51 protein-coding genes and 2 pseudogenes (2 of these 53 cut by a window edge) are annotated in these 55,884 nt (G+C 68.4%); 25 read left to right on the top strand and 28 right to left on the bottom strand.

The window, feature by feature from the left end:
• The 4 genes from WS92_RS13580 to hisC all read left to right on the top strand — a co-directional run.
• Nucleotides 1-716, top strand: partial view of a ribose-phosphate pyrophosphokinase gene (locus WS92_RS13580; RefSeq protein ID WP_006024484.1) — the 3' portion only. It extends 241 nt beyond the left edge of the window; the window shows 716 of its 957 coding nt (coding positions 242-957); the start codon falls outside the window, past its left edge; it ends in the stop codon at nt 714-716.
• Nucleotides 717-879: 163 nt separating this feature from the next.
• A complete protein-coding gene (locus WS92_RS13575) occupies nt 880-1,494 on the top strand; it encodes a 50S ribosomal protein L25/general stress protein Ctc (protein WP_059932706.1) in 615 nt (204 codons plus the stop codon).
• A gap of 125 nt (nt 1,495-1,619) precedes the next feature.
• Nucleotides 1,620-2,225 carry an aminoacyl-tRNA hydrolase gene (gene pth, locus WS92_RS13570; RefSeq protein WP_015602324.1) on the top strand — a complete coding sequence of 202 codons (606 nt, stop codon included), beginning with the start codon at nt 1,620-1,622 and terminating at the stop codon, nt 2,223-2,225.
• A 50-nt stretch (nt 2,226-2,275) separates the two neighbouring features.
• A complete protein-coding gene (gene hisC / locus WS92_RS13565) occupies nt 2,276-3,343 on the top strand; it encodes a histidinol-phosphate transaminase (RefSeq protein ID WP_010676316.1) in 1,068 nt (355 codons plus the stop codon).
• A gap of 133 nt (nt 3,344-3,476) precedes the next feature.
• Here hisC and WS92_RS13560 read toward each other — a convergent pair whose 3' ends face one another.
• The 3 genes from WS92_RS13560 to rsmD all read right to left on the bottom strand — a co-directional run bounded on the left by WS92_RS13560 (nt 3,477) and on the right by rsmD (nt 5,054).
• Nucleotides 3,477-3,740: a YfhL family 4Fe-4S dicluster ferredoxin gene (locus WS92_RS13560; protein WP_059932616.1), complete on the bottom strand. Its 264-nt coding sequence runs from the start codon at nt 3,738-3,740 to the stop codon at nt 3,477-3,479.
• A 64-nt stretch (nt 3,741-3,804) separates the two neighbouring features.
• The gene (coaD, locus tag WS92_RS13555) at nt 3,805-4,305 is read right to left on the bottom strand and encodes a pantetheine-phosphate adenylyltransferase (protein ID WP_010676314.1); all 501 of its coding nucleotides are present in this window, start codon (nt 4,303-4,305) and stop codon (nt 3,805-3,807) included.
• 122 nt (nt 4,306-4,427) lie between these two features.
• Nucleotides 4,428-5,054 (bottom strand): 16S rRNA (guanine(966)-N(2))-methyltransferase RsmD, encoded by a 627-nt coding sequence (gene rsmD / locus WS92_RS13550; protein ID WP_059932618.1) that lies wholly within the window; start codon nt 5,052-5,054, stop codon nt 4,428-4,430.
• Nucleotides 5,055-5,309: 255 nt separating this feature from the next.
• Here rsmD and ftsY point away from each other — a divergent pair, with 255 nt between their 5' ends.
• Nucleotides 5,310-6,569, top strand: a complete 1,260-nt coding sequence (gene ftsY, locus WS92_RS13545) for a signal recognition particle-docking protein FtsY (RefSeq protein ID WP_059932620.1) — start codon at nt 5,310-5,312, stop codon at nt 6,567-6,569.
• A 155-nt stretch (nt 6,570-6,724) separates the two neighbouring features.
• Here the strand turns inward: ftsY and maiA are convergent, their stop codons facing one another.
• Nucleotides 6,725-7,369: a maleylacetoacetate isomerase gene (maiA, locus tag WS92_RS13540; protein ID WP_010676309.1), complete on the bottom strand. Its 645-nt coding sequence runs from the start codon at nt 7,367-7,369 to the stop codon at nt 6,725-6,727.
• 385 nt (nt 7,370-7,754) lie between these two features.
• On the opposite strand from maiA, the gene nirB reads away from it, so the two are divergent.
• The 4 genes from nirB to ybiB are packed head-to-tail and all read left to right on the top strand — an operon-like array spanning nt 7,755 to nt 14,479.
• Nucleotides 7,755-10,199, top strand: a complete 2,445-nt coding sequence (gene nirB / locus WS92_RS13535) for a nitrite reductase large subunit NirB (RefSeq protein WP_059932622.1) — start codon at nt 7,755-7,757, stop codon at nt 10,197-10,199.
• Between the two features lie 55 nt (nt 10,200-10,254).
• Entirely contained in the window at nt 10,255-10,650 is a 396-nt protein-coding gene (locus WS92_RS13530) for a nitrite reductase (NAD(P)H) small subunit (protein ID WP_059932624.1), read from the top strand.
• Complete coding sequence (locus WS92_RS13525) at nt 10,647-13,502, top strand: nitrate reductase (RefSeq protein WP_059932626.1); 2,856 nt, start codon at nt 10,647-10,649, stop codon at nt 13,500-13,502. The genes WS92_RS13530 and WS92_RS13525 overlap by 4 nt, the downstream gene beginning before the upstream one ends.
• Nucleotides 13,499-14,479 (top strand): DNA-binding protein YbiB, encoded by a 981-nt coding sequence (gene ybiB, locus WS92_RS13520; RefSeq protein WP_059932628.1) that lies wholly within the window; start codon nt 13,499-13,501, stop codon nt 14,477-14,479. Before WS92_RS13525 ends, ybiB begins: the two co-directional genes overlap by 4 nt.
• 478 nt (nt 14,480-14,957) lie before the next feature.
• Here the strand turns inward: ybiB and WS92_RS37170 are convergent, their stop codons facing one another.
• A complete protein-coding gene (locus WS92_RS37170) occupies nt 14,958-15,221 on the bottom strand; it encodes a hypothetical protein (RefSeq protein WP_010676303.1) in 264 nt (87 codons plus the stop codon).
• On the opposite strand from WS92_RS37170, the gene leuA reads away from it, so the two are divergent.
• A complete protein-coding gene (gene leuA, locus WS92_RS13510; RefSeq protein ID WP_059932632.1) occupies nt 15,115-16,755 on the top strand; it encodes a 2-isopropylmalate synthase in 1,641 nt (546 codons plus the stop codon). The two genes, WS92_RS37170 and leuA, sit on opposite strands and share 107 nt — an antisense overlap.
• Before the next feature lie 130 nt (nt 16,756-16,885).
• Here leuA and WS92_RS13505 read toward each other — a convergent pair whose 3' ends face one another.
• Together WS92_RS13505 and WS92_RS13500 are read right to left on the bottom strand one after the other, a co-directional pair.
• On the bottom strand, nt 16,886-17,272 hold the full coding sequence (locus tag WS92_RS13505; protein WP_010676302.1) for a nuclear transport factor 2 family protein: 387 nt from the start codon (nt 17,270-17,272) through the stop codon (nt 16,886-16,888).
• Nucleotides 17,273-17,313: 41 nt separating this feature from the next.
• Nucleotides 17,314-17,883: an acyloxyacyl hydrolase gene (locus WS92_RS13500; RefSeq protein WP_015601857.1), complete on the bottom strand. Its 570-nt coding sequence runs from the start codon at nt 17,881-17,883 to the stop codon at nt 17,314-17,316.
• A 364-nt stretch (nt 17,884-18,247) separates the two neighbouring features.
• Here WS92_RS13500 and rpoH point away from each other — a divergent pair, with 364 nt between their 5' ends.
• From rpoH to cydX, 5 genes are all read left to right on the top strand, one after another.
• On the top strand, nt 18,248-19,183 hold the full coding sequence (gene rpoH / locus WS92_RS13495; protein ID WP_010676300.1) for an RNA polymerase sigma factor RpoH: 936 nt from the start codon (nt 18,248-18,250) through the stop codon (nt 19,181-19,183).
• A gap of 333 nt (nt 19,184-19,516) precedes the next feature.
• Complete coding sequence (cydP, locus tag WS92_RS13490; protein ID WP_006024467.1) at nt 19,517-19,801, top strand: cytochrome oxidase putative small subunit CydP; 285 nt, start codon at nt 19,517-19,519, stop codon at nt 19,799-19,801.
• A complete protein-coding gene (locus tag WS92_RS13485) occupies nt 19,791-21,386 on the top strand; it encodes a cytochrome ubiquinol oxidase subunit I (protein ID WP_059932634.1) in 1,596 nt (531 codons plus the stop codon). Before cydP ends, WS92_RS13485 begins: the two co-directional genes overlap by 11 nt.
• Nucleotides 21,387-21,423: 37 nt before the next feature.
• Nucleotides 21,424-22,560 (top strand): cytochrome d ubiquinol oxidase subunit II, encoded by a 1,137-nt coding sequence (cydB, locus tag WS92_RS13480; protein WP_059932636.1) that lies wholly within the window; start codon nt 21,424-21,426, stop codon nt 22,558-22,560.
• 81 nt (nt 22,561-22,641) lie between these two features.
• The gene (cydX, locus tag WS92_RS13475) at nt 22,642-22,740 is read left to right on the top strand and encodes a cytochrome bd-I oxidase subunit CydX (RefSeq protein WP_004550904.1); all 99 of its coding nucleotides are present in this window, start codon (nt 22,642-22,644) and stop codon (nt 22,738-22,740) included.
• A 221-nt stretch (nt 22,741-22,961) separates the two neighbouring features.
• On the opposite strand, the pseudogene WS92_RS32070 reads toward cydX, so the two are convergent.
• A pseudogene (locus tag WS92_RS32070) lies at nt 22,962-23,531 on the bottom strand (oxidoreductase); the annotation flags it as partial.
• On the opposite strand from WS92_RS32070, the gene WS92_RS13470 reads away from it, so the two are divergent.
• The 3 genes from WS92_RS13470 to WS92_RS13465 all read left to right on the top strand — a co-directional run bounded on the left by WS92_RS13470 (nt 23,502) and on the right by WS92_RS13465 (nt 27,897).
• Nucleotides 23,502-24,350: an AraC family transcriptional regulator gene (locus WS92_RS13470; protein ID WP_059932708.1), complete on the top strand. Its 849-nt coding sequence runs from the start codon at nt 23,502-23,504 to the stop codon at nt 24,348-24,350. The pseudogene WS92_RS32070 and the gene WS92_RS13470 overlap by 30 nt on opposite strands.
• Nucleotides 24,351-24,813: 463 nt before the next feature.
• On the top strand, nt 24,814-25,164 hold the full coding sequence (locus tag WS92_RS32060; protein ID WP_082743766.1) for a hypothetical protein: 351 nt from the start codon (nt 24,814-24,816) through the stop codon (nt 25,162-25,164).
• Nucleotides 25,165-25,377: 213 nt separating this feature from the next.
• On the top strand, nt 25,378-27,897 hold the full coding sequence (locus WS92_RS13465) for a family 20 glycosylhydrolase (protein ID WP_059932638.1): 2,520 nt from the start codon (nt 25,378-25,380) through the stop codon (nt 27,895-27,897).
• Between the two features lie 187 nt (nt 27,898-28,084).
• Here WS92_RS13465 and nagE read toward each other — a convergent pair whose 3' ends face one another.
• The 8 genes from nagE to imuA all read right to left on the bottom strand — a co-directional run bounded on the left by nagE (nt 28,085) and on the right by imuA (nt 41,134).
• Nucleotides 28,085-29,854, bottom strand: coding sequence for an N-acetylglucosamine-specific PTS transporter subunit IIBC (nagE, locus tag WS92_RS13460; RefSeq protein ID WP_015602445.1), 1,770 nt, complete (start codon nt 29,852-29,854; stop codon nt 28,085-28,087).
• Nucleotides 29,855-29,971: 117 nt separating this feature from the next.
• Nucleotides 29,972-32,536, bottom strand: coding sequence for a phosphoenolpyruvate--protein phosphotransferase (ptsP, locus tag WS92_RS13455; protein WP_059932640.1), 2,565 nt, complete (start codon nt 32,534-32,536; stop codon nt 29,972-29,974).
• A gap of 57 nt (nt 32,537-32,593) precedes the next feature.
• Nucleotides 32,594-33,601: an SIS domain-containing protein gene (locus tag WS92_RS13450; RefSeq protein ID WP_059932642.1), complete on the bottom strand. Its 1,008-nt coding sequence runs from the start codon at nt 33,599-33,601 to the stop codon at nt 32,594-32,596.
• Complete coding sequence (gene nagA / locus WS92_RS13445; RefSeq protein WP_006024454.1) at nt 33,594-34,697, bottom strand: N-acetylglucosamine-6-phosphate deacetylase; 1,104 nt, start codon at nt 34,695-34,697, stop codon at nt 33,594-33,596. The genes WS92_RS13450 and nagA overlap by 8 nt, the downstream gene beginning before the upstream one ends.
• A gap of 100 nt (nt 34,698-34,797) precedes the next feature.
• Nucleotides 34,798-35,532, bottom strand: a complete 735-nt coding sequence (locus WS92_RS13440; RefSeq protein WP_015602079.1) for a GntR family transcriptional regulator — start codon at nt 35,530-35,532, stop codon at nt 34,798-34,800.
• A 295-nt stretch (nt 35,533-35,827) separates the two neighbouring features.
• Complete coding sequence (locus WS92_RS13435; protein ID WP_059932644.1) at nt 35,828-39,025, bottom strand: error-prone DNA polymerase; 3,198 nt, start codon at nt 39,023-39,025, stop codon at nt 35,828-35,830.
• A 5-nt stretch (nt 39,026-39,030) separates the two neighbouring features.
• Complete coding sequence (locus WS92_RS13430; protein WP_041861767.1) at nt 39,031-40,506, bottom strand: Y-family DNA polymerase; 1,476 nt, start codon at nt 40,504-40,506, stop codon at nt 39,031-39,033.
• Nucleotides 40,439-41,134 carry a translesion DNA synthesis-associated protein ImuA gene (imuA, locus tag WS92_RS13425; protein WP_041861768.1) on the bottom strand — a complete coding sequence of 232 codons (696 nt, stop codon included), beginning with the start codon at nt 41,132-41,134 and terminating at the stop codon, nt 40,439-40,441. The genes WS92_RS13430 and imuA overlap by 68 nt, the downstream gene beginning before the upstream one ends.
• Nucleotides 41,135-41,360: 226 nt before the next feature.
• On the opposite strand from imuA, the gene WS92_RS13420 reads away from it, so the two are divergent.
• The 5 genes and pseudogenes from WS92_RS13420 (at nt 41,361) to arsB (ending at nt 44,326) form a co-directional block, all read left to right on the top strand.
• Nucleotides 41,361-41,696, top strand: coding sequence for an ArsR/SmtB family transcription factor (locus WS92_RS13420; RefSeq protein WP_059932646.1), 336 nt, complete (start codon nt 41,361-41,363; stop codon nt 41,694-41,696).
• Nucleotides 41,693-42,172 (top strand): ArsI/CadI family heavy metal resistance metalloenzyme, encoded by a 480-nt coding sequence (locus tag WS92_RS13415; RefSeq protein ID WP_059932648.1) that lies wholly within the window; start codon nt 41,693-41,695, stop codon nt 42,170-42,172. Before WS92_RS13420 ends, WS92_RS13415 begins: the two co-directional genes overlap by 4 nt.
• Before the next feature lie 9 nt (nt 42,173-42,181).
• A pseudogene (locus tag WS92_RS13410) lies at nt 42,182-42,677 on the top strand (arsenate reductase ArsC).
• Between the two features lie 16 nt (nt 42,678-42,693).
• The gene (locus WS92_RS13405) at nt 42,694-43,188 is read left to right on the top strand and encodes an arsenate reductase ArsC (protein ID WP_006024447.1); all 495 of its coding nucleotides are present in this window, start codon (nt 42,694-42,696) and stop codon (nt 43,186-43,188) included.
• A 64-nt stretch (nt 43,189-43,252) separates the two neighbouring features.
• Complete coding sequence (gene arsB, locus WS92_RS13400; RefSeq protein WP_059932650.1) at nt 43,253-44,326, top strand: ACR3 family arsenite efflux transporter; 1,074 nt, start codon at nt 43,253-43,255, stop codon at nt 44,324-44,326.
• A 304-nt stretch (nt 44,327-44,630) separates the two neighbouring features.
• Here arsB and WS92_RS13395 read toward each other — a convergent pair whose 3' ends face one another.
• The 6 genes from WS92_RS13395 to WS92_RS13375 form a co-directional block, all read right to left on the bottom strand.
• Nucleotides 44,631-45,425, bottom strand: a complete 795-nt coding sequence (locus tag WS92_RS13395; RefSeq protein WP_006024445.1) for an ABC transporter ATP-binding protein — start codon at nt 45,423-45,425, stop codon at nt 44,631-44,633.
• Entirely contained in the window at nt 45,426-46,322 is an 897-nt protein-coding gene (locus WS92_RS13390; RefSeq protein ID WP_009911173.1) for an ABC transporter permease, read from the bottom strand. It lies immediately after the preceding gene.
• A 233-nt stretch (nt 46,323-46,555) separates the two neighbouring features.
• Nucleotides 46,556-47,527, bottom strand: a complete 972-nt coding sequence (locus WS92_RS13385; RefSeq protein WP_059932651.1) for an ABC transporter substrate-binding protein — start codon at nt 47,525-47,527, stop codon at nt 46,556-46,558.
• Between the two features lie 249 nt (nt 47,528-47,776).
• On the bottom strand, nt 47,777-48,595 hold the full coding sequence (locus WS92_RS13380) for a MetQ/NlpA family ABC transporter substrate-binding protein (RefSeq protein ID WP_006024442.1): 819 nt from the start codon (nt 48,593-48,595) through the stop codon (nt 47,777-47,779).
• The gene (locus tag WS92_RS32055; protein ID WP_006024441.1) at nt 48,596-48,748 is read right to left on the bottom strand and encodes a hypothetical protein; all 153 of its coding nucleotides are present in this window, start codon (nt 48,746-48,748) and stop codon (nt 48,596-48,598) included.
• The gene (locus tag WS92_RS13375) at nt 48,745-50,385 is read right to left on the bottom strand and encodes a methyl-accepting chemotaxis protein (protein WP_006024440.1); all 1,641 of its coding nucleotides are present in this window, start codon (nt 50,383-50,385) and stop codon (nt 48,745-48,747) included. Before WS92_RS13375 ends, WS92_RS32055 begins: the two co-directional genes overlap by 4 nt.
• Nucleotides 50,386-50,572: 187 nt before the next feature.
• Between WS92_RS13375 and WS92_RS13370 the strand changes: the two genes are divergently transcribed.
• Complete coding sequence (locus tag WS92_RS13370) at nt 50,573-50,863, top strand: YciI family protein (RefSeq protein WP_006024439.1); 291 nt, start codon at nt 50,573-50,575, stop codon at nt 50,861-50,863.
• Between the two features lie 112 nt (nt 50,864-50,975).
• On the opposite strand, the gene WS92_RS13365 is transcribed toward WS92_RS13370, so the two are convergent.
• From WS92_RS13365 to WS92_RS13345, 5 genes are read right to left on the bottom strand one after another with little or no spacing between them, the layout of a single operon-like run.
• The gene (locus tag WS92_RS13365; protein WP_006024438.1) at nt 50,976-51,593 is read right to left on the bottom strand and encodes an SCO family protein; all 618 of its coding nucleotides are present in this window, start codon (nt 51,591-51,593) and stop codon (nt 50,976-50,978) included.
• A 19-nt stretch (nt 51,594-51,612) separates the two neighbouring features.
• The gene (gene cyoE / locus WS92_RS13360) at nt 51,613-52,515 is read right to left on the bottom strand and encodes a heme o synthase (RefSeq protein ID WP_006024437.1); all 903 of its coding nucleotides are present in this window, start codon (nt 52,513-52,515) and stop codon (nt 51,613-51,615) included.
• 12 nt (nt 52,516-52,527) lie between these two features.
• Nucleotides 52,528-53,637, bottom strand: a complete 1,110-nt coding sequence (locus tag WS92_RS13355) for a COX15/CtaA family protein (protein ID WP_059932653.1) — start codon at nt 53,635-53,637, stop codon at nt 52,528-52,530.
• A gap of 42 nt (nt 53,638-53,679) precedes the next feature.
• A complete protein-coding gene (locus WS92_RS13350; RefSeq protein ID WP_015602042.1) occupies nt 53,680-54,321 on the bottom strand; it encodes an SCO family protein in 642 nt (213 codons plus the stop codon).
• A 46-nt stretch (nt 54,322-54,367) separates the two neighbouring features.
• Nucleotides 54,368-55,081 (bottom strand): SURF1 family protein, encoded by a 714-nt coding sequence (locus WS92_RS13345; protein ID WP_015602351.1) that lies wholly within the window; start codon nt 55,079-55,081, stop codon nt 54,368-54,370.
• Nucleotides 55,082-55,168: 87 nt separating this feature from the next.
• On the opposite strand from WS92_RS13345, the gene WS92_RS13340 reads away from it, so the two are divergent.
• Nucleotides 55,169-55,378 carry a twin transmembrane helix small protein gene (locus WS92_RS13340; RefSeq protein ID WP_004200193.1) on the top strand — a complete coding sequence of 70 codons (210 nt, stop codon included), beginning with the start codon at nt 55,169-55,171 and terminating at the stop codon, nt 55,376-55,378.
• 160 nt (nt 55,379-55,538) lie between these two features.
• On the opposite strand, the gene WS92_RS13335 is transcribed toward WS92_RS13340, so the two are convergent.
• On the bottom strand, nt 55,539-55,884 hold the final stretch of the coding sequence (locus tag WS92_RS13335) for a cytochrome c oxidase subunit 3 (protein WP_006024431.1). 512 nt of this gene lie beyond the right edge of the window; the window shows 346 of its 858 coding nt (coding positions 513-858); its start codon lies beyond the right edge, outside the window; the stop codon is at nt 55,539-55,541.

Raw genomic sequence — 55,884 nt, 5'->3', positions numbered from 1 at the left:
AGCGCGCATCCGCCGGCCGGATCACCGCCGCCATCCCCTACTTCGGCTACGCGCGCCAGGATCGCCGCCCGCGCTCGGCGCGCGTCGCGATCTCCGCGAAGATCGTCGCGAACATGCTGGAAATCGCCGGCGTCGAGCGGATCATCACGATGGATCTGCACGCCGACCAGATTCAAGGCTTCTTCGACATCCCCGTCGACAACATCTATGCGACGCCGATCCTCTTGGGCGACCTGCGCAAGCAGAACTACCCGGATCTGCTCGTCGTGTCGCCGGACGTCGGTGGCGTCGTGCGCGCCCGCGCGCTCGCGAAGCAACTGAACTGCGACCTGGCGATCATCGACAAGCGTCGTCCGAAGGCGAACGTCGCCGAAGTGATGAACATCATCGGTGAAGTCGAAGGCCGCACCTGCGTGATCATGGACGACATGGTCGACACGGCAGGCACGCTCTGCAAGGCCGCGCAAGTGCTGAAGGAGCGCGGCGCGAAGCAGGTGTTCGCGTATGCGACGCACCCGGTGCTGTCGGGCGGCGCGGCAGACCGGATCGCCGCTTCGGCGCTCGACGAGCTCGTCGTCACCGATACGATTCCGCTGTCCGCCGAATCGCTCGCGTGCTCGAAGGTCCGCGCGCTGTCGAGCGCGGGCCTCCTCGCCGAGACGTTCTCGCGGATCCGCCGCGGCGATTCGGTGATGTCGCTGTTCGCGGAATCGTAAAGCGATCCGCCGCAAAATGGTTTAGCGCAAAAAGCGAAGCGACGAGCTTCGCTTTTTGCACAATCGGCCGGGACCGACGAACCCCCGGCCATCGATCGGGGGCCTCATGCTGTCGCGGGGCCCCGTTTTACTGCCTGGTCGCGGGCAGCACATGGAGAAACACATGAAAGTCGTCGCTTTCGAGCGCCAACAGCAAGGTACGGGTGCGAGCCGCCGCCTGCGCAACGCCGGTAAGACCACGGGTATCGTGTACGGCGGTGAAGCAGCCCCGCAAATGATCGAACTCGATCACAACGCCCTGTGGCACGCGCTGAAGAAGGAAGCCTTCCACTCGTCGATCCTCGATCTCGAAGTGGCCGGCAAGTCGCAACGCGTCCTGCTGCGTGACGTGCAATACCATCCGTTCCGTCAGCTCGTGCTGCACGTGGACTTCCAACGCATCGATCCGAAGAAGAAGCTGCACACGAAGGTGCCGCTGCACTTCCTGAACGCGGAAACGAGCCCGGCCGTGAAGCTGTCGAGCGCGGTCGTGTCGCACGTCGTGACGGAAATCGAAATCGAGTGCCTGCCGGCCGACCTGCCGGAATTCCTCGAAGTCGATCTGTCGAAGATCGAAGCGGGCCAATCGCTGCACGTGAAGGACATCGCGCTGCCGAACGGCGTCGCGCTGACCCCGCACGCCGACGCGGAAAACCCCGTGGTCGCCTTGGCGACGATCCCGGCTGGCGCCGTGTCGGAAGAAGCGGCTGCGGGCGAAGGCGAAACGCCGGCTGCCTGAGCGCCCTTCGGACCCGCCTTTCGAACCGTTTCGCACGACGGTCGACGAGACCCGCCGCGGCTTGCCCGGCGGGTTTTTTCATTTTGCAGCCCGCGAGGGCGAGCCCTGACGGGCAAGCATTCATCATGATCAAACTGATCGTCGGCCTCGGCAATCCCGGGGCGGAATACACGGCGACGCGCCACAACGCGGGCTTCTGGCTCGTCGACCAGCTCGCGCGCGAAGCCGGCGCGACGCTGCGCGACGAGCGGCGCTTCCACGGCTTGTACGCGAAGGCGCGCCTCTTCGGCGACGAAGTGCATCTGCTCGAGCCGCAGACGTACATGAACCGTTCCGGCCAATCGGTCGTCGCGCTCGCGCATTTCTTCAAGCTGCTGCCGAACGAAATCCTCGTCGCGCACGACGAGCTGGACTTGCCACCCGGCGCGGTCAAGCTGAAGCTCGGCGGCGGCAGCGGCGGCCACAACGGCCTGAAGGACATCTCCGCGCACCTGTCTTCGCAACAATACTGGCGGCTGCGGATCGGCATCGGCCATCCGCGCGACCTGATTCCCGAAAGCGCGCGCGCGGGCGCGAAGCCCGATGTCGCGAACTTCGTGCTGAAGCCGCCGCGCAAGGAAGAGCAGGACGTGATCGACGCCGCGATCGAGCGCGCGCTCGCCGTGATGCCGACCGTCGTCAAGGGCGAGACCGAGCGCGCGATGATGCAGTTGCATCGCAACGGCGCGTGAGCCGCGCGCATCGGTTAAGCTCGTCGTTTTACCGCATCAGGAGCCACGTGGTGAGCCGTTACTGGAGCGACATCGTCCATCAACTCGAGCCGTACGTGCCGGGCGAGCAGCCGGCGCTCGCGCATCCCGTCAAGCTGAACACGAACGAGAATCCGTATCCGCCGTCGCCGCGCGCGGTCGACGCGATCCGGCGCGAGCTCGGCGACACGGGCGAGGCGCTGCGCCGCTATCCCGACCCCGTCGCGCGCAAGCTGCGCGAAGCGGTTGCCGCCCACCACGGGATCGCGCCCGAGCAGGTGTTCGCCGGCAACGGCTCCGACGAAGTGCTGGCGCACGTGTTCCAGGCGCTCTTGCGGCACGACAGGCCGCTGCGCTTCCCGGACATCACGTACAGCTTCTATCCGACCTATGCGCGGCTCTATCGCGTCGAATACCAGACGGTGCCGCTCGCCGAGGATTTCTCGATCGTCGTCGACGACTATCTCGACGACGCCGGCTGCGTGCTGTTCCCGAATCCGAACGCGCCGACGGGCCGCGCGCTGCCGCTTGCCGACATCGAGCGGATCGTCGCCGCGAATCCGGGCTCGGTCGTCGTGATCGACGAGGCGTATGTCGACTTCGGCGCGGAATCGGCCGTGTCGCTGATCTCGCGCTACCCGAACCTGCTCGTCGTGCATACCGCGTCGAAGGCGCGCTCGCTCGCCGGCATGCGCGTCGGCTTCGCGTTCGGCGACGCCGCGCTGATCGACGCGCTCACGCGCGTGAAGGACAGCTTCAACTCGTACCCGCTCGACCGTCTCGCGCAGGTCGCGACGCAGGCGTCGTACGAGGACGCCGCGTGGTTCGAAGCGACGCGCAAGCAGGTGATCGCGAGCCGGGAGCGGCTCGTCGCCGCACTCGCCGCGCTCGGCTTCGACATCGTGCCGTCGGCGGCGAATTTCGTGTTCGCGCGCCATCCTCGCCACGATGCGGCGACGCTTGCCACGCAACTGAAGCAGCGGGAGATTTTCGTGCGGCACTTCAAGCTGCCGCGGATCGACCAGCATTTGCGCATCACGGTCGGCACCGACGCCGAATGCGACGCGCTCGTCGCCGCGCTGCGCGAATTGCTCGCGTAACGGGCGGCTCGCGCGGTCGACGCGCGAGCCAAAGCGATGCGGGAAAAATACGGCGGGCGGCGAATCGGCCGCCGTCACCGCGCACAGGCGGAGGGCGACGACCCAGCCGTCGCGCCGGCCGCCGCGCGGCGCGTCACGCGCCGTTCTTCTCCGCCGCGATCAGCGCGCGATACTTCGCCATCAACTGATCCTTCGTCTCGGGACGACCCGGGTCCCGCGGGATGCATTCGACCGGGCACACCTGCTGGCACTGCGGTTCGTCGAAATGACCGACGCACTCGGTGCACTTGTCCGGATCGATCACATAGATTTCCGGGCCCATCGAAATCGCGCCGTTCGGGCACTCGGGCTCGCACACGTCGCAATTGATGCACTCGTCGGTAATCATCAAAGCCATACTGGTCTCACTTCCGCCGGCGCGCGGCCGGCCGCTCCGGGCCGCCTGCCGCGCGCGCGAGCGCTCACGCGGACGGCCCCTGGGCCATCGCGGCCACCTTCTCAGTCAGCCATTTCTCGACCGACGGGAACACGAACTTGCTGACGTCGCCGCCCAACTGCGCGATCTCGCGCACGATCGTGCCCGAGATGAACTGGTATTGGTCCGACGGCGTCATGAACATCGTCTCGACGTCGGGCAGCAGGTAGCGGTTCATCCCCGCCATCTGGAACTCGTACTCGAAGTCTGACACCGCGCGCAGGCCGCGCACGATCACGCGCGCGTTGTTCGCGCGCACGAAATCCTTCAAGAGGCCGGTAAAGCCCATCACCTTCACGTTCGGGTAATGGCCCAGCACCTCGTTCGCGATCTCCAGACGTTCCTCGAGCGAGAAGAACGGCTTCTTCGCACGGCTGTCGGCGACGCCGACAACCAGCGTATCAAAAATGCTCGACGCGCGCCGCACGAGATCCTCGTGGCCTCGCGTCAGCGGATCGAACGTACCTGGGTACACGGCGACTACCATGTCGCTCCTCCTGTCATCGAGCAATTGGGGTCACACGGCCATGCGCGTCATGCGCGGCCGCCGACATGGGCGCACGTCGCGACTGCACGCGGCTGCACGCGGCGCCTCGTTTGGAACGCGCATTATTCATCATTTTCGCGTTGCAGCAAATGATAGTGGACGGCGCCCGCCTTGCCGCGCCGCGTCACCTGCCAGCCGGCGAGCGACGCATGCGCTGACGGATCGAGCAGCGCGCCCGTCTCGACGTACAGAAAGCCGCCCGGCGCGACGAGCTCCGGCGCGAGTTCGAGCGCGCGCGCGAACGCGGCCGCGTCGCCGAACGGCGGATCGACGAACACGACGTCGAACGAGCGCGGCGCGAGGCCCGCCGCGATGCGCAGCGCGTCGGCCTCCGCGACCTCGACCGCGCGCGCGGCGAGCTTGTCCTTCAGCGCGCGCAGTTGCCGCGCGGCGCGCGGATGGCGCTCCACCATCACGACGCTCGCCGCGCCGCGCGACGCCGCCTCGAAGCCGAGCGCGCCGCTGCCCGCGAACAGGTCGAGGCAGCGCCGCCCTTCGAGATGCTGGCCGAGCCAGTTGAAGATCGTCTCGCGCACGCGGTCTGGCGTCGGACGCAGGCCGTCCAGGTCGAGCACCGGAAGCGGCGTGCGCTTCCAGTCGCCGCCGATGATGCGGATCGTGTGCGGCTTGCCGCGGCCGGCCGCTAGGGCTCGCTGCGCCTGCGGCCGCGCCGTAGAGGAACGGGACATGCGGAAGATTCGATACGGAAGCGTTGGAAACGGAATGAACCGGCTGAAACGGCGCGATGCGCCGCGATGACGCGCACGTTACCACAAGCGGCGCGCCCGCCATGCCGCCGCCGCACGGCGAAGCGCGAGCGCCTGATAAAATGCCGGGTTTGCAGCGCGCGAACCCGCCGCATGCGCGCCGCCGGGCTCTTTTGCACGGAGCCCGGCCGGCCGGCGCACCCGGTGCCGCGCCCCGCCTCTTCCGCAAGCGAAACCATGTTCAGCTTCTTCAAACGATTCAAGAAAGCGCCCGATGCCGCACCGGCCGAGCCGCAGCCAGCGCCCGACGCGCCGCAGGACGACGCCCGCGCGCCGGCCGCGCCCGAGGCCACGCGAGTCGACGCGCCCACCGCGCCGGTCGCGCGCGCCGAAACGCCGCCCGCCTCCCCCGCCGCCGCGGCGCCGGAATCGCCGGTCGGGCAGCCGCAGCCCTCCGCCGCCGCAGCAGCAGCAGCGGCTCGCGCGAGCGCCAAGCCCGCGCCGTCCGTCGTGATGACGGTCACGCCGTCGTCGAACGGCCGCAACGGCGTCGTCGAGACGGTCGAGATCGTGCCGCCGCCCGCGCCCGAGCCGGCCGCGAAGAAATCGTGGATTGCACGGCTGAAGTCCGGCCTCGCGAAGACGAGCTCGAGCATCACGAACGTGTTCGTCAACACGAAGATCGACGACGCACTCTACGAGGAACTCGAGACGGCGCTACTGATGTCCGACGCCGGCATCGACGCGACCGAGCATCTGCTCGGCGCGCTGCGCGAGAAGGTGCGCACGGGCCGCCTCACCGATCCGCAACAGGTGAAGGACGCGCTGCGCGGCCTGCTCGTCGATCTGCTGACGCCGCTCGAGAAGTCGCTCGTGCTCGGCCGCGCGCAGCCGCTCGTGATGATGATCGCGGGCGTGAATGGCGCGGGCAAGACGACGAGCATCGGCAAGCTCGCGAAGCATCTGCAGAGCTTCAATCAGTCGGTGCTGCTCGCCGCGGGCGACACGTTCCGCGCGGCCGCGCGCGAGCAGCTCGCGATCTGGGGCGAGCGCAACAACGTGACCGTCGTCCAGCAGGAAAGCGGCGATCCGGCCGCGGTGATCTTCGATGCGGTCAGCGCCGCGCGCGCGCGCAACATCGACGTGATGATGGCCGACACCGCGGGCCGCCTGCCGACGCAGTTGCATCTGATGGAAGAGCTCCGGAAGGTGAAGCGCGTGATCGGCAAGGCGCACGACGGCGCGCCGCACGAGGTGCTGCTCGTCATCGACGCGAACACCGGCCAGAACGCGCTCGCGCAGGTGAAGGCGTTCGACGACACGCTCGGCCTCACGGGCCTCATCGTCACGAAGCTCGACGGCACCGCGAAGGGAGGCATCCTCGCCGCGATCGCGCGTCAGCGGCCGATTCCCGTGTACTTCATCGGCGTCGGCGAGAAGGTCGAGGATCTGCAACCGTTCAGCGCGGAGGAATTCGCGGACGCGTTGCTCGGATAAGCCGGGCAGCCGATCCCTCTGGCGGGACGCAGCCGCCGCCGTGAAAAGGGGCGCCTTGCGCGAACCGCACGTCAACGTCGGGCCCGATGCCCGGCGTCTGGCGGCGCGGTTCGGCAAGGCGCCCGTTTTTCATCGGCGCGCCGCCGATGCCGCGCTCACTCGGCGTCCGGCTGCGCGGCGGGCGCGGCCGCCTTGAACGCGTCGAGCGTCATCGCATGATCGTGGATGCGCTGAATCGTCGGAAACCGCTCGAGGCCGATCGAGAAGCGCTGCGCGTTGAACACCTGCGGCACGACGCACAGATCGGCGAGCGTCGGCGCATCGCCGAAGCACAGCTTGCCCGCGCGCGGATCGCTCGACAGACGCGCTTCGAGCGACTTGAAGCCGTCCTCGATCCAGTGGCGATACCACGCGTCCTTCGCGTAGTCGTCAACCTGCAACGTGTGCTTCAGATACTTCAGCACGCGCAGGTTGTTCAGCGGATGAATCTCGCAGGCGACCTGCAGCGCGATCGCGCGCACGTAAGCGCGGTCGACGGGCGCCTTCGGCAACAGCGGCACGTCCGGATACGCTTCGTCGAGGTATTCGACGATCGCGAGCGACTGCTGCAGCGGCGAATCGCCGTCGATGAGCGTCGGCACGAGCGCGTCGGGGTTGAGCGCGCGATAGTCGTCCGTCAGTTGCTGGCCGCCGTCGCGCAGCAGATGCACGGGCACGTAATCGAACGGCAGCTTCTTCAGATGCAGCGCGATGCGCACGCGAAACGCCGCCGAACTGCGGAAATAGCTATATAGCTTCATCAATGTCCCTCCATCTCTCGATCGTCGATCTTCTCGCCGGCGCTCGGGCGCGACGGGCGGCGCGCGCCGCGAAGCCGCCGGGCGGGCGTTCGAGCGCTTCGTCACGCCGAACGCCGCGGCAACGGCCGCAAGTGTAACGCGGCGCGCCGGTTCGCGCGGCCGATCCGGCGGCACTTTGCTGGTGCGCAACTGCGGCAATGCACGCTTCGCGTGCGAAATGGCGCATCGGCCGTGTGCCGGCGCACCACGCGCGCGCGCACGATTGCCGCGCGATCGGCCGGCCGCCTTCTAAATAGCGGCCAAATAAAAAGTGGCATGGCAATTGCTGTTTTCCGTCCATCGAACATGGGCCCCCACGACAAGCGGCCCAGTCAGGAGATCCCCGATGCGGAAGATGAAGCTGGTGATGGTCGGCAACGGCATGGCCGGAGTGCGCACGCTCGAAGAGTTGCTCAAGCTCGCGCCCGATTTGTACGACGTGACGGTATTCGGCGCCGAACCGCATCCGAACTACAACCGGATCCTGCTGTCTCCCGTGCTCGCGGGCGAGCAGACGCTCGATCAGATCGTCCTCAACGATTACGCGTGGTACGAATCGCACGGCATCACGCTCCACGTCGGCAAGCAGATCGTGAAGATCGATCGCGTGAAGCGCATCGTGATCGCTGAGGACGGCACCGAGGCCGCGTACGACCGGCTGCTGCTCGCGACCGGCTCGACTCCGTTCATGCTGCCGATTCCGGGCGCGGATCTCGACGGCGTGCTCGGCTATCGCGACATCGCGGACACGCAGGCGATGATCGACGCCGCCGCGCAGCACACGCACGCGGTCGTGATCGGCGGCGGCCTGCTCGGCCTCGAGGCGGCGAACGGCCTGAAGCTGCGCGGGATGAGCGTGACGGTCGTGCACCTCGCGCCGACGCTGCTCGAGCGCCAGCTCGACGCGAAGGCGGGCGGCCTGCTGCGCGCGTCGCTGGAGGCGCGCGGCCTGACATTTCTGATGCCGAAGGAAACGCAGGCGCTCGTCGGCGACGACAGCGGCCGCGTGCGCGCGGTGCGCTTCAAGGATGGCGAGGAATGCAAGGCCGATCTCGTCGTGATGGCGGTCGGCATTCGCCCGAACACGGCGCTCGCCGAAAGCGCGGGCCTCTATTGCAACCGCGGGATCGTCGTGAGCGACACGATGCAGACCTACGATCCGCGCATCTACGCGGTCGGCGAATGCGTGAGCCATCGCGGCATCGCGTACGGCCTCGTCGCGCCGCTCTTCGAGCAGGCGAAGGTCGCGGCGAACCATCTCGCGCAATTCGGCATCGGCCGCTACACGGGCTCGGTGACGTCGACGAAACTCAAGGTCACGGGCATCGATCTGTTCTCCGCGGGCGACTTCCTCGGCGGCGGCGACACGGAGGACATCACGCTGTCCGATCCGATCGCGGGCGTCTACAAGAAGCTCGTGATCAAGGACGACAAGATCGTCGGCGCCTGCCTGTACGGCGACACGGCGGACGGCGCGTGGTACTTCAAGCTGCTGCGCGAGGGCCGCAACATCGCCGACATCCGCGACACGCTGATGTTCGGCGAGACGGGTCTCGGCGACACCGGCCACAGCGGCGAGACGCGCGCGATGGCGATGGCCGACGACGCCGAGGTGTGCGGCTGCAACGGCGTGTGCAAGGGCACGATCGTCACGGCGATCAAGGAGAAAGGCCTCTTCACGCTCGACGACGTGCGCAAGCACACGAAGGCGTCCGCGTCGTGCGGCTCGTGCACGGGCCTCGTCGAGCAGATCCTGATGTCGACGCTGGGCGGCGACTACTCGGCGTCGCCGAAGGCGAAGCCCGTATGCGGCTGCACCGATCATACGCATGCCGAAGTACGCACGGCGATCCGCGAGCACAAGCTGCTGTCGGTGCCGGACGCGATGCGCTTTCTCGAATGGCGCACGCCGAACGGCTGCTCGAGCTGCCGCCCGGCGCTCAACTACTACTGCATCAGCACGTGGCCGCACGACGCGAAGGACGATCCGCAGTCGCGCTTCATCAACGAGCGCGCGCACGCGAACATCCAGAAGGACGGCACGTATTCGGTCGTGCCGCGGATGTGGGGCGGCGTGACGAGCGCCGGCGAGCTGCGCCGCATCGCCGACGTCGTCGACAAATACGCGATCCCGACCGTCAAGGTGACGGGCGGCCAGCGCATCGATCTGCTCGGCGTGAAGAAGGAGGATCTGCCCGGCGTGTGGCGCGACCTCGGCATGCCGAGCGGCCACGCGTATGCGAAGGCGCTGCGCACTGTGAAGACCTGCGTCGGCTCCGAATGGTGCCGCTTCGGCACGCAGGATTCGACGCTGATGGGCCAGCAGCTCGAGCGCGCGCTGTGGCGGATGTACGCGCCGCACAAGGTGAAGCTCGCGGTGTCCGGCTGCCCGCGCAACTGCGCGGAATCGGGGATCAAGGACGTCGGCGTGATCGGCGTCGATTCGGGCTGGGAGATCTACGTCGGCGGCAACGGCGGAATCAAGACCGAGGTCGCGCAGTTCTTCTGCAAGGTGAAGACGCACGAAGAAGTGCTCGAATACGCGGGCGCGTTCCTGCAACTGTATCGCGAGGAAGGCTGGTATCTCGAGCGCACCGTGCACTACCTCGAGCGCGTCGGCCTCGACCACGTGAAGGCGCGCGTGCTAGACGACGCCGGGAACCGCCGCGCGCTGTGGGAGCGGCTGCAGTTCGCGCTGAAGGACGAGCCGGACCCGTGGCACGACACGCAGGACGCGCAGGTCGATCTGCGCCAGTTCATCCCGATCGCGGTGGCCCCCGCCGATGCGTGATGCGCCGCGCATCGCGCCGCCCACGAGCCCCGTCAATCAGCCAGGAATTCGAATCATGTCCGCCACGCAACCCGAATGGATCGCCGTCTGCCAACTGGACGACATCCCGCCGCTCGGCGCACGCGTTCTCACGCGGGCCGCCGGCGCGCCGATCGCCCTCTTTCGCACCGCGAGCGACGCGGTGTTCGCGCTCCTCGATCGCTGCCCGCACAAGGGCGGCCCGCTGTCGCAGGGAATCGTCCACGGCGAGCAGGTCACGTGTCCGCTGCACGGCTTCAATGTCGCGTTCGCGAGCGGCTGCGCGCTGCCGCCCGACGAAGGCTGCACGACCGTCTTCAGCGTGAAGCGCGACGGCGGCGCGGTGCTGCTCGCGCGCACCGAGCTCGCGACGCTCGGCGTCGACGATGCGTCGCAGCCGGCGCCGCTCGCATCGCCGGACGCCGCCACATGACGGTCGACACGCCCGCGCAGCCCATCGCGCAACACACGCCCGGCGCCGTGCGCGAAACGCGTTCGACGTGCTGCTATTGCGGCGTCGGCTGCGGCGTCGTGATCGAAACCCGGTGCGACGCGAACGGCCGCGACACGATCGTCGGCGTGCGCGGCGATTCCGACCACCCGGCGAACTTCGGGCGCCTGTGCTCGAAAGGCAGCACGCTGCATCTGACGGCCACGCCCGAGCGCTACGCGCAGACGCGCGCGACGCATCCGGAGCTGCGCGCATCGCGCGACGCGGCACGCACGCGCGTGCCGTGGGACGACGCGCTCGATCACGTCGCGCGGCGCCTCGCGCGCATCGTCGAGCAGCACGGGCCCGACGCGGTCGGCTTCTACATCTCCGGCCAACTGCTGACCGAGGACTACTACGTCTTCAACAAGCTCGCGAAAGGGCTCGTCGGCACGAACAACATCGATTCGAACTCGCGGCTCTGCATGAGCTCGGCCGTCGTCGGCTACAAGAGGACGCTCGGCGCCGACGCGCCGCCGTGCAGCTACGAAGACCTCGATCACGCGGGCACCGTGCTGATCGCGGGCGCGAACCCCGCTTACGCGCATCCGATCCTTTACCGGCGGCTGGAGGCGGCGCGCGCGCGCAATCCGCAGATGAAGGTGATCGTCGCCGATCCGCGCCGCACCGATTCGGCGAGCGACGCGACGCTGCATCTCGCGCTGCAGCCCGGCACCGACACGATGCTGTTCAACGCGATGCTGCACGTGCTGATCTGGGACGGCGCGCTCGATTCCGCATTCATCGCCGCGCACACGCAGGGCTTCGACGCGCTGCGCGATGCGGTGCGCGACGCGACGCCCGCCGCGGCCGCGCAAGTGTGCGGGCTGCGCGCGGACGACGTCGTGCAGGCCGCGCGCTGGTTCGGCGCGGGGCCGTCGCTGTCGCTGTATTGCCAGGGGCTCAATCAGTCGGCGAGCGGCACGACGAAGAACGTCGCGCTCGTCAACCTGCATCTCGCGACGGGCCAGATCGGCAAGCCCGGCGCGGGGCCGTTCTCGCTGACGGGCCAGCCGAACGCGATGGGCGGCCGCGAGGTGGGCGGCATGGCGACGCTCGCGTCCGCGCACCGCGATCTCGCGAACCCGGCCGATCGCGCCGAGATCGCCGGCCTCTGGGGCGTGCCCGATCTGCCTGCGAAGCCGGGCTTGACCGCGGTCGAGATGTTCGAGCAGCTCGCCGAAGGCGCGCTGAAAGCGATCTGGATCGTCTGCACGAACCCCGCGCATTCGATTCCGGGCCAGGCGGTCGCGCGCGCGGGGCTCGAGCGCGCGGAATTCGTCGTGCTGCAGGACGCGTATGCGCACACGGGCACCGCGCCGTACGCGGACGTGCTGCTGCCCGCGGCGACGTGGGGCGAGAAGGAAGGCACGGTGACGAACTCCGAGCGGCGGATCTCGCGCGTGCGCGCGGCGACGCAGCCGTACGGCGACGCGCGCGCCGACTGGCGGATCGCGGCGGACGTCGGCCGCCGGCTCGAAGCGCGGCTCGCGCCCGGCCGCCCGACGCTCTTTCCGTACGAAGACGCCGAAGCGATATGGAACGAGCACCGCGCGACGACGATCGGCCGCGACTGCGACATCGGCGGGCTGTCATGGCCGCTCCTCGCGCGCGACGGCCCGCAGCAATGGCCGTTTCCGGCGGGCGCCGTGCAGGGCCTCGCGCGCCTGTACGCCGACGGGCGCTTTCCGACCGGCGACGGCCGCGCGCGCTTCGTGCCGACGCCGTATCACCCCGTCGCCGAGGCCGTCGACGCGCGCTACCGCTTCGCGCTGACGACAGGCCGCCTGCGCGACCAGTGGCACGGCGGCAGCCGCACGGGCTCGGTTGCGAAGCTGTTCGCCCACGCGCCGCAGCCGTGCGTCGAGCTCAATCCCGGCGACTGCGCGCGGCTCGAACTCGGCCCGCACGATTTCGTCCACCTGACGTCGCGGCGCGGCAGCGCGCTCCTGCCCGCGCGCGCCGACGACGCGGTCGTCCCCGGCCAGGCGTTCGCGCCGATGCACTGGGGCGACGAATACGTGTCGGGCGTCGCGGGCAACCGCGCGGCAATGGGCATCAACGCGCTGACGACGCCGGCGCGCGACCCGTATTCGCAGCAGCCGGAACTCAAGCACGCGGCGATCAAGCTGCTGAAGGCCGATCTGCCGTGGCGCTGGCTGATCGCCGCGCGCGTGCCGGCTGGCGAGCTGCTCGCGCGCCAGCGGGCCGCGCGCGCGTTCTTCGCGCGCTTTCCGTATGCGAGCTGCGTGCCGTTCGGCACCGACGTGTACGCAGGCCTCGCATGGCGCGTCGCCGCGTACGAGCCCGCGCCCGCCGGGCTGCAGCGCGAAATCGAAGCGCTTTTCGAATTGCCCGCGCAGGCGGCCGACGTGATGAGCTACGGCGACGCGCGGCGCGGCGCCGGCCGGCGCGTGCGGATCGTCGACGGCGCGCTCGTCGCGTTCTCCGTCGCCGGCGCGGCGGGCACGACCGAGGACGGCGCGGCCGTGCTGCGCGAGTACGTCGACAGCGGCGCGAGCGTCGGCGCGCTCGGCCGCCTGCTGCTGTTCGCCGGCCGCGTGCCGCTGCAGGCAGCGCCTGCGCGCGGCCGCACGATCTGCAACTGCGTCGGCGTGGGCGAGCGCGAGATCGGCGCGGTGCTGGCGGCCGACGCGCCGTCCGCGGCGCCCGGCGAGCGGCTCGCGAACTTGCAAGAACGGCTCAAATGCGGTACTCAGTGTGGTTCCTGCATACCCGAGCTGCGCCGCCTGATCGCCGAAACCGCGACGGCCGCGGCCCCTTCCCCTCGATGACCGAATCCGACGCCAACGCCAGCCAGCAGCCCGACCACTTTTCCTGCGCCCGCTTGATCAAGGAAATCGGGCGCGGACCCAACGGCGCACGCGCGCTGCCGTACGACGACGCATTCGCGCTGTTCCGCGCGATGCTCGACGCCCGCGTGTCCGACATCGAGCTGGGCGCGGTGCTGATCGCATACCGGCTCAAAGGCGAGACGGCCGCCGAGCTCGCGGCGATGCTCGCCGCCGCGCACGCGTCGTTCGAGCCGCTGCACGTGCAGGACGCGATGTTCCGCACCGTGTCGATCCCGAGCTACAACGGCGCGCGCAGGCAGCCGAACCTCGTGCCGCTCCTCGCGCTGCTGCTCGCGCGCGAAGGCGTGCCGGTGCTCGTGCACGGCGTGGTGGAGGACCCGGGCCGCGTGACGAGCGCGGAGATTTTCACCGAGCTGTCGATTGCGCCCGGCGGCACGCACGACGAGATCGAGGACACGCTCGCCGAGCGCCGCGTCGCGTTCGCGCCGATCGACGTGCTCGCGCCGAAGCTCGCGCGGCTGATCGCGTTGCGGCGCGTGCTCGGCGTGCGCAATTCGACGCACACGATCGTCAAGCTGCTGCAGCCGTTCGAGCCCGCCGGGCTGCGGCTCGTCAACTACACGCATCCGCCGTATCGCGACAGCCTCGTCGAGCTGTTTCGCGATCATCCGGCGGCCGCGGCGGGCGGCGCGCTGCTCGCGCGCGGCACCGAAGGCGAGGCGGTGGCCGATACGCGCCGTCAGGTGCAGGTCGACTGGCTGCACGACGGGCTCTGCGAGACGGTCGTCGAACCGGCGCGCTCGTCGTCCGACGCGCCGCCCGTCGAGCTGCCCGCATCGCGCGACGCCGCGACGACGGCCGCATGGACCGATTCCGTGATGCGCGGCGAAATTCCGATTCCGGACGCGGTCGCGATGCAGGTCGACACGATCGTGCGGCTCGCGCGGATCGCGTGAGCGCGTGCCTCTCGATGCGTCGCCGAGGCGCGCGGCGGCGCGGGCGACGGGTTCGCGCGAGCTGTTCGCGCGTGGCGGCGAATGCCGGCGAACGCGTGCGCGAGCGTTCGCATCGCTTGCCCGACACGCGCCGCGCGGCTTCAGCATTCAGCCGACGCCGCGCGCTTCGGCGCGCTGATCAGCACGCTGTTCGACACGCCTGACGCGAAGACGGTCGCGCCCGCTGACGCGGGCCGGGCGGGTGGCGAACGCCGCGCCGCCGACCGAATGCCCGACCGAATGTCCCGACGATTGACAGCCGCGGACGACTTCGCATAGAGTTGCCCTCATGCGTTCCTTCCAGAACACCCTCCGAATTACCTCCGGCCGCCTAGCGCGGCCGCTATCGCTACGACTAGCGTAAAGCTGTCGTGGCGCCGCGCCGTCCCGGCGCGGTCCCTCCCCTAGCAGTTCCTCGCAGTTTCTTTCTCGCAGTTTTTTACAACCCGTAGTCGTCAGCTTTCGTTCGTCGATCCGACGGGCGAACCGCGAAGATTCCGCGTCGTCGTGCCATCGGGCATGCACGTGCGCAGGCGGCGCCCACCGGCGCGTCATGCCGTCTGTCTTCGCTCGCGACTTGACCGCCCGAGGCAAAGATGAAGCGCAACCCCGCCGACAAATACCGACCGTTCGAACCCGTTCGCATCAACGGACGCCGATGGCCGAGCCGCACGATCGAGCATGCGCCGATCTGGATGAGCACCGATCTGCGCGACGGCAACCAGTCGCTGATCGAGCCGATGACGATCGGGCAAAAGCTCGAATTCTTCGAGATGCTCGTCGCGATCGGCTTCAAGGAAATCGAAGTCGGTTTTCCGTCGGCGTCGCAAACCGACTTCGATTTCGTGCGCAAGCTGATCGTCGAGCAGCGCGTTCCCGACGACGTGACGATCGAAGTGCTCGTGCAGTCGCGCGAAGACCTGATCGCGCGCACGTTCGACGCGCTCGAAGGCGCGCCGCGCGCGATCGTCCACCTGTACAACGCGATCTGCCCGTCGTTCCGGCGGATCGTGTTCGGGATGTCGAAGGACGACGTGAAGGCGCTCGCGGTCGACGGCGCGCGGATCATCAAGGCGCACACGCAGGCGCGCCCCGGCACGCACTGGACGTTCCAGTATTCGCCCGAGACGTTCAGCATGACCGAGCTGCCGTTCGCGCGCGAGGTCTGCGACGCGGTCGCGCAGACGTGGCGGCCGACGCGCGATCACAAGATGATCGTGAACCTGCCCGCCACCGTCGAGGCCGCGACGCCGAACGTGTTCGCCGACCAGATCGAATGGATGGACCGCAACCTCGGCTATCGCGACAGCATCGTGCTGTCCGTGCATCCGCACAACGATCGCGGCACCGCGGTCGCGGCGGCCGAGCTCGCGCTGCTCGCGGGCGCGGACCGCGTCGAAGGGTGCCTGTTCGGCAACGGCGAGCGCACGGGCAACGTCGATCTCGTCACGCTCGCGCTGAACCTGTACACGCAGGGGATCGATCCGGGCCTCGATTTCTCCGACATCGACGCGGTGCGCCGCGTCGTCGAGCGCTGCAACCAGATTCCCGTGCATCCGCGCCATCCTTACGCGGGCGATCTCGTGTTCACCGCGTTCTCCGGCTCGCATCAGGACGCGATCCGCAAGGGCCTCGCGCAGCAGCGCCCCGACGCGGTCTGGGACGTGCCCTACCTGCCGATCGATCCCGCCGACGTCGGCCGCAGCTACGACGGGGTGATCCGCGTGAACAGCCAGTCCGGCAAGGGCGGCGCGACGTACCTGCTCGAGCGCGGGATGGGCTTCTCGCCGCCGCGTCGCGTGCAGATCGAATTCAGCCACGCGGTGCAGGCGCTCGCCGACACGTCCGGCGAGGAAGTGACGGCCGACGCCATTTGCGCGCTCTTCGCGCGCGAATATCTGCAGACGATGGGCCCGGCCGCGCGCGCGGGCGCATCGGCGAGCTGGCATGATCGCGAGGTCGTGCTCGCGCAGGCCGACGACGCGCCGGGCGCGGCGCGGCAAGCCGCGGCCGCGTTCGCCTCGGCGGCGGGCGTCGCGATCGACGTCGTGTCGTGCGAGGTCGAGCGCACCGCGAACGGCGACGCCGTCGTGTTCGTCGGCGCGAAGGTCGGCGACGCCGCGCTGCGCCACGGCGCGGGCGTGCATCCCGATCCGGTCGCGGCCGCGACGGACGCGCTCGTGAGCGCGATCAACCGCTCGGCCTGGAGCCGCGACAAGCGGCGCGCCGCGGCCTGACGCGGCGAATTCGACGACAGACGAAAGGACACGTGCGCGGCGGCCAAGCGCCCCGACGAGGGGCCGGAAAAGCAGGCGGCCATCACGGGCGAAGGCGCGCTTCGCGCTCTGGGCCGCTTCACCCTGTAACCTAGCCGTCAGTCGCGCAACGCGTCGCCTGCCATGCGAGGAGGCGCCAGTGGCCGCTCTCCTGCGTCTGAACGGCGGTGTAGGCGATCGGGAACACGAGGCCGCCGTTGTTCGTCTCCATCTCGATCAGCGCGCGGCCCGCGACGACATACGTGGCGTCGCCGACGGGCAACACCTCCTGCGACTGGATCTCGATCTGCCGGTAGCGGCGGCGCCCCGCGGTGATCGCATCGATGAACTGCTGCTTGGTCTCGCGCTTGCCGTTGGTGTGCACGTAGCAAACCTTGTCGGACAACAGCGCGTCGAGCGCCTCGCCGTCGCCGTCGACCATCGCTCGAAACCGGTCGCGCTCGAGCGCGCGAATCGCATCGATCCCCTTCGCCACCATCGCCATACTCCTCGACTGCATGCACGCGTCCGGCGCGCCGATCAGAAGTTGTATTGCACGTAGAGCTGGCTGAAATTTATACCAGGATTCGGGTCTTTGATACCCGCGTTCGATACGTGCTGGAAACGAAGACCCGCCTGATACTGCTGACGATTGCCGAATTGCGCGCCAACGCCGACCATGTCGGCGAACTGGAACGACGTCGACATCGAGTAGTTCTGCGAAATCGTCGGATGCGACAGGAAGCGCACGCCTGCGCCCGCCTCGATGAACGGCCGCACGTAGCCTGCGCTCTTGATGAACCGGATCACGGGCGTCGCGCCGACTTCCCAGACGCTGTCGTTGATCGCGCGATCGCCCGTATAGCGCCAGTACGACAAGTGCCCTTCGGCGACGAACGCGAAATGCCAGCCACCGATTTCCCACCAGGTCCAGTTCGGATCCCAGACGACGGCGATGTCGCCCTTCTTCATGTCGTGATCGGCCACGCCGCCGCCGAGTTGCAGGCCCCAGCGCTGCGCAAACGCAGAGCCGCAAGCGCCGACGAGCGCCAAGACCAGCGCGGTCTGCGCAATGGCCCGCCCCACCCGACCGCCGTTCTTATCGTTCATCTCATACTCCAACTTCTCTGGTTGAATAGAGCCTCGGCACAATCGACATGCCGTGCTCGAGCGAACAGCATCTTATGGTAAAGGACTTTTCCGATCGGCATCGTCTGACGAAATGGTTTTCTTCCGAATTGACAAGAATCAGGAACCTTTACCCGAAATGCCCGTAAAACAAACACTTACGGAACCATCGCGGAAAATGGGGCGCCAGCAATGGCTATCGACATCCAAAAATCGATAGCAAAATGGGAACTCCGGTGCCCCTGTTCCTTCTAAGGATTAGCACTCCAGTAGACGGAGTGCTAAGATTCATCGAGGAATCGCCCCGGCAAAGGGGCTCGTCCCTGATTCCAAAGGAGTTTTCTACGTGAGCAACGCATTGACCCTTCCGAACACTCTGCGCCCGGCGTCCGCTAAGGCCGCATCGGCAGGCTCGCTGGCGCTCGCATCCTATTCGATGCTGCCCGGCCAGTTGGGCAACATCGACGCCTATATCCAGGCCGTGAACCGGGTTCCGCTGCTGACGGCAGAGGAAGAGCGCCAATACGCGACCGAATACCGCGAGCAAAACAATCTCGACGCCGCGCGCCAGCTCGTGCTGTCGCACCTGCGGCTCGTCGTGTCGGTCGCGCGCAACTATCTCGGCTACGGCCTGCCGCACGGCGACCTGATCCAGGAAGGCAACATCGGCCTGATGAAGGCGGTCAAGCGTTTCGATCCCGCTCAGAACGTGCGCCTCGTGTCGTACGCGATCCATTGGATCAAGGCCGAGATTCACGAGTACATCCTGCGCAACTGGCGCATGGTCAAGGTGGCGACGACGAAGGCGCAGCGCAAGCTGTTCTTCAACCTGCGCAGCCACAAGAAGGGCACGCAGGCGTTCACGCCGGAGGAAATCGACGGCCTCGCGCAGGAGCTGAACGTCAAGCGCGAGGAAGTGGCCGAGATGGAAACCCGCCTGTCGGGCGGCGACATCGCGCTCGAAGGCCAGATCGACGACGGCGAGGAATCGTACGCGCCGATCGCCTATCTCGCCGATTCGCACAACGAGCCGACCGCCGTGCTCGCCGCGCGGCAGCGCGACATGCTGCAGACGGACGGCATCGCGCGCGCGCTGGAATCGCTCGACGCGCGCAGCCGCCGGATCATCGAGGCGCGCTGGCTGAACGTCGACGACGACGGCTCGGGCGGCTCGACGCTGCACGATCTCGCGGCCGAGTTCGGCGTGTCGGCGGAGCGCATCCGCCAGATCGAGGCGAGCGCGATGAAAAAGATGCGCACGGCGCTCGCCGCGTACGCATAACGCCCGAACGTGCGGCCCGCCCGGGCCGCGCCGAAGCGAAACAGCCCGCTGTCGCAGGACAGCGGGCTTTTTTGTGCGCCGCGAAGCCGTGCGCGCTGCTTGCATGCTTGATCAACGTTATGAAAAATTTCATCCGACGCATCGCGAATCGCGCAAGCCTTGAGCAAGCGCAAGATTTCGCAATCGCTTCGCGACGGTGTGCCGCAGCGCGGCACTAAGGGTTTTCCGGGGCGCCTCCTACAATGGGGGGGACCGGCCAGCAAATGCTGCACGTGCACGAAGCACGTCGCGAGACCGGCCCAGTTTTGCGCTTATCGCTTCATCCCGGACATCATGGCTTTGACTTTCATCAACAAGAAGGCGTCGCCCGACGGCGCGCCGCCCGCCCGTCCGGCGGGCTGGCGCGGCCGGGTCGCCGCCTGGGCGCGCGGCCCCACTCTCGCGCGCGACATCTCGATCGTGCTGGCGTTCAAGCTCATCCTGCTCGTCGCGCTCAAGTACGCATTCTTCAACCATCCGCAGGCAGAGCACATGTCATTGCCGCCTGCCGTCGTCGCCGCGCAATTGCTGTCGGCAACGCCATCCGCACCCTCTGAGGGAGACCGCCATGATAAGTAGCGAAGTCGTCGATCTGTCGCGTCTGCAGTTCGGCATCACAGCGCTCTACCATTTCCTGTTCGTTCCGCTGACGCTCGGCATGTCCTGGCTGCTCGTCATCATGGAAGCCGTCTATGTGATGACGGGCAAGCAGGTCTACAAGGACATGACCCAGTTCTGGGGCAAGCTCTTCGGGATCAACTTCGCGATGGGCGTGACCACGGGGATCACGCTCGAATTCCAGTTCGGCACGAACTGGTCGTACTACTCGCACTACGTCGGCGACATCTTCGGCGTGCCGCTCGCCGTCGAAGGGCTGATGGCGTTCTTCCTCGAATCGACGTTCGTCGGCCTGTTCTTCTTCGGCTGGAACCGTCTGTCGAAGGTCCAGCACCTTGTCGTCACGTTCCTCGTCGCGCTCGGCTCGAACCTGTCCGCGCTGTGGATCCTCGTCGCGAACGGCTGGATGAACAATCCGGTCGGCGCCGAGTTCAACTACCAGACGATGCGCATGGAGCTCGCGAACCTGTTCGACGTGCTCTTCAACCCGGTCGCGCAGGTGAAGTTCGTGCACACGGTGTCGGCGGGCTACGTGACGGCCTCGATGTTCGTGCTCGGCGTGTCCGCGTGGTATCTGCTGAAAAAGCGCGACACCGACTTCGCGCTGCGCTCGTTCGCGGTTGCCGCGGGCTTCGGCCTCGCGTCGACGCTCTGCGTGATCGTGCTCGGCGACGAATCCGGCTACACGACGGGCGAAGTGCAGAAGATGAAGCTCGCCGCGATCGAATCCGAATGGGAAACGCAGCCCGCGCCCGCGTCGTTCACGCTGATCGGCCTGCCGAACCAGGAGGCGGAGCGCACCGATTACGCGATCAAGATCCCGTATGCGCTCGGCCTCATCGTGACGCGCTCGATCAGCGAGCCGGTGGTCGGCCTGCGCGATCTCGCGAAGCGCAGCGAAGAGCACATCCAGAGCGGGATGATCGCGTACGGCGCACTGCAGAAGCTGAAGGCGGGCGATACGAGCGCCGAGACGAAGGCGACGTTCGATCAGCACAAGCAGTATCTCGGCTACGGCCTGATGCTCAAGCAGTTCACGCAGAACGTGACCGACGCGACGCCGGATCAGATCAAGGCCGCGGCGAAGCAGACGATCCCGCCCGTCGCGCCCGTGTTCTTCTCGTTCCGGATCATGGTGTTCCTCGGCCTCCTGTTCCTCGCGACCTTCATCGCCGCGTTCTGGTTCTGCGCGCGCCGCCAGTTGCTGCAGGACAACCGCCGCTGGTTCCTGCGCTATGCGGTGTGGGCGATTCCGCTGCCGTGGCTCGCCGCCGAATTCGGCTGGGTCGTCGCCGAACTGGGCCGCCAGCCGTGGACGATCGCGGGCATTCTGCCGACGCATCTGTCCGCGTCGAGCCTCACGGCCACCGATCTGTACCTGAGCCTCGCGGGCTTCATCCTGTTCTACACGACGCTCTTCATCATCGAGATCACGCTGATGTTCAAGTACGCGCGGCTCGGCCCGTCGTCGCTGCACACCGGCCGCTATCACCACGAACAGGCCGGGCGGCCGCTCGAGAAGGCCGTCGCCGGCACGGTCGCGTGACGGCCCCGGCACCCTCGAATTCGCACAAGGAATCGCCATGGACTATGCAACTCTGAAAGTGATCTGGTGGCTGCTCGTCGGGATACTGCTCGTCGGCTTCGCGCTGACGGACGGCTTCGACATGGGCGTGGCCGCGCTCCTGCCGTTCCTCGGCAAGACCGACGACGAGCGCCGCATCATCGTCAACACGGTCGGCGCGACCTGGGAAGGCAACCAGGTCTGGCTCATCACCGCGGGCGGCGCGATGTTCGCCGCGTGGCCGCTCGTCTATGCGGCGTCGTTCTCGGGCTTCTACTTCGCGATGCTGCTCGTGCTGTTCGCGCTGTTCTTCCGGCCCGTCGGCTTCGACTACCGCAGCAAGCGCGACGATCCGCGCTGGCGCACGAGCTGGGACTGGGCGCTCTTCGCAGGCGGCTTCGTGCCCGCGCTCGTGTTCGGCGTCGCGTTCGGCAACCTGCTGCAAGGCGTGCCGTTTGCGTTCGACACCGACATGCGCGTCACCTATCACGGCAGCTTCTGGGCGCTGCTCAATCCGTTCGCGCTGCTCTGCGGGCTCGTGAGCCTGACGATGCTCGTCGCGCACGGCGCCGCGTTCGTCAAGATGAAAACCGACGGCACGATCGCAAAGCGCGCGTCGATCGCGCTGCGCGTGTCGTCGCTCGTCGCCGTGGTGCTGTTCGTGCTCGCGGGCGCGCTGATCGCTTCGTTCATCGACGGCTTCCAGATCACGCAGGCGGCCCCCGTCGATACCGTCGCGAATCCGCTCCTCAAGCAGGTTTCCGCGGCGCCGGGCGTCTGGCTCGTGAACTACGGCCTGTATCCGTGGATGATCACCGCGCCCGTCGTCGGCATCGCGGGCGGCGTGCTCGCGATGCTGCTCGCCGGCTCGAAGCGCGAGAAGACCGCATTCATCTGCACGGGCCTGATGATCACCGGCGTGATTCTGACGGCGGGCTTCTCGATGTTCCCGTTCATCATGCCGTCGTCGCTCGATCCGAAGAGCAGCCTGACGGTCTGGGATTCGACGTCGAGCCAGTTGACGCTCGAAGTGATGCTCGTCGCGGTGATCGTGTTCCTGCCGATCGTCCTGCTCTACACCGGCTGGGTGTATCGCGTGCTGCGCGGCAAGGTGACGCCGCGCGCGCTCGAGGAAAACCGGCACTCGATGTATTGATGTCCGGCCGGCCGCCGCGTGCGCCGCACCGCGAGGCCGGCCCTTTCGCACGATTTTCGCAAGTTTCGAAGGAGTCGGATCATGTGGTACTTCAGTTGGATTCTCGGCATCGGCGTCGCGCTCGCGTTCGGCATCATCAATGCGATGTGGCTCGAAGCGCGGCAGAAGCGCGACGCGTAGCGCCTGGCGCGTGGTGCGCCGAGAGCGGCTTGCGTCGTGTCGTGCCGTGTCGGGCGCGCGCGACGCGATGTGAAGTGGCGTGGCGGCGGATGGTGCGGGCAATCGCCGCGCGTTCGTTCCCGATACGGCCCCCGCCTTTCGCGGGGGTTTTTCTTTGATGCCTCGCGGATTTCCGCGGGATAGCCGTTTGCGATTCGCTTTCGATGCGGGCCGGAGAGGCTCGAGCGGCCGGCCCAGTCGGTGCGGAACGACCCCGGCGCCACGGCCGTCACGGCGATGCCGAAAGGCTGGACCTCCTTGCCCAAGGCTTCGGAAGGGCCTTCGAGCGCGAACTTGCTTGCGCAGTAATACGCGATTCCCGGCATGGTGATATGGCCGCCCATCGACGTGATGTTCAGAATGCGCCCACGCCAGCGGTCGCGCATGAAGGGCAATACGGCCTTCATCATCGCGGCCGCGCCGAAGACGTTTACGTCGAACTGTCGACGCATCTCCGACAAAGGCGATTCTTCCATGATGCCCTCGTGGCCATAGCCGGCATTGTTGACCAGCACGTCGATAGGTCCCACGTCCGCTTCGATCGCCGACACGACGCCGTCGATGGCGTCGAAGTCAGTCACATCGAGGACGCGTCCAAATGCGGCATGCGCGGACAGCGACGCGAAATCGCGCAATGCCTGCCCGCTTCTCACGGTACCGACCACCCTGTGGCCGACCGCCAGCGCTTCCTGCGCGAGCGCCCGGCCGAAGCCGCTGCTGACATGAGAAGCACGCGCGCAACCCCGCGCCATCCCGAGCTGTCGCCGCGAAGCCGGAAGCGCATGGTCTCTCTGCTGCTCAGCCTGGCGCCGGACGAGGGCTACAACTTGACGGCGCTGCCGAGCGTGCGCGTCCTGCGTTCGAACCGGGCGTTGTCGCGCACGCCGGTTCTGTACGATCCCGGGATCGTGATCGTCTGCCAGGGCCGCAAGCGCGGTTACTTCGGTGACCGGCTCTATCTGTACGACGAGCGCCACTATCTGGCATGCGCGCCGAAGCGCATGGAAGCGCCCCGCAGCATGACCTCCACGCCGATGGATGATGCGATGCAAACGTCGGTGTTGCGCTTTCTCGAAGCCATGCATCGGCCGCTCGAAGCCGCCGTGTTGGGCCAAGGGTTGCTGCGCGAACTGTACTTTCGCGTGCTGACCGGGGCCCAGGGCGGCTCGATGCGCGAGGCTCTGGCGATGCGAGGGCAGTTCGGCAGAATAGGCCGATCGCTACGCCTCATCCACGCCGCCTATGCGCAGCCGCTCGACGTGCCCCGGCTTGCTGAGGAAGCGGGGATGAGCATTCCGAGCTTTCACAGCCACTTCAAGGCGATCACGCAGGTCTCACCGATGCAATACGTGAAGTCGACGCGTCTGCATCAGGCTCGACTGCTGATGTTGCGTCACGACCTGACCGCCGAGGCGGCGGGCCACGCCGTGGGTTATACGAGCGCGTCCCAGTTCACGAGGGAGTTCAAGCGACTCTTTGGCCTGACACCCGCCGCGGAGGCGAAACGCATGCGCGAGAGCTTCGCCATTCCCGAGGCGTTCGACGGCGCGACGTATGTGTCGTCGCACTAAGTTTCGCGCGTCTCTTTCGTCGAGCGTGTCATCGGGCAACACGCTTGCGCTCGGCGCTCGGCGTTGGCCGTGCGCTTCGGCCAGCGACGATTTCGTCCCGGCTGGCGATCGCGCCGGCGCGATGCGTTCGCGCCCGGACACATCGCGCTCGGGCGGTCTTTCCGTAGCGCCGGCGCGCGTCGTTTTCGACCACGTCCTAGCTTCGGTCCCCTTCCTTGACGCGCCGCTCGCCGCGCGCGCATCCCGGCTTCGCCGACGCCGGGCGCGCTCGGCCGCCGCGTTCGCGCATTCGCATTCGACCTCACCGCGCGCCTCGCTCGCCACACGATTCAATCCAGCCCTTTTTGAACGATCAAATGCCAATTCGATTCCAGATTGATACCACTTGAACACCAATCGAAGGTTTCATAAGATCTTTCACACACGGCCGCTCAGCGGCCGCATCCACGTCGGTGGAGGAGACATGAAGGAACCCCATTGGGTCCGCTTGGTTCGTCCGGCCCGCGCGGCCGGGCTTGTCGCTTCTCGCCCGGCCGGCGCGCGGAGCTTGCAGCCGCGCCGGCCGGCCATGATCGGCGCAGGCCGTCCGTGGGCGGCCGGTTCCGCGAATCCCGCGCGCCACGTTGCGCGAGCCGCCGCTCGTGCCGACATGCATGCCGACATTCCGGCCACGGCCTGCGCCGACATTTCGGTCGACATTCCGGCCAGCGCGCCGGCCGATATCCGGTTCCACGCGCGGCGCACCGCCGCGCCCAAGGCGACCGGCGCCATCGCAAACGCCGTCTCCCCTTCCTCGTCCGCGCGGCGGCGCTGATGAATCCGTCCGCGCCCACGCGCACGCGCCGCCGCCCCGACCGGCACGATCGCCCGGAACCCGACCCGTGACGCGCGCTCCCGCGCGCGGCCCCGCTTCGCCCTCCCTTCCCGCGCGCGGCTCCCGAGCCTTCCCCGCAGCTTCCTTGAAAGACCCGATCGCAGCGACGTATTTCCCCGGCGTCGTATCGCCGTTTTTTGCCAAGGAACCCCCATGAACCGAATCTCGCATTCCCTGTGCGCCGCGTTATTGACCGCGACGGCGCTATTGCCGGCGGCCTCGCGCGCGCAACCGCCCGCGCGAGCCACGACCAGCGCGGCCGTGACCGCGACAGCCGCCTCCGCTCGCCCCGCGTCCGCGCCCGCCACGCCCGCCACGCCCGCCGAGCTCGCCGCCCTGCTCGCGAACGGCCTCGCGGTGCGCGTCGCCGTCGACAACAATCACGCGGCGTCCGCCGGCGTGCCGTGCGCCGATCTCGGCGCGGACTGGGCAAGCTGCGCGACGGGCCGCCTGATCCTGCAGAATCGCGGCCACCCGACCCTCACCGACGGCGGCTGGAAGCTCTATCTGCACAGCATCCGCCGGCTGCTCAGGATCGACCGCCCCGGCTTCACGCTGCGCCATCTGACGGGCGATCTGTACGAGCTGACGCCGCAGCCGGGCACGGTGCGGCTCGCGCAGGGCGAGCGGATCGAGTTGCCGTTCGTCGCCGAATACTGGCTGCGCCGCTACAGCGACGTGATCCCCCGCCCGTACGTGGTCGTCGACGGCGCGGCGCCCGCGGTGCTCCGCTACGACGATACCGACGACGAGCTGCGCTACGTCGAAACGCTGCCCGCCGACGCGCAGGACAACTCGCCCGGCAATGCGTCGCCCGCTGCCGCGCAGCCGGTCGCGAACCGCGCGCTGCCGAGCGTGAAGCGGCAGCGCACGCTGTCCGGCGCGCTCGATCTGCGCGGCGTCGAGCTGACGCTGCCGGAGTTGCCTTCCGCGCAGGTCGCCGCGCTGCGCGACCGCGCGGGCACGCTCGGCCTCGACGGCGCGCGCGTGCCCGTGTGGGGCGCCGTCGCGCCGCGCCGGCTGCCCGCCGACATCGCGGTGCCGGGCGGCTACCGGCTCGCGATTGGCCCGCGCGGCGCGTTCATCGAGGGTTACGATCGCGCGGGCCTCTACTACGGCGTGCAGACGCTGTTCTCGCTCGTGCCGGCGGGCGGCGCGACGGTGCTCGCGATGCTGATCGAAGACGCGCCGCGCTTCACGCACCGCGGGATGCACGTCGACCTCGCGCGCAACTTCAAGCCGCCCGCGACGCTACGCCGGCTGATCGACCAGATGAGCGCATACAAGCTCAACCGGCTGCATCTGCACCTGTCCGACGACGAGGGCTGGCGCATCGAGATTCCCGGCCTGCCGGAGCTGACCGACGTCGGCGCGCGCCGCTGCCACGATCCGGGCGAGACGCGCTGCCTGCTGCCGCAGCTCGGCTCCGGTCCGGACAACCGCTCGGGCGGCGGCTATCTGACGCGCGACGATTACGTCGCGCTGCTGCGCTACGCGGCCGAGCGCTTCGTCGAAGTGATCCCCGAGATCGACATGCCCGCGCACTCGCGCGCGGCCGTCGTGTCGATGGAGGCGCGCTATCGCCGCCTGCATGCGGCGGGGCGAGAGCAGGAGGCGAACGCGTACCGCCTGCTCGATCCGCAGGACACGTCGAACCTGCTGACCGTGCAGTTCTACGACCGGCGCAGCGATCTGAACCCGTGCATGCCGGGCGCGCTGAACTTCGCGTCGAAGGTGATCCGCGAGATCGCGTCGATGCACGCGGACGCGCAAGCGCCGCTGCGGATCTGGCACTTCGGCGGCGACGAGGCGAAGAACATCCTGCTCGGCGCGGGCTTCCAGCCGCTCGACGGCGCCGATCCCGGCAAGGGCCGCGTCGATCTTGCCGCGCAGGACAAGCCGTGGGCGCGCTCGCCCGCCTGTACGGCGCTGCTTCGGCGCGGCGAGATCAAATCGATCGACGAGCTGCCGACGCGCTTCGCGAAGCAGGTCAGCGCCGTCGTCAACGCGAACGGAATCGGCACGATGGCCGCATGGCAGGACGGCATCAAGCACGCGAGCGGGCCGCAGGATTTCAGCACGCGCAGCGTGATGGTGTCGCTGTGGGACACGATCTTCTGGGGCGCGTCCGACAGCGCGCGCGATCTGAGCGCGAAGGGCTACCGGACCGTGCTCGCGCTGCCCGACTACCTGTACTTCGATTTTCCGTACACGCGCAATCCGCGCGAGCGCGGCTACTACTGGGGCTCGCAGGCGACGGACGAGTACAAGGTGTTCTCGCTCGCGCCGGAGAACCTGCCGCAGAACGCCGAGGTATTCGGCGATCGCGACGGCAACCCGTTCGAGGTGACGAGCGCGGGCGCGGCGCCGAGCATCGAGGGCATCCAGGGGCAGGCGTGGGGCGAGGTGATGCGCAACGGGCCACTGCTCGAATACATGGTGTATCCGCGCCTGCTCGCGCTCGCCGAACGCGCGTGGCACAAGGCCGACTGGGAACTGCCCTACGCGGCCGGCGTGCGCTACAGGCTCGGCGACACGCATCACGTCGACACGGCCGCGCTCGAGCGCGACTGGGCGGGCTTCGCGACGCTGCTCAAGCAGCGCGAGCTGCCGAAGCTCGAGCGCGCGGGCATCGGCTATCGCAAGCCGACGTTCACGCTGACGGGCGAATGACGGGCGGCCGGGCGATGCGCCGCGTGCGCGTCGCCCGGCTCGTCGTTCGTCGCTCGTCGCGCAAAGACAACTCGCGCCAACCACCCCACACCGAAGAAAAAACGGCTCGCGAATATCGCAAGCCGTTTGCCGCATTGCCCGATCGAAGCCGAACCCGCATCGCGGATTCGGCCGCCCCGCCGTCGCGTCAGGCGGGCTGCGCCGCCGCGCCGCCGTCCGACGAAGGCAGACGCGCCGCGAGCTGCTGCGCATAGCGCGGCGCCGACGGGCCGCAGACGATGTGGAACGTGTCGCTCGCGACCCACGCGACGTCGAGCGTCGCGAGGCGCTGGCGATCGACCGCCGACGGATCGCGCACGACGACGCGCAGGCGCGTCGCCGCGACCGCATCGAGCGACGCCACGTTCGTCGCACCGCCGAACACCGCGAGCCAGCGCGTCGGTTCCGGATCGAGCGGGCCCGCCTGCGCGCCCGCCGCCGTTGCCGCAGCGGCCGGCGCAGCCGTTGCAGTTGCCGTTGCCGGGAATGACGTCGCGCCGCTGCCGAGCGTCGAGCGGATCTCATCGGCGATGAGGTCCGCCTCCGGCCCGATGATCACCTGCACGCTGCTGCCGCCGCGCTTCAACACGCCGCGCGCGCCGATCGTGCGCAGATCCGCTTCGGACACCTTGTCCGGATCGACGACGGACAGCCGCAGCCGCGTCGTGCACGCATCGACGACCGACAGGTTCGCCGCGCCGCCGAGCGCCGCGATGTAGCGCTGCGCGCGCGGCACCGAAGCGCCCGCCGTCGGCGCGACGAAGCCGCCCGACGCGAACGACTGCGCCTGCGCGTCGGCGCCCGCCGGTTCGCGGCCCGGCGTCGCCATGTTGAACTTGCGGATGAAGAAGCGGAAGAGGCCGTAGTAGGCGACGCCATACGCGAGGCCGAGCGGGATGGCGATCCAGCCCTTCGTCGACAGCCCGTAGTTCAGCACGTAGTCGATCGCGCCCGCCGAGAACGTGAAGCCGAGCTTCACGCCGAGCAACTGGCAGATCGCGAGCGAGAGCCCCGTCAGCACCGCGTGGATCACGTAGAGCACGGGCGCGAGGAACATGAAGCTGAACTCGATCGGCTCGGTCACGCCCGTCAGGAACGACGTGAGCGCCATCGAGAACAGCAGGCCGCCGACGATCGCGCGGCGCTCCTTCGGCGCCTCGTGAAACATCGCGAGACACGCGGCCGGCAGGCCGAACATCATGATCGGGAAGAAGCCCGCCATGAAGCCGCCCGCGGCCGGATCGCCCGCGAAGAAGCGATGCAGGTCGCCCGTCACCGCCGCGCCGCCCGACGCCGGCGTGAACGTGCCGAACACGAACCAGACGAGCGAATTGATGATGTGGTGCAAGCCCGTGACGAGCAGCAGGCGGTTCAGGAACCCGTAGACGAACGTACCGATCGCGCCTGCCGTCAGCAGCCACTGGCCGACCGCGTCGATCGCGTGCTGGACCGGCTGCCATGCGTAGCCGAACACGACCCCGAGCACGACGCACGCGAGCCCCGTGATGATCGGCACGAAGCGCTTGCCGCCGAAGAACGCGAGGTAGTCGGGCAGCTTGATGTCCTTGTAGCGGTTGTACAGGAGCCCCGCGACGACGCCCGCGATGATCCCGGACAGCACGCCCATGTTCAGCTTCGGATCGATATCCTTCATGATCGCGACTTCGATCAGGTAGCCGATCGCGCCCGCGAGCGCCGCGACGCCGTTGTTGTCCTTCGCGAAGCCCACCGCGACGCCAATCGCGAACAGCAGCGGCAGGTTGTCGAAGATCGCGCCGCCCGCGTCGGCGATCATCTTGATGTTGAGCACGTCCTGCTGCCCGAGGCGCAGCAGGATGCCCGCCACCGGCAGCACCGCGATCGGCAGCATCAGCGCCCTGCCGAGGCTCTGTATTTTCAGAAACGGATTCCCGTCCATTCGATCCTCCAATCCTTTATCGTGTCTCGTCGTTGAATAGTTGATCAGGTCTCTTCGATTGAAACGTGCTTGCAACGTGCTTGAAACGCGCGCGATTCGCCGGACGACGGACGTGCGTCATTCCGCCGGCCAGATCTCGCGGCTTGCTGCCCTCACCGCCTGCGCCGATTCGAGCGCGAGCAGGTCTTGCGCGCGCTGGCGGCACAACTGGTAATCGAGATGGCGCACCTGCGCCTTGATGCCCGGCACCGACACCGGGTCCACCGACAATTCCGTCACGCCGAGGCCGACGAGCACCGGCACCGCGACCGGATCGCCGCCGAGCGCGCCGCACACGCCGACCCACTTGCCATGCTTGCCGGCGCCGCGCACGGTCGCGTCGACGAGCCGCAGCACGGCCGGATGCAGGCCGTCCGCCTGCGCGGCGAGATCCGCCTGGCAGCGGTCCATCGCGAGCGTGTATTGCGTAAGGTCGTTCGTGCCGATCGACAGGAAATCCGCGTGCTTCGCGAGTTGATCCGCGAGGAGCGCGGCCGACGGCACCTCGATCATCACGCCGACTTCGACGGGCTGCTCGCGGCCCATCGCGCGCGCGAAATCGTCGATGCGCTTCCTGATCCGCACGAGCTCTCCGACGTCCGTCACCATCGGCAGCAGGATTCGCACCGAGCCGTACGGCTTCACCGAAAGGAGGCCCTGCAACTGATCGTCGAGCAGATCGGGGCGCACCTGCGCGAGACGGATCCCGCGCAGGCCGAGCGCCGGGTTCGGCTCGGGCGGCAGCGTCAGGTAATCGACTTCCTTGTCCGCGCCGACGTCGAGCGTGCGGATGATCGCGGTGCGCCCTTGCAGCGCGTCGACGATCGATTGATAGCTCTGCTGATGCTCGGACGTCGTCGGCGCCGCCTGCCGGTGGATGAACATCAGCTCGGTGCGCAGCAGGCCGACCGCGTCGGCGCCGTTGTCGACCGCGACGCGCGCGTCGTCGAGCGTCGCGATGTTCGCGGCGACCTCGATCCTGTGGCCGTCGCGCGTCACCGCCGCTTCGCCCGACATCCGCCGGTTCGCCTCGCGCACGCCGGCAAGACGCTGCCGCTCGTGGCGCGCGCGCTCGACGTCGAGCGCGGTCGGCGCGTACTCGAGGCGGCCCGCGCTCGCGTCGACGACGACCTGCGTGCGCTGCGGAATCGCATACAACGCGTCGCCGACCGCGACGAGCGACGGGATGCCGAGCTGGCGCGCGATGATCGCCGCATGCGAGGTCGCGCCGCCGCGCGCCATCACGAGCGCCGTCACGCGCTCGCGATCGAGCGACGCAAGATCGGACGGCGTGAACTCCTCCGCCGCGAGCACCGCCTCGGCCGGCAACTCGCGCGCGGTCGCGCTCGCGTAGCCGAGCGCGCGCAGCACGCGCTTGTCGATGTCGCGCAAATCGGCCGCGCGCTCGGCGAGGAGCGCGTCGTCGACGTCGGCGAGCACGGCCGTCTGCGCGCGGATCGTCTCGCGCCACGCGTAGCCCGCGCTCTTGCCGAGGCTGATCAGGTCGCGCGCGGCGTCGACGAGCGCCGGGTCCTCGAGCAGCACGCGGTGCACGGCGAAGATGCCGGCTTCGCCGATCGCGCCGCGCTTCGACGCTTCGCGCACCGTCGTCTCGAGCTGCGCGTCGACTTCGGCGAGCGCGCGGTCGAGCAGCCGGCTCTCGGCCGCGGGCGTGCCGCTCGCGAGCTCGGGCGGCGCGATGTCCGCGTCGTCCCAGCGCACGAGCGCGCCGAGCGCGATGCCGGGCGCCGCGCACACGCCCGCGAGCGTGTTCGGATCGAGCGGCGCGTGGCCGCCGCTCGCGATGACGGGGGCGGGCGACACGACGCGCGCCGGCTTCTCCTCGGCTTCGCCGTGCGCTTCGCGCAGCAGCTCGTGCGCGACGAGCTCGACCGCCTTCGCCGCGTCGCGGCCCGTGGCGACGAGCTCGATCGTCGCGTGCTCGCCTGCGCCGAGGCCAAGCAGCCCGACGACGCTCTGCAGCGCCGCCTTGCGCCCTTCGAAATGCACGTCGACGTGCGCGTCGAGCCCGCGCGCCGCTTCGCGCGCGCGCGCGGCCGGCCGCGCGTGCAGGCCGCCCGGCTGCGTGAGCGTGACCGACTTGCGCGCTTCGGCGGGGGGGCCTGCGGAGCCTGCCGCCGAACCCGCGCTTGCCGCCGCGCCGCGCGCGCGCAGCGTGAGCAGCGGCGTCTCGCCCGCCTTCGCGACGCCCGCGCCCGCGCGCCCGACGACTTCGAACGCATCCGAATTCGCGATCGCGATCACCGATACGAGGCTGTGCGCGGCGCGCGCGATCGCGTCCTGATCGAACTCGATCAGCAGATCGCCCGCCGAAACGCGCGCGCCTTCGGCGATCTTCGCCGAGAAGCCGAGCCCGTTCAGCTCGACCGTGTCGATGCCGATGTGCAGCAGGATCTCCGCGCCGCCGTCGGCCGCGACCGTCACCGCGTGGCCCGTGCGCGCGACGTGCGACACGACGCCCGCGCACGGCGCGAGCAGCCGGCCCTCGAGCGGATCGATACCGATGCCGTCGCCGAACATGCCGCCCGAGAACACGGGGTCGGGCACGTCGGCGAGCGGCACGACGGGCCCCGTCAGCGGAGCGACCAGCACGATCTGGTCGTGGGATGCTTGTTGCTTCAACTGTGACTCCTCGGCACGTCTCATGGCTGTCTCGTCTCGTCGGTGATCGTCAGATCGTCAGTGTGTTTCGGTGACTTTGTGCAGATGGCGCGGCGCATCGGGATCGCGGCCGCGCGCGAGCGCGAGCCCGGCCGCCATCACGTAGAACGACAGGATCGCGGCGATCGGATCGAGCGCCGCATGCGCGGTGCGCGCGAGCGGCAGCGTCGCATCGGGCGTGCCCGCCGGCGCGGCGAGCAGCACGCGCGCGCCGCGCGCGCGCATGTCGCGCGCGAGCTGCAGCAGGCCCTCCTGTTCCGGCCCTGGCGGCGCGAACACGAGGAGCGGATAGTCGCGGTCGATCAGTTCCATCGGGCCGTGCCGCACTTCGGCGCTCGAGAACGCCTCGGCCTGGATGCCCGAGGTCTCCTTCAGCTTGAGCGCCGCCTCCTGCGCAATTGCGAGGCCGAGCCCGCGGCCGATCACGATCATCCGCTCGACGTCGCACAGCTCGTCGACGGCGCCCGACCAGTCGAGCCGGCCCGCCTCGTCGAGCGCGTCGGGCAGGCCGCGCAGCGCGGACACGAGCGCGGCGTCGCGCTGCCAGAACGCGACGAGCTGCGCGGCGAGCGACAGCATCGCGATATAGCTCTTCGTCGCGGCGACCGACAGCTCGGGGCCGGCGAGGAGCGGCAACGGGTGCTCGCACGCGTGCGCGAGCGGCGACGGCAGCACGTTGACGGCCGCCACCGTCAGCGCGCCCGCGTCGCGCAGCGCGGCCATCGTGTTGACGAGATCCGGGCTCTTGCCCGATTGCGAGAACGCGAGCGCGAGCTGGCCCCGCACTTTCAGTGGCGCCTGCTGCAGCGTCGCGACCGACATCGGCAGCGACGCGACGGGCACGCCGAGGCGGCTCATCGTCAGGCTCGCGAAGTAGCTCGCCGCGTGATCGGAGCTGCCGCGCGCGACGGTGAGCGCGACCTGCGGCGTGTGCGCCGCGAGGTGGAGCGCGAGCGTCTCGACGCGGCGCGTGTCCGCAAGCTGCGCGGCGACGACTCGCGCCGACTCGCGCGCCTCGTTAAGCATATTCGACAATCGATTCTCCTTCGACGAAGGTTGCGGCCAGATTCAGTTCGCGATCGAACACGACGACGTCGGCCCACGCGCCGCGCGCGATGCGGCCGCGATCGGCGAGCCCGAGGTAGTCGGCCGCGTAGCGCGACATCCGGTTCGACACGTCGGCGATCGGCAGGCCGAGCGACACGAGATTGCGCAGCGCCTGATCCATCGTCAGCGTGCTGCCGGCGAGCGTGCCGTCGGCAAGACGCACGCCGCCCAGGCACTTCGTCACGCGCTGGCTGCCGAGCCGGTATTCGCCGTCGGGCATGCCGGTGGCCGACGTGCTGTCGGTCACCACGTACAGGCGCGGAATCGCGCGCAGCGCCGCGCGGATCGCGCCCGGATGCACGTGCAGGAGGTCCGGGATGATCTCCGCGTATTCGGCGTGCGCGAGCGCCGCGCCGACGATGCCGGGATTGCGGTGATGCAGCGGCGACATCGCGTTGAACAGGTGCGTGAAGCCGCAGGCGCCGTGCTTGAGCGCGGCGACCGCGTCGTCGTACGTGCCGAGCGAATGGCCGAGCTGCACGCGCACGCCGCGCGCGGCCATCTCCGAGATGATCTCGACGTGCCCGGAAATCTCCGGCGCGAGCGTGACGACGCGGATCGGCGCGATCGACAGGTACTTCAGCACCTCGTCGAGCACCGCGGACACCGCCGCGTCCGGCTGCGCGCCGAGCTTGCCGGGATTGATGTACGGGCCTTCGAGATGCACGCCGAGCACGCGCGAGCCGCCCGGCGTGCGCGTGCGCGCGACGTCGCCCAGGTTCGCGACGACGCGCATCAGCTCGTCGCGCGGCGCGGTCATCGTCGTCGCGAGCAGGCTCGTCGTGCCGTAGCGCGCATGCGTGCGCGCGATCGTCTCGATCGCGTCGCCGCCTTCCATCACGTCCGCGCCGCCCGCGCCGTGCACGTGCAGGTCGATGAAGCCGGGCAGGATGTAGGGCGCATCGTTCTTCGACGGGTCCGTCGCGTCGCCCGACAGCGCCGTGATCCGGCCGTTCTCGAATTCGAGCGTGCCGTGAATCCAGCCTTCGGCGGTCAGTATGTTTCCGGTCAGCATGACGTTCTCTGATATCTGGTGATGCGTATGGGGTCGGTACCGCTTGCTGCTTGCGAGAGGGCTTGCCAGTCGTCCGGGCTGCCGCGGACAGTCTGTCGTGTCAGCGTTTCAGCTCGGCGACGAAATCGTAGTAATCGTCGCGGCAATAGGTTTCGGTCGCTTCGATCGCCCGCCGATCGGCGCCGTAACCGATCCGCGTGATGACGAGGAGCGCCGCGCCCGGCACGAGGCCGAGCCACTGTGCGACGTCGGCCGCCGCATTCACCGCGCGAAAGCGCTGCGACGCGCGCACCACGTCGAGACCGCGCGACCGCAGGTAGCCGTACAGCGACCCTTCGAGCGCCTGCGGCTCGGGCACGCAGGTCGCGGGCAGCGTCGAGCGCTCGTACGCCATCACGACGCCGTCCGCGCGCCGCAGCCGCTCGAGGCGCGCGACCGTCGCGCCGGGCGACAGGCTGAAGCGCGCGAGCTCGTCGCGGCTCGCGGCGCGCAGGCTGCGCGCGAGCCACACCGAATCGGGCGCGAAGCCGCGCTGGCGCATCTTCGCGGTGAACCCGACGAGCCGCGACAGCGGATCCGCGACGCGCGGCGTGATGAAGCTGCCCGCGCCGCGCACGCGCCGGATGAGGCCCTGCTCGACGAGGAGCGCGAGCGCGCGGCGCGCGGTGATGCGCGACACGCCCGCCCCCGCCGACAAGCCGCGCTCGGACGGCAGCGCTTCGCCGGCGCGCCAGGCGCCGCCGTGAATCGCGCCCGCGAGATTGCGGGCGAGCTGCAGGTAGAGCGGGGTGTCGCTGCGGGCGTCGGGCGCCAGCGCCGACCAGCCGATGTCCATAGGTCTCCGGGTACGAAAACGGGAGGGCGTCGTCCGAAAAGCGAGGCCATTATATAACCAAAATAATACCAGTCAATTTGATCGAAACCGGAATGCCGGCTCGCCGGAAAGTGTTGTCAGCCAAGGGCCTCGACGTGTCGAAGCCCTTTATTTACAGGATATTTCTGGATAGGTATTTACCCGCATGCCAAAGACCGGCCGCTGGACATGGGGGTTGGAGCAAGCCGGATTTCGGCCGAATAGATACCGAAATAGCACCAGTGTTGCGCATTGGTATGCATCGATTCGCGGCCGGTCAATGGAATTCGCGGCTCTCGGTTCGCAAGCCCGCGATCAGCGGCGTCAGATCCTCCAGATATTGCGCGACGAGATGCCGGACATCGCTCTCGCACTGCCAGACGCCCGACACCGCGAGCAGCCGCGAATCGAGCGTCTCGCGCCGCTGCCGCTCGAGCAGCTCCGGCCGGACGATCACGTTCACGCTGCCCGTCTCGTCCTCGAGCGTGACGAACAGCACGCCCTTCGCCGTGCCCGGCATCTGCCGCGCGGTCACGAGCCCGCACGCGCGCGCGAGCTGGCCGTTGCGGCGATCGCGCAGCGCCGCGGCGGACGACAGCCGCCGCGCATCGAGCGCGGGCCGCAGCAGCGCGACCGGATGCCGGTTCAGCGTGAGGCCGATCGTGTGATAGTCGGCGAACACGTCGTCGGCCTCGGACGGCGCGCCGAGCGCCGGCCTCACCGCTTCGTCGATCGGCGCGGCGGCGAGCAGGCCGCGCTCCGGCACGGCGGCGACCGCCTGCCACAGCGCATCGCGGCGATTGCCGGCGAGCGTCGCGAACGCGTTCGCGGCGGCGAGCGCCTCGAGATCGCGGCGCTCGAGGCGCGCGCGGCGCGCGAGTTCGTCGACGCTCGCGAACGGCCCCGCCGCGCGCGCCGCCTCGATCCGCCGCGCGGCCTCCTCGCCCAGCCCGCGCACGAGCGACAGGCCGAGCCGCACCGACGGCCCGCCGTCGGGCGGCACCGCGCCGGGCCGCGCTTCGAGCGACGCTTCCCAGTCGCTCTTCGTCGCGTCGATCGGCAGCACCGTCACGCCGTGGCGCTTCGCGTCCTGCACGAGCTGCGCGGGCGGATAGAAGCCCATCGGCTGGCTGTTCAGGAGCGCGGCGAGAAAGATCGCCGGCTCGTGGCACTTGAGCCAGCTACTTGCGTAGACGAGATGCGCGAAGCTCGCCGCGTGGCTCTCCGGAAAGCCGTATTCGCCAAAGCCCTTGATCTGCTCGAAGATCTGCTCGGCGAATTCGGGCGGATAGTCGCGCTCGCGCATGCCGTCGACGATCTTGCGCCGGTACTGCTCGATATTGCCCTTGCGCTTCCACGCGGCCATCGCCCGGCGCAGCTCGTCGGCCTCGCCGGGCGTGAAGCCCGCGGCGATGATCGCGATCTGCATCACCTGCTCCTGGAAGATCGGCACGCCGCGCGTGCGCTCGAGCGCCTGCTTCAGATCGGCCTTCGGATACGTGACGGGCTCGAGCCCTTGCCGCCGCTTCAGGTACGGATGCACCGCGCCGCCCTGGATCGGCCCCGGCCGCACGATCGCGACCTCGATCACGAGATCGTAATAGTTGCGCGGCCGCAAGCGCGGCAGCATCGACATCTGCGCGCGCGACTCGATCTGGAACACGCCGACCGTGTCCGCGCGGCAAATCATGTCGTATGTCTTCACGTCGCCCTGCTCGATGTGCGCCATTCCGAACGGCTTGCCATCCCGCGCGCCGCGCCACGCCGTGACCATGTCGAACGCGCGATGCAGCGCGGACAGCATGCCGAGCGCGAGCACGTCGACCTTCATCAGCCCGAGCGCCTCCAGATCGTCCTTGTCCCACTGGATCACGCGCCGCCCCTCCATCGCCGCGTTCTCGACCGGCACGAGCCGCGTGAGCTTGCCGCGGCTCACCACGAAGCCGCCCGAGTGCTGCGACAGGTGGCGCGGAAAGTTCAGCAGCCGCGCGGCGAGTTCGGCCCACGCGCCAATGAGCGGCGTGTCCGGATCAAGCCCGACCGACTCGAAGCGCGCGAGCAGATCGCGGCTGCCGTCGAACCAGCGATGCGCCTTCGCGACCCGCTCGACGAGCATCGGATCGACGCCGAGCGCCTTGCCGGTCTCGCGCAGCGCGCCGCGCGGGCGATAGGTCGATACGGCCGCCGCGAGCGCCGCGCGGTCGTGGCCGTATTTCTCGTAGAGATACTGGATGACCTCCTCGCGGCGCTGATGCTCGAAGTCGACGTCGATGTCGGGCGGCTCGCCGCGCTCGCGGCTGATGAAGCGCTCGAACAGCAGCGTGCTGCGCTCGGGGTCCACCTCGGTCACGTGCAGGCAATAGCAGACGACCGAGTTCGCCGCCGAGCCGCGCCCCTGGCACAGGATGTTCTTGCTGCGCGCGTATTGGACGATGTCGTAGACCGTCAGGAAATACGGCTCGTAGTTCAGCTCGGCGATCAGCGCGAGTTCGTACTCGATTCTTTTTCGCACCGTTTCCGGCATGCCGCTGGGATAGCGCTCGCGCGCGCCCGCCCAGGTTTCCTGCGCCAGATAGCTCGCCGGCGTATGCCCTGCGGGAACGATTTCATGCGGATATTCGTAGCGCAGCTCGTCGAGCGAGAAAGCGCATGCGTCGAGCATCCGGCACGTCTGCGCGACCGCGTCGGCCGGAAACAACTGCGCGATCCGCTGGCGCGTGCGCAAGTGCTGCTCCGCGTTCGGCGCGAGCGCATGGCCGCATTCGGCGATCGGCATCCCGAGCCTGATCGCCGTCATCGTGTCCTGCAGCGGCTTGCACGAGCGGATGTGCATCGTCACGTCGCCGAGCGCGACGAGGCGCATCCCGCGCCGCTCGCCCGCCGCCCGGACTTCCTCGCGATGCGCGCCGTCGAGCGCGCGCTGCAACTGGACGAGCCCGAGCCGCGCGCGCTCGCCGAACAGCGCGTCGAACCACGCGAGTTGCGCGTCGAGCACGTCGGCGCGCGCCGGATACGTCGGCACGAGAATCGCGAAGCAGTCGGGCACGCCGCGCAGATGCGCGAACGGCGGCGGCGGCGCGGCGAGCATGCGCGGCGTGAGCCGGTAGGCGCCTTTGGGCGCGTCCATCCGCCGCCACGAAATCAGCTCGGAGAGGTTGCCGTAGCCCTCCCGGTTCTGCGCGAGCAGCACGAGGCCGAACGCGCCGGGCCCCGGATCGCGGCCCGGCGCGACGTCGTCCGGCGTCACGTCGAAGTACGCGCCGACGACGAGCGGCAACCCCTGCGCCTTCGCCGCGACGTGCATGCGCGGCGCCCCGGCGAGCGAGCATTCGTCGGTGATCGCGATGCCGCGATAGCCCTGCTTCTTTGCGCGCTCGACGAGCTCTTCCGCCGACGATGCGCCGTGCAGGAACGAGAAGTTCGACCGGCAGAACAGCTCCGCGTAATCGGGCAGGCTCTTGAACGGCGAATCCATGCCGCTCACCCGAACAGGCCGTGCAGGAACCAGCATTGCCCCGCCGCGCCGCTGCCGCGCTCCTGGTAGACCCAGTAGCACGCGCCGTCGCCGTCCTGCGCGATGCGATAGTCGCGCGCGACGAGCTGGCCGTCGAACCAGCCGGCCTCGATCCGCTCGATCGACGACACGAACCTGAGCGGCGTGCGGTAGAACGGCCGGTTCTCGCGCATCACGAGCGGCAGCGGCTGCGCGAGCAGCCACGCGGGACGCGGCGGCGCGACGCCCGGCACGGCCGGCTTGCCCGCCGGCGCGCCGAGCGGCAGCCAGCGGTTCGCCGCCTCGGGCCGGTGATCGGCGATGGGCGCCGCGCGCAGCACGTTGTCCGCGCCGAGCCGCGCGGTCAGGAGCTCGACGAGCCGCGCGCGCGCCTCGCGGGTGCCGCCCGGCTCGGGGAATAGATCGTCGGCGGGCGGCGCGACCGATTCGACGCGCGTCGCCGTCAGACGCACCGCGATCACCGCGGCGGGCAGCGCGACGCGCGCGAGCCGCTCGCCGAGGACGCGCATGAAGTGCGCCTCGTCGCGCGCGGGCTCGGCGAACGCGAGTTCGAGCGGCGTCGGCGGCACCGCCTGGCGGCCGCGCTCGTGCTCGAGCGCGAACGCCATCGCCGACAGCGACAACTGCCGCGCGGCGAGCCAGCCGCACAGTTGCACGACGAGCCGCCGCGCGACGAACAGCACGGCTTGCGCATATTCGACACGCTCCGGCAATTCGAGGCGCATGTCGAACACGGGCGGCACCGGCATCCAGGCGAGCGGCTCCACGGCGTCGCCGTATGCGCGATCGAGCGCGGCGACGAGCGCGGGACCGCAGCGGCGCGTGAGCCCCGCGCGCGGCAGGCGGCGCAGATCGGCGAGCGTGCGGCAGCCAATGCCGTCGAACCAGCCGGCGTACGGGCGCGCGGCGGGCAGCAGCTCGCACGGCAGCGCATCGAGCGCGCGCGCGAGCGACGCCGCCCGCACGATCCGCCGCCGCGCGCGCGGCTTGCCCGGCGCGCGTGCGAGCAGCCACGCGCCGCGCCCCGTCGGCGCGGCGGCAAGACGCGCCGCATAGCCGAGCGTGGCGAGCGTTGCGCGCACCTGCCGGCACAGCGACGGCAGGCCGCCGAACAGCCGCAGGCTCGCGCCGACGTCGACGACGAGCGTCGCTTCGTCGTCGAGCGCGACGCACGGCGAGAAGCGCAGCAGCGCGAGCGCGACCGCGCGCAGCGCGTCGGCCTCGCGCGCCGGATCGCGCTCGACGAGCCGCGTGCCGGACGCGAGCGTCAGCACGCCGCCGCGCTTCATGCCGACGCGCACGCCGTGCGCGCGCGCGGCCGAATCGGCGATCAGCACGACGCCCTGCTCGAGCACCGCACAGCCGTTGCCGCCGTCAGGCGACGGCGGTGCGCACACGTCGAGCGGCAGGCGCGGCAGATGGATGCCGAGCAAGACGCGCATAGCGGCTCTCCACGATGGGCGACGGCAATTCGAGCGAAAGCGGCTCGCCGCACGCCGGCCCGCGGCGCTTGACGATCTCGACCGACACCCCGCCCGGCGACGGATGCAGCGCGAGGCGCAGCACCGCGGGCGACGGCTGCTGCGCGGCGGCGAGCGGCCGGAACATCACGAACAGCGTGTCGCCCGCGCGGGCGGCGGCGAGATGCAGGCGGCGCAGCGCCTCGGCGCGCGTGTTCTGCTGCCACAGCAGGAGCGCGCCGCAGCAGCCGGTCTTGAGCGCCTGCTCGGCCGCCCACAGCGCGTTGGCGCCGCTGTCCGCGCGCAGCCACAGCAGCGCGTCGAGCGGCACGCCGAGGCCGGCGAGCGCGCACGCGTGCGGCGGCTGCGGCGGCGCGACGAACGCGAGCGGCCGCCGCGCGCTGCCCGTCGCCGCGAGCGCGGGCGCGAGCACGCGCATCTCGCCGCAGCCCGCGTGCGGCACGAGCAGCTCGACAAGCCCGCCGACCGGCCAGCCGCCCCCCGGCAACTCGGCCGACAGCGCCGCATAGCCGGTATCGACCGTGCGCGGGCCGCCGCGCGCGAGCTGCGAGCCGCGCCAGAGCGTTATTCCCCCCAAGTCGGAATACATGGTTCTGTCGAGTAACGCATCAATAGAACGCGCCCGTTCATCGGAGCCGCGCATCTGCAGGGGCTGAATAACGGTGCGATTCATGGGGGAACTCTCATCAAATACTGTATAAATATACAGTTATTCTAACGCAAGATTTCGGGATTGCCAGAGGGCGTGGACGAACCCGCTGGTCGAGTGTGTGTCGATCCTTCGCAATATTCGATATTTCCATTATTATCGAATAATGGAAACGAACCAAACCATTGCTGCCCTCGCAGCACTCGCGCACGAGTCCCGGCTCGCCATCTTCCGTGCTCTTGTGCAGGCGGGCCCGGAGGGCATGCCGGCCGGGCAGATTGCCACGCTGCTAGATGTGCCGCCATCGTCGCTCTCCTTCCATTTGAAGGAGTTGGCGCATGCGCAGCTCGTCACTAGCCGCCAGGAAGGCCGCTTCGTCTTCTACTGCGCGAGCTTCGAAACGATGAATGGCCTGCTGGCCTACCTCACGGAGAACTGCTGCGGCGGCAACCCTTGCTCGCCGGCAGCCGCCTGTTCGACGTCCAAGAAGCATCAATCATGAAACGCTTTCATGTTCACGTCGGCGTCGCCGATCTCGCCGAGAGCATTCGCTTCTACTCGGCGCTGTTCGCCGCCGAACCGACCGTCGTCAAGGACGACTACGCCAAGTGGATGCTCGACGACCCGCACATCAATTTCGCGATCTCGCAGCGCGGCGCAGCGCCGGGCCTCGACCATCTCGGCGTGCAGGTCGAGAACGAGACCGAGCTTGCGGAAATGCACGCGCGTTTGAGCGCGGCGTCCTTGCCCGTCGACGCGCAGATCGGCACGGCGTGCTGCTATGCGCGTTCCGACAAATACTGGACGGTCGATCCGCAAGGCGTTGCCTGGGAGACATACCAGACGCTCGGCGAGGTTCCAACCTTCGGTGAATCCCGTAGCGCGCCGGCGGCTGAATCGAACGCCGACGCTTCTGCTTGCTGTTCCCCCGCGCGCGGCAAGCCGATCGGCGTGCCGGTGAAATCTTCCTGCTGCTGAGGTCCGACCATGAGCGGCAAGCGCTACAACGTGCTGTTCATCTGTACCGGCAATTCCGCCCGATCGGTCCTGTCCGAAGGCTTGATGAGCCAGCTTGGCGACGGGCGCTTCGTTGCCTACTCGGGCCGGCAGTCATCCGAAAGGCGAGGTGAACCCGTTCGCACTGCGCGAGCTGGCACGTTGGCAATTGCCGACCGAAGGGTATCGAAGCACGAGCCGGGATGAATTTGCGGCGCCTGGCGCGCCCATGCTCGATTTTGTCTTCACCGTGTGCGGCAAGGCCGCCGGCGAGGTCTGCCCGATCTGGCCCGGTCAACCGATCACCGCGCACTGGGGCGTGCCTGACCCGGCCGATGTCGAGGGCTCCGACGAGCAGAAGCAGCAGGCCATGCACGACGCCGCGCTGACGTTGAAGCGTCGGATCGACCTGCTGCTGTCATTGCCGCTCACCAAACTCGATAACGTCGCGCTGCAGAAATCGGTGCGCGAAATCGGCCAACAGTAAATCTGGATTCTCGGACATGACCACGAACGTGCTGATCCTCTGCACCCACAACTCGGCGCGCAGCGTGCTGTCGGAAGGGATGCTCAATCACTGGGCAGCGAAGCTCGGCAAGGATGTGCGAGCGTACAGCGCCGGCAGCGCGCCGAGCGGTCGCCTCAATCCGTTCGCGCTGGAGGCGCTGACGAACGCCGGTATCGACGTGAGCGACTACCGTAGCAAGAGCTGGGACGAGTTCGTCGGGGACAGTGCGCCCGAAATGCGCGTCGTCATCACGGTGTGCGATAGCGCGGCCGCCGAGACGTGCCCGTACTGGCCCGGTAGCCCCGTCAAAGTGCACTGGGGCTACGCCGATCCGTCGAATGCAGCGGGCGGCGACGAAGGCAAGCGCCTCGCGTTCGAACTCACACGCCAGGCAATCGGCTATCGCATGCTGCAGTTGCTGGCGCTGCCGCTCGATCGCATGAGCAATACCGAACTCCAGACAGCGTTGACCGAGATCTCGCAGAACTGAACATTCGCATGGCGGCCTGCCGAAACACGCGGCTGCCGACGACTTCAAGACCGCCCCCTGTCCAATGAACGCGTCCAATGTCGCCCCGCCGGGCCAGGCCGTCGCAAAGCCTTCCATCAATTTCTTCGAACGCTATCTGACCGTCTGGGTTGCGCTGTGCATCGTCGCCGGCATCGCGCTCGGCCAGGTGCTGCCCGGCCTGTTCCAGCAGATCGGCCGGATGGAATATGCGCAGGTCAATCTCCCGGTCGGGCTGCTGATCTGGGTGATGATCATCCCGATGCTGGTCAAGGTCGACTTTGGCGCTCTGCATGAAGTGCGCCAGCACGTGAAAGGCATCGGCGTCACGCTCGCCGTGAACTGGCTCGTCAAACCGTTCTCGATGGCATTCCTCGGCTGGCTGTTCATCCGCCACCTGTTCGCGCCGATGCTGCCCGCTGATCAGCTCGACAGCTACATCGCCGGCTTGATCTTGCTGGCCGCCGCACCGTGCACGGCGATGGTATTCGTGTGGAGTCGACTGACGGGCGGCGATCCGCTGTTCACGTTGTCGCAGGTCGCGCTGAACGACAGCATCATGGTGATCGCCTTCGCGCCGCTGGTCGGCCTGCTGCTGGGGATGTCCGCAATCACGGTGCCGTGGGCGACGCTGCTCACGTCCGTCGTGCTTTACATCGTTATCCCGGTGATCATTGCGCAGATCCTGCGCAAGCGGCTGCTCGCGAACGGTCAGGCTGCATTCGATGCCGCGATGGCGAAGATCGGCCCGTGGTCGATCGCCGCGCTGCTGGCCACACTCGTGTTGCTGTTTGCGTTCCAGGGCGAAGCGATCCTGAAGCAGCCGCTGGTGATCGCGCTGCTCGCGGTGCCGATCCTGATTCAGGTGTTTTTCAACTCGGCGCTCGCTTACTGGCTCAATCGCGCCGTGGGCGAGAAGCACAACATCGCGTGCCCGTCCGCACTAATCGGCGCATCCAACTTCTTCGAGCTGGCCGTCGCGGCCGCAATCAGCCTGTTCGGTTTCCATTCCGGTGCGGCGCTGGCCACCGTCGTCGGTGTGCTGATCGAAGTGCCGGTCATGCTGTTGGTGGTGCGCATCGTCAATCAGTCGAAGGGCTGGTACGAGTGCCGGACCTGACATGTCCACCCAGGCAAAGCCGCGCTATGCAGCAGCAAGGCATCGCAACGTTTCTATGCTATCGGGCCACAAACCATGCATCGCCAGAGTAAAGGTCCAGAGCGACGGATGCAGCGATTCGAGGGAGAGGGAGGAAGCGGACGTCGCATAGCCGATTACTGCATGTTTGCACAACATATGGCAATGCGTTCGCGGCGCACATCACGAACCACGCCCGTTCGGCCAGCGGCCGAAGCAGCGTCCGTCCCCGCACGGCATCCCGAAACGACCGCCCCGAAACCGCAGCCGCCGCCGAAACCGCCCGTCAGCCGAGCAGCAGCGCGTCGTCGTCGAGCTTCTCGTGCCGCGTCTTCTCGAACAATTGCAGCAGATCGGGCACGTCGAGCCCGCGACGCTCGTCGCCGGACACGTCGAGCACCACCTGCCCCTGATGCAGCATCACCGTGCGATCGCCGTAATCGAGCGCCTGCCGCATGCTGTGCGTGACCATCATCGTCGTCAGCCGGCTTTCCTCGACGATCCGCGCGGTCAGCTCCAGCACGAACGCGGCCGTCTTCGGATCGAGCGCGGCCGTGTGCTCGTCGAGCAGCAGGATGCGCGACGGCCGCAGCGACGCCATCAGCAGGCTCACCGCCTGCCGCTGTCCGCCCGACAGCAGGCCGATGCGATCGGTGAGCCGGTTCTCGAGCCCGAGATTCAGCAGCCGCAGCCTGTCGCGAAACAGCTCGCGCGACGCGCGGTTCAGCGCCGGCAGAAAGCCGCGCCGCGCGCCGCGCGCCATCGCGAGCGACATGTTCTCCTCGATCGTCAGCGCTTCACAGGTGCCCGCCATCGGGTCCTGGAACACGCGCGCGACGAGCGGCGCACGATCCCACGCCGGCTTGCGCGTGACGTCGATGCCGTCGATCGCGATCCGTCCCGAATCGACCGGCTGATCGCCGCTCACCGAATTCAGGAACGTCGATTTCCCGGCGCCGTTCGAGCCGATCACCGTGACGAACTGGCCGTCCGGAATGTCGAGCGACAGCCCGCGCAGCGCGCGCGTCTCGATCGGCGTGCCGGGGTTGAACGTGAGCTTCAGGTCTTGTGCGCAGAGCATTTACGCCCCCCTCGTCTTGCGGCCGAACAGTTTCTTGCGTGTCGCGGGCAGCACGAGCGCGACCGTCACGAGCACGGCCGTCACGAGGTTCAGGTCCTGCGCCTTCAGGCCGACGAACTCGCTGTTGAGCGCGAGCGCGATGAAGAAACGATAGAGGATCGCGCCGAGCACGACGGCGAGCGTCGTGAGAAAGAGCCGCCGCGCGGGCAGCAGCGTCTCGCCGATGATCACGGCGGCGAGCCCGATCACGATCGTGCCGATCCCCATCGAGATGTCCGAGCCGCCCTGCGTCTGCGCGAAGAGCGCGCCCGCGAGCGCGACGAGCGCGTTCGACAGCGCCATGCCGGCGAGCGTCGCGCGGCCCGTCGCGATGCCCTGCGCGCGCGCCATTCGCGGATTCGCGCCCGTCGCGCGCATCGCGAGCCCGAGCTGCGACGAGAAGAACCAGTCGAGGCCGAGCTTCGCGATCACGACGACGACGGCAAGGAGCGCCGGCCGCAGCACGTAGTCGGGCATCCAGTCGAGCTGCAGCACCGTGAAGAGCGTCGGCTCGGTGATGAGCGGCACGTTCGGCCGGCCCATGATCCGCAGGTTCACCGAATAGAGCGCGATCATCATCAGGATGCTCGCGAGCAGATCCATGATCTTCAGCCGCACGTTCAGCCAGCCGGTGACGAAGCCCGCGCACGCGCCCGCGGCGATCGCGGCGAGCGTCGACGTGAACGGATCGTGGCCCGCGGCGATCAGCGTCGCGGCGACGGCGCCGCCGAGCGGAAAGCTGCCGTCGACGGTCAGGTCCGGAAAATTGAGGATGCGAAACGAGATCAGCACCCCGAGCGCGACGAGGCTGAAGATGAGGCCGATCTCCAGCGCGCCGAGAAGAGAAAAAAGAGACATGGTTGGGGAAATCCTGTTGCAGCGTGCTGCGCGTGACGGAGCGGCGAGCGGCGAGCGCGGCGGCCAGGCCAGGCCGGACCCGACTTGGCCCGGATGCGTCGGCCGCGCGCGGCGCCTGTCGCGCAATGCGTCGCGGACCGCCGAAGCAAAACACAGCCAAGCGTAGCGACGCCCGACATGCCGACGCCCGGCGCATCGAAGCCCGTCGAGACCGGCCGCCGCCCGCACTTGCGTTACTTGATGACCGTCTTCGCTTCTTTGACGAGATCGGGCGAAAGCGTCACGCCCTGCTTCGCGGCCGCGTCGGTGTTCACGAACAGTTCGAGATTGCTGCTCGTCTCCGATGCGATCGCGCCCGGCTTCTCGCCCTTCAGGATGCGCGCGACGACCTTGCCCGTCTGCCGGCCGAGATCGCCGTAGTTGATGCCGAGCGCCGCGACGCCGCCGCGCTTCACGCTGTCGGTGTCGCCCGCGACGAGCGGGATCTTCGCCTCGTTCGCGACCTTCACGAGCGATTCGTATGCGGACACGACGTTGTTGTCGGTATTCGTGTAGATCACGTCGACCTTGCCGATCAGGCTCTTCGCGGCGGGCGCGATGTCGACGGTGCGCGGCGCGGCCGCTTCCTTGAGCGTCATCCCCTGCTTCGCGAGGATCTCCTTCATTTCCTTCACGACGACGACCGAGTTCGCCTCGCCCGGGTTGTAGACCATCCCGACCGTCTTCGCCTTCGGCGCCACGCGCTTGATGAGCGCGACCTGCCGGTCGAGCGGCAGTTTGTCGGACACGCCCGTCACGTTGGTGCCGGTCGGCCCCCAGCCCTTGACGAGCTGCGCGGCAACGGGATCGGTCACGCCCGAATAGACGACAGGCACGCTCTTCGTCGACGCGACGACGGCCTGCGCGGCGGGCGTCGCGATCGCGACGATCACGTCCGGACGGTCGCCGATGAACTTGCGCGCGATCTGCGCGGCGGTGCCCGTATTGCCCTGCGCGCTCTGGTATTCCCACTTGAGCCTGTCGTCGCCGTAGCCTTCGGCCTTCAGCTCGGCGCGCACGCCGTCGCGGATCGCGTCGAGCGCCGGATGATCGACGATCGACAGCACCTTGACGGTCTGCGCGTGCGCGGCGCCGACGCCCAGCATCGCGAATGCCGCGACGCCCGCCGCAATCGAATGAGCGGCCACGATCTTGAATCGCTTCATCTGTCTGTCTCCCCCGGTTCTGAATGGTGGACGGGCCGCGCTCCCCGGAACGTGCGCGGCCCGCGCGGCCGCGCCGGAACGGGCGCGGCGGCAAGCTTCTGAGGATACCATTTCCCCAGACCGTTCAATATTTCGGGACAGTACCGAGAGCGCCGCGCCGGCGGCCGCCCGATGCCCGATGCGCGGCCGAAAACAAATAAGCCCGCGCGATGCGCGGGCCTTCGGCGATTCGGGACGATCGGACGACGCTCAGAACGACGCGACCATCGAACCCTTGAACTGCTTCGTGATGAACTCCTTCACTTCCGGCGACTGGTACGCCTTCACGAGCTTCTTCACCCACGGCTGATCCTTGTCCTTCGCGCGGACCGCGATCAGGTTCGCGTAAGGGCTCGTCAGCGATTCGAGCGCGATCGCGTCCTTGGTCGGCTGCAGGTTCGCCGCGAGCGCGTAGTTCGTGTTGATCACGGCCGCGTCGACGTCGGACAGCACGCGCGGCAGTTGCGCGGCGTCGAGCTCGGTCAGCTTCAGCTTCTTCGGATTCTCGGCGACGTCGAGCACGGTCGCGTTGCTGCCGCCCGTGCCGGCGCCCGCCTTCAGCTTGATCACGCCCTGCGTCTGCAGCAGTAGCAGCGCGCGGTTCTCGTTCGACGGATCGTTCGGCAGCGCGACCTTCGCGCCCGCGGGCAGATCCTTCAGCGTCTTGAACTTCTTCGAATAGACGCCGATCGGCGAGATGTACGTGAGGCCCGCACTCACGATCTTGTAGCCGCGCTGCTTCACCTGGCTGTCGAGGTACGGCTGGTGCTGGAAGCTGTTCGCGTCGAGGTCGCCCGCATCGAGCGCCGCGTTCGGCTGCACGTAGTCGTTGAACTCGATGACCTTCACATCGAGGCCCTGCTTTTCCTTCGCGACCTTCTGGACGACTTGCCAGACCTGCGCGTCGGGGCCCGCGACCGTGCCCACCTTGATCACCTTGTCCTGCGCTTGCGCGCCGACGGAAACGGAAAGGGCGGCGGCGCCGGCCGCGACCGCGGAGACAACTTTCAGGAGAGTGCGACGCTTCATCTATTTCTCGCTTGCTTGCAGAACCATCCAGGCTCGGTAGAGGGGGCGCGACGGCCTGACCGGCCGGGCCGCGCGGACGAAAGCGCAAATGGTGTCACAAGATCGCCAGGCTGTGAAATACATCCCGCTCATATAGGTATGGGAATGCGTCATGCGAGCGCCGGCTCGACGCGCCCGGACGACGCGGCCGCATTCGGGCCGCTGCCCGCCGCCGCGCTCGGCGCACGCGCGGCCGCCGCGCCGTCGCCGACCTGGAACGCGCTCACCGATTCGCGCAGCCGCGCCGCCTGCTCCTGAAGCGACGACGCCGCGGCCGCCGCCTCCTCGACGAGCGCCGCATTCTGCTGCGTCATTTCGTCCATCTGCGTGACCGCGCGGCCGACTTGCGAAATCCCGCTCGACTGCTCCTCGGACGCGGCCGCGATCTCGCCCATGATGTCGGTCACGCGCCGCACCGCCTGCAGGATCTCCGTCATCGTCTCGCCCGCCTGGCCGACGAGCGCCGAGCCGTTGCTCACGCGCTCCACCGACGCGTCGATCAGTTGCTTGATCTCCTTCGCGGCCGTCGCGCTCCTCTGCGCGAGCGAGCGCACCTCGCCCGCGACGACCGCGAAGCCGCGGCCCTGCTCGCCCGCGCGCGCCGCCTCGACGGCCGCATTCAGCGCGAGGATGTTGGTCTGGAACGCGATGCCGTCGATCACGCCGATGATGTCGGCGATCTTCTGCGAGCTGTCGTTGATCTCGCCCATCGTGCCGATCACGCGGCTCACGACGTCGTTGCCCTTCAGCGCGATCTCGGACGCGCTGTTCGCGAGCCCGCTCGCCTGCCGCGCGTTCTCGGCGTTCTGCTTGACGGTCGCGGTCAGCTCTTCCATGCTCGCCGCGGTCTCTTCGAGCGATGCGGCCTGCTGCTCGGTGCGCTGCGACAGATCGTGATTGCCCGACGCGATCTCGTGGCTCGCGGCCGCGATCGATTCGGCCGCCTGGCGGATGCCGCCGATCGTCGACCGCAGGCGGCCCTGCATGTCGCGCATCGCGGCCATCATGCTCGTCCTGTCGCCCGCGCGCACCGTGACGGGCCGCGTCAGGTCGCCCGCCGCGATCCGCGCGGCGAGCGAGGCCGCCGCATCCGGCTCGCCGCCGAGGCTCGCGCGCACGTTGCGGATGATGACGAGCATCGCCGCCGTGATCACGAGGCCGATCACGAACACCATCGCGAGATGGCCGACGAGCGTCTCGTAGTAGACGGTATCGATGTCCTTCAGGAACACGCCGCTCGAGATGTTCCAGTCCCACGGCGCGAAGCGCGTCACGTAGCTGATCTTCGGCACCGCGGTCTCGCTGTGCGGCAGTCGCCCGCGATACTCGGCGAAGCCGCGCCCGCTCTCCTTCGCCGCGTTCACGATCGTGACGAAAAGCCGCTTGCCGTCCGGGTCCAGGTAATCGCCGACCTGCGTGCCGACGAGCTTCGGCAGCGTCGGATGCATCAGCACGACGGGCGTCGAGTCCGTCACGAACAAGTAGCCGGAATCCCCATAGCGCATCGCCGACAGGCGCGCGAGCGCTTCGCGCCGCGCGTCCTCGTCGCTCATCCTGCCGCTCTGCGCGAGCGCGTAGTACGCCTTCACCACGCCCGCCGCCGAATCGACGAGATTCGCCATCCCTTCCTTGCGCTCGGCGAGCATCGTCGTGCGCGTCTCGAACGCGCTCCACGCGCCTACCCCCAGCAATCCGACCCATACGAGCGCAAGCGCCAGCCACAGCTTGCGGTTCAAGCTCATTCTGTTCATCGTGTGTGCGTTCCCGTGTCGTGTTCGTCGCGCGCCGTCCGCGCCGCGGCCCCGGCCGCGAACGATCGCTGCCGCTATTTACGGCACGCCGGCTTACAACTTGAATGGAAGCGCGATGGCGACGACTGTGCTACAAGAGCGGCTTGGCTGCAGCATGGCGTCGCGGCCCACATTCAACGAGGCCTCCATGTACGTGATCGATATCCGCTACACCGCGCCGCTCGAGCGCATCGACGACGCGCTCGAACGCCACCGCGCCTACCTGCAACGCCATTTCGACGCCGGCGTGTTCGTCGCGTGCGGGCCGAAGGTGCCGCGCGACGGCGGCGTGATCCTCGCGGTGCGGATCGAGCGCGACAAGCTCGATGCGATCCTCGAAACCGATCCGTTCGTCACCGAAGGGCTCGCCACGTACACGGTGACCGAATTCAAGACGACGCGCATCGCGCCGGGCGTCAATCTGCCGGCGCTGCCGTAATGAAAAACACCCCGAAGTCCGGACAAGCGTCCGGCGCTTCGGGGTGCATGCCGCGGGGTGCATGCCGCGGGGTACATGCCGTATCGGCAGGCAGCCGCTCGTTTTCGAGTCGTCAGTCGAGCAGCAGCTTCAGATCGTGGACCCACGGCCCCGGCCCCTGGCCGTCGCGCACGAACAGGCGCAGCTTGCCGCTCGGATCGAACACGTAGCTCGCGGCGGTGTGGTCCATCGTGTAGCTGTCGGGCGTCTTGCCCGGCACCTTCGCATAGTAGACGCGGAAGTCCTTCGTCACCTTCTTCAGTTGCGCTTCGTCGGCGGGCCGCAGGCCGACGAACGCCGGATTGAACGCGGGCACGTACTGGCCGAGGATCGCCGCGGTGTCACGCTCCGGATCGACGGTGACGAACAGCACCTGCACGCGCTTGCCGTCCGGGCCAAGCTGCTGCAGCGCCTGCGACAGCTCCGCCATCGTCGTCGGGCACACGTCCGGGCAGTGCGTATAGCCGAAGAACACCACGACCGCCTTGCCCTTGAATTCGCCGAGCGTGCGGATCTTGCCCGTCGTGTCCGGCAGCGCGAAGTCGCCGGTGAACTGCGAGTTGCCGGTGATGTCGAGATTCTGGAACGCCGGCTGCTGGTTGCAGCCCGCGATCAGCAAGGCGCCCGCGAGTGCGCAGGCGAACAACCAGCCGCGCTGCGCGCGGCGGCATGCAAACAGGGATTTGAGCATTGCGATCGAACCGTTGGAGTTACATCCCGATCATGGGACGTGCGTAGTGGTCGACGAGGAGCGCCGCGAACAACAGCGACAGATAGACGATCGAATAGCGGAACGCGCGGCGCGCGAGCGCATCCGAGTAATCGCGGTAGATCTTCCACGCGTACGCCAGGAAGATCGCGCCGAGCAGCACCGCGCTCGTCAGATAGACGGCCCCGCTCATCCCGGAGATGAACGGCATCATCGTGACGGCGAACAGGATCACCGTGTACAGCAGGATGTGCAGCCGCGTGAACTGCTCGCCGTGCGTGACGGGCAGCATCGGCAGGCCCGCGTTCTCGTAATCCTTGCGGCGGTAGAGCGCGAGCACCCAGAAGTGCGGCGGCGTCCACACGAAGATGATCAACACGAGAATCCACGCGTCGCCGGGCACCGCGCCCGTGACGGCCGCCCAGCCGAGCGCGGGCGGCATCGCGCCCGACGCGCCGCCGATCACGATGTTCTGCGGCGTCATCGGCTTGAGCAAGAGCGTGTAGATCACCGCGTAGCCGACGAACGTCGCGATCGTCAACCACATCGTCAGCGGGTTCGTGAACGTGTAGAGCGTCCACGCGCCGAGGCCGCCCAGCACGGTCGAGAACGCGAGGATCTGCAAGGTCGTGATCTCGCCGCGCGCGGACGGACGCCACGCGGTGCGCCGCATCATCGCGTCGATCTTCTGCTCGACGAGGCAATTGATCGCGAACGCCGAGCCCGCGAGCAGCCCGATGCCGATCGTGCCGCCGAGCAGCACTTTCCACGGCACCATGCCCGGCGTCGCGAGGAACATCCCGATCACCGCGCAGAACACGGCGAGCTGCGTGACGCGAGGCTTCGTCAGCGCCAGATACTGGGAGAGACGGCTACCGGGCGTATGGGAAAGTGTCGTGTCCATGTACGGTCAACGTCACGCGGGCGCGGCGTCGCGCGCGGGTTGCGCGACGCGGCCGGGACGGCTTGAAAGGATGCGAAAGTTTAGCATGACGACGAGGAGCAGCAGGATCGCGGCCCCGCCGTTGTGCGCGACGGCGACAGGCAACGGCCATTGCAGCACGATATTCGTCAAACCCGTGACGAACTGCAGCACGACGACGGCGAGCACGCCGTTCGCCGGCCACCGCAGCGACGCGAAGCGGCGCATCTTCAGCGCGAACGCGATCAGGTACGCGACGACGACGAATGCGAACGTGCGGTGGGTCCAGTGGATCGCGACGAGCGCGTCCTGCGTGATCGCGCCGCCGTCGTTCGTCATCCCGAGCGCGCGCCAAAGGTGGAAGCCGTTGCGGAAGTCCATCGGCGGCATCCACGCGCCGTTGCAGGTCGGGAAATCGGTGCACGCGAGCACCGCGTAGTTCGTGCTGACCCAGCCGCCGAGCGCGATCTGCGCGACGAGCAGCACAAGCGCCGCGAGCGCCGCCGCGCGGTAACGGCCCGCGCCGGGCTCGTGCGCGGGCAGCGGCGTCTGCCGCGCCGCGAGCCAGCCGAGCGTGCCGAGCAGCGTCAGGCCGAGCAGCAGGTGGATCGTGACGATCACCGGCTGCAGCTTCATCGTCACGGTCCACGCGCCGAACGCGCCCTGCACGAGGATCAGCAGCAGCAGGCCCGTCGGCCACCACGGCGAGACATGAAGCGGCTTGCGGCGCAGCCGCGCGGCCCATGCGATCGCCGTCTGCGCGATGATCAGCACGCCGATCGCCATCGCGAAATAGCGGTGGATCATCTCGATCCATGCCTTCGTCATGCTGACGGGGCCCGTCGGCATCGCCTGATGGGCGGCCGTGATCGCCGCATGCGCGACGAACGGCGACGACGTACCGTAACAGCCCGGCCAGTCCGGGCAGCCGAGCCCCGAATCGGTCAGGCGCGTGAAGCCGCCGAACATCACGAGATCGAGCGTGAGGAACGTCGTGATCCAGACGAGCTTGCGGAACTTGCCGTCGTCCGCCTTCACCCACACGTAGGACAGCGGCAGCAGCGCGATGCAGAGGCCGATCAGGCCGAGTTGCAATAGGTACATCGTGTTTCTCTCTTACCCTCTATCGCCGGTCGGGACCGGCGCTCAACCGATGCTCGACCACTTGAGGAGCTTCGTCACGTCCTGCTTGATCTTGCTCGGGTCCGGATTCTTCGGGAAACGCATCATCAGGTTGCCGTTCGGATCGACGAGATAGAGGTGATCCGCGACCTGCGTGCCCGCATCGGCGGGCAGCCACGCGGCGACCGCGGCCGGATCGGCGCGCAGCTTGCGCGTGTCCGGATACGCATCGGCGATCGCCGCCGGCACGTTCGCCGCGTCGCTCTTCAGCCACACCATCGTGATCCGCTGCCGCTCGCCCGCCTGCGTCGCGCGCACCTGGCGCATGAAGTAGAGCTTCTTCGCGCATGCGTCGCCGCACGCGCCGCCGTCCTCCATCACGAACAGCCACACGCCGCGCAGCGACGCGAGCGGCACCGTCTTGCCCGTTTCGTCGACGACGGTCAGATCGGGCGGAATCGGCCGCTGCGGCTCGATCAGCGTGCCGTAGTTGGTCGCACCGCCGCGCGGCTTGATCACGTAATACGTGAAATACGACGCGACCACGGGCGCCGCGCAGACGAGCGCGAGCGCGAGCAGCACCCAGCGGCCACGCCGCCACGAGCCGCGCTGCGCGGGTTCCGCTTGCCGGCCGTCTTGCGGCCGCGTCGGATGGGAAGATTGCATCACCAAAGAGACCTCTTGAAACGATGGACCTCGCGCGGCGCCGCGCTCACGCGTCGCCGGACTGCTTTTTCGCCGCGCGCCGCGCGGCATACAGGCCGAAGCCGGCGGCGGCCGCCGCCATGCCCCACCACTGGAACATGTAACCGTAGTTGCGCTCGACGCCTGTCGTCGGCGCGGGCCAGTCGCGCACGAGCTTGTCGCCGTCGTCGCTCGTCTGCTGGATCACGAACGGCTGCAGCGGCAGGCCCGTTTCCTGCGCATACGCGGCGGCGTCGAGATTCTGCCGGATCTTCTGGCGCGCGGCCGAGCCGCCCTCGCCGAGCTCGAACGCGCGCGACGCGTTGCCGCGCGCGATGCCCTCGATCGTCACGTCGCCCGCAGGCGTCGCGAACGGCTCGATCGCGGTGCGATCGGCGTAATTGCGCGGCAGCCAGCCGCGGTTCACGAGCACGTAGCCGCCGTTCGCGAGCTTCATCGGCATCACGACGTAGAAGCCCGGCTGATCGTTGTACGGCCGGTTGTCGAGGAACACCGCGAGTTCCGGCATGAAACGCCCCGTGGCGCGCACGCGATGGAACTCGATGTCCTTCAACGCGACGCTCTCGCGCGGCACGTCGGCCGGGCTCGCATGCTCGTAGCGCGCGATCTGCGCGTCGAGCGCCTCCTTCTGATGCGCGCGGTCGCGCTGCCAGAAACCGAGCCGCACTGTGATCGCGATCACCGCGAGAATCAGCAGCGCAGGCAGCCAGCGGATTCTCATCGCGCCGCTCCCTGGGCGCGACGATCGCCCGACCGAAGTGCGATAATGCCCCTTTCTTCCTCCAACTGCCGGTTTCCGGTTAGCTTCATGCACATTCTCGTTCCGATCGCCTTCGTACTCATCATCGCCAGCATGGTGTCGGCGCTGTATTTCATGATGCACGACCGAGGCCATACGAAGCGGATGGTCTGGTCGCTCGCGATGCGCGTCGGGCTGTCGATCTCGCTGTTCCTGTTCATCCTGTTCGCGAACTGGATGGGCTGGATCCATTCGACCGGCATTCCGATCGGCCGCTGATGCGGCATAACGCCGCACGAGTGCCGCCCCTTCAAGCAAAAGCGCCGCCCGATGAAGTCGGGGCGGCGCACCGGTCCTGCCTGCGGCGCTTCGGCGCGCATCGCGGCGCCGACGAACCAGGCAAACGGCCCGCGCATCGCTGCGCGGGCCGTTTTCGTTGTTACAGCCAGTAGACGACGACGTACAGGCCGAGCCAGACGACGTCAACGAAGTGCCAGTACCACGCGGCGCCTTCGAACGCGAAGTGGTGATCCGGCTTGAAGTGGCCGCGGATCATACGCACCAGCACCACCGCGAGCATCGTGCCGCCCAGGAACACGTGGAAGCCGTGGAAGCCCGTCAGCAGGAAGAACGTCGAGCCGTACACGCCGGAGCCGAGCGTCAGGTTCAGCTCGTTGTACGCGTGGAAGTATTCGAAGCCCTGCAGGAACAGGAAGCAGACGCCGAGCACGAGCGTCGCGGCGAGCCAGGCGATCGCCTTGCCGCGATGATCCTCGCGCAGCGCG

Origin of the sequence: Burkholderia sp. MSMB1588, from assembly GCF_001546925.1 — a bacterium.
GTDB lineage: Bacteria > Pseudomonadota > Gammaproteobacteria > Burkholderiales > Burkholderiaceae > Burkholderia > Burkholderia humptydooensis.
This window is presented reverse-complemented; position numbering and strand designations above follow the sequence as displayed.

Excerpts from the sequence above, each read along its gene's own strand:
- WS92_RS13575 (WP_059932706.1), top strand. The coding sequence starts at position 880 with ATGAAAGTCGTCGCTTTCGAGCGCCAACAGCAAGGTACGGGTGCGAGC.
- pth (WP_015602324.1), top strand. The coding sequence starts at position 1,620 with ATGATCAAACTGATCGTCGGCCTCGGCAATCCCGGGGCGGAATACACG.
- WS92_RS13560 (WP_059932616.1), bottom strand. The coding sequence starts at position 3,740 with ATGGCTTTGATGATTACCGACGAGTGCATCAATTGCGACGTGTGCGAG.
- coaD (WP_010676314.1), bottom strand. The coding sequence starts at position 4,305 with ATGGTAGTCGCCGTGTACCCAGGTACGTTCGATCCGCTGACGCGAGGC.
- rsmD (WP_059932618.1), bottom strand. The coding sequence starts at position 5,054 with ATGTCCCGTTCCTCTACGGCGCGGCCGCAGGCGCAGCGAGCCCTAGCG.
- ftsY (WP_059932620.1), top strand. The coding sequence starts at position 5,310 with ATGTTCAGCTTCTTCAAACGATTCAAGAAAGCGCCCGATGCCGCACCG.
- maiA (WP_010676309.1), bottom strand. The coding sequence starts at position 7,369 with ATGAAGCTATATAGCTATTTCCGCAGTTCGGCGGCGTTTCGCGTGCGC.
- nirB (WP_059932622.1), top strand. The coding sequence starts at position 7,755 with ATGCGGAAGATGAAGCTGGTGATGGTCGGCAACGGCATGGCCGGAGTG.
- WS92_RS13530 (WP_059932624.1), top strand. The coding sequence starts at position 10,255 with ATGTCCGCCACGCAACCCGAATGGATCGCCGTCTGCCAACTGGACGAC.
- WS92_RS13525 (WP_059932626.1), top strand. The coding sequence starts at position 10,647 with ATGACGGTCGACACGCCCGCGCAGCCCATCGCGCAACACACGCCCGGC.
- ybiB (WP_059932628.1), top strand. The coding sequence starts at position 13,499 with ATGACCGAATCCGACGCCAACGCCAGCCAGCAGCCCGACCACTTTTCC.
- leuA (WP_059932632.1), top strand. The coding sequence starts at position 15,115 with ATGAAGCGCAACCCCGCCGACAAATACCGACCGTTCGAACCCGTTCGC.
- WS92_RS13505 (WP_010676302.1), bottom strand. The coding sequence starts at position 17,272 with ATGGTGGCGAAGGGGATCGATGCGATTCGCGCGCTCGAGCGCGACCGG.
- WS92_RS13500 (WP_015601857.1), bottom strand. The coding sequence starts at position 17,883 with ATGAACGATAAGAACGGCGGTCGGGTGGGGCGGGCCATTGCGCAGACC.
- cydP (WP_006024467.1), top strand. The coding sequence starts at position 19,517 with ATGGCTTTGACTTTCATCAACAAGAAGGCGTCGCCCGACGGCGCGCCG.
- WS92_RS13485 (WP_059932634.1), top strand. The coding sequence starts at position 19,791 with ATGATAAGTAGCGAAGTCGTCGATCTGTCGCGTCTGCAGTTCGGCATC.
- cydB (WP_059932636.1), top strand. The coding sequence starts at position 21,424 with ATGGACTATGCAACTCTGAAAGTGATCTGGTGGCTGCTCGTCGGGATA.
- cydX (WP_004550904.1), top strand. The coding sequence starts at position 22,642 with ATGTGGTACTTCAGTTGGATTCTCGGCATCGGCGTCGCGCTCGCGTTC.
- WS92_RS13470 (WP_059932708.1), top strand. The coding sequence starts at position 23,502 with ATGAGAAGCACGCGCGCAACCCCGCGCCATCCCGAGCTGTCGCCGCGA.
- WS92_RS32060 (WP_082743766.1), top strand. The coding sequence starts at position 24,814 with ATGAAGGAACCCCATTGGGTCCGCTTGGTTCGTCCGGCCCGCGCGGCC.
- WS92_RS13465 (WP_059932638.1), top strand. The coding sequence starts at position 25,378 with ATGAACCGAATCTCGCATTCCCTGTGCGCCGCGTTATTGACCGCGACG.
- nagE (WP_015602445.1), bottom strand. The coding sequence starts at position 29,854 with ATGGACGGGAATCCGTTTCTGAAAATACAGAGCCTCGGCAGGGCGCTG.
- WS92_RS13450 (WP_059932642.1), bottom strand. The coding sequence starts at position 33,601 with ATGCTTAACGAGGCGCGCGAGTCGGCGCGAGTCGTCGCCGCGCAGCTT.
- nagA (WP_006024454.1), bottom strand. The coding sequence starts at position 34,697 with ATGCTGACCGGAAACATACTGACCGCCGAAGGCTGGATTCACGGCACG.
- WS92_RS13440 (WP_015602079.1), bottom strand. The coding sequence starts at position 35,532 with ATGGACATCGGCTGGTCGGCGCTGGCGCCCGACGCCCGCAGCGACACC.
- WS92_RS13435 (WP_059932644.1), bottom strand. The coding sequence starts at position 39,025 with ATGGATTCGCCGTTCAAGAGCCTGCCCGATTACGCGGAGCTGTTCTGC.
- WS92_RS13430 (WP_041861767.1), bottom strand. The coding sequence starts at position 40,506 with ATGCGCGTCTTGCTCGGCATCCATCTGCCGCGCCTGCCGCTCGACGTG.
- imuA (WP_041861768.1), bottom strand. The coding sequence starts at position 41,134 with ATGTATTCCGACTTGGGGGGAATAACGCTCTGGCGCGGCTCGCAGCTC.
- WS92_RS13420 (WP_059932646.1), top strand. The coding sequence starts at position 41,361 with ATGGAAACGAACCAAACCATTGCTGCCCTCGCAGCACTCGCGCACGAG.
- WS92_RS13415 (WP_059932648.1), top strand. The coding sequence starts at position 41,693 with ATGAAACGCTTTCATGTTCACGTCGGCGTCGCCGATCTCGCCGAGAGC.
- WS92_RS13405 (WP_006024447.1), top strand. The coding sequence starts at position 42,694 with ATGACCACGAACGTGCTGATCCTCTGCACCCACAACTCGGCGCGCAGC.
- arsB (WP_059932650.1), top strand. The coding sequence starts at position 43,253 with ATGAACGCGTCCAATGTCGCCCCGCCGGGCCAGGCCGTCGCAAAGCCT.
- WS92_RS13395 (WP_006024445.1), bottom strand. The coding sequence starts at position 45,425 with ATGCTCTGCGCACAAGACCTGAAGCTCACGTTCAACCCCGGCACGCCG.
- WS92_RS13390 (WP_009911173.1), bottom strand. The coding sequence starts at position 46,322 with ATGTCTCTTTTTTCTCTTCTCGGCGCGCTGGAGATCGGCCTCATCTTC.
- WS92_RS13385 (WP_059932651.1), bottom strand. The coding sequence starts at position 47,527 with ATGAAGCGATTCAAGATCGTGGCCGCTCATTCGATTGCGGCGGGCGTC.
- WS92_RS13380 (WP_006024442.1), bottom strand. The coding sequence starts at position 48,595 with ATGAAGCGTCGCACTCTCCTGAAAGTTGTCTCCGCGGTCGCGGCCGGC.
- WS92_RS32055 (WP_006024441.1), bottom strand. The coding sequence starts at position 48,748 with ATGACGCATTCCCATACCTATATGAGCGGGATGTATTTCACAGCCTGG.
- WS92_RS13375 (WP_006024440.1), bottom strand. The coding sequence starts at position 50,385 with ATGAACAGAATGAGCTTGAACCGCAAGCTGTGGCTGGCGCTTGCGCTC.
- WS92_RS13370 (WP_006024439.1), top strand. The coding sequence starts at position 50,573 with ATGTACGTGATCGATATCCGCTACACCGCGCCGCTCGAGCGCATCGAC.
- WS92_RS13365 (WP_006024438.1), bottom strand. The coding sequence starts at position 51,593 with ATGCTCAAATCCCTGTTTGCATGCCGCCGCGCGCAGCGCGGCTGGTTG.
- cyoE (WP_006024437.1), bottom strand. The coding sequence starts at position 52,515 with ATGGACACGACACTTTCCCATACGCCCGGTAGCCGTCTCTCCCAGTAT.
- WS92_RS13355 (WP_059932653.1), bottom strand. The coding sequence starts at position 53,637 with ATGTACCTATTGCAACTCGGCCTGATCGGCCTCTGCATCGCGCTGCTG.
- WS92_RS13350 (WP_015602042.1), bottom strand. The coding sequence starts at position 54,321 with ATGCAATCTTCCCATCCGACGCGGCCGCAAGACGGCCGGCAAGCGGAA.
- WS92_RS13345 (WP_015602351.1), bottom strand. The coding sequence starts at position 55,081 with ATGAGAATCCGCTGGCTGCCTGCGCTGCTGATTCTCGCGGTGATCGCG.
- WS92_RS13340 (WP_004200193.1), top strand. The coding sequence starts at position 55,169 with ATGCACATTCTCGTTCCGATCGCCTTCGTACTCATCATCGCCAGCATG.